Raw genomic sequence first — 57671 nt, 5'->3', positions numbered from 1 at the left:
CTCGAGCGCGGCGACCGGATCGGCCACGAAGCGGTCGGCAGCCTGGCGCATCGCCTGGGCATCGAACGCCTGCACGTAGGCGGCCGTGTCGTGCGGGAAGTAGTCGCTGAGCCCGCCGACGTCGGACACGATCATCGGCTTGCCGACCGCCGCCGCCTCGAGCATCACGGTGATGCCCGACGCGTGGAAGTTCGGCCGCAGCGGCACGACGATCACGTCGGCCCATGCGTACAGCTCGTGCTGCTTCGCGAGGCCCGATGCCGAGCCGATCTTCACGTTCGGCGCATGCCACTCGCGCGGCACGCGGCGGCGCGTCGCGAGCCGCACGTCGTAGCGCTCGTCGCCGCCGAACGCGGCGAGGAAGGTGCGCCAGTCGCGGTCGCGGTCGTTGCCGATCGCGGCGATCCGCAGCGGCCGGTTCGGCTGCCACTGCTGCGGCTCGACCGGCGGGAAATCCTGCGTGTTCAGCCCGTAGTAGACGAACTCCGCGTCGCGCCCGAGATAGCGGCGGCACAGCTCGGCGTTGTCGCGGGCGAGTGTCGTCAGCGCGTCGGCACGGGCGAGCAGCTTGCGATACAGCCAGCGGCGCGCGCCGCCGAACGTGTTCCACTTGTCGAACAGCCACACGCTCTGCGCGAGCAGCAGCGGGCGCTTGCCCCGTGCGCCGGCGAGCTTCAGGACCAGCGCCGCGGCGAGGTGCTCCTGCTCGGTGTGCGTCCAGATCACGTCGGTGTCCAGCAGCGCGGCGCGATTGCGCCACGCGTGCACGACGTCGAAGCCGAGCGCCGCCTTCAGCGCACGGCGCGCGAGGCTCGCGACGCGGCTCTCGCGTCGGTCCTGCGAATAGGTCAAGCGGAATTCGTCGGATTCGGCGTGGTGATAGCCGTACAGGCAGCCGATGTCCTCGCCTTTCCGGTAGGTCCGCGGATCGGCGCCGTAAAACAGGTGGACGTGAACCTTCGTTGCAGTCATGTCAGCCTCCGCCGTGCCGTGGGATGCCCCGACAGGCAGGCTTCAGGGAAATGAGCGGGTCGTACCATATCAAGCCCTCCGGGGGTGGCCATGCGTCGTGCGCGGCCCGTTCAAGACGTCACCGGCGGCATCGCCGCACGATGGGGGGCAAGGTTGGCGCGGCGCGCATCGCGTGCGCCGCGGCGCACCGCGCGCCAGTGCTCGCGCACGCGCTCGCGCTGTGCGGTATGCAGCGACAGCAGCACGTGCGCGAAGCCCGGATAGACGCGCGTGCCGACCAGTGTCCACCACCACCACGCGAGCTCGCGCCGCATCGGCGGCAGATGCTCGCGCAGGATCAGGTGCAGGTTGTACGCGCCGTTGCTGATCGCATTCAGCGAGGCGGCATCGCGCCGGTCGTCGTCGAAACGCTCGGCCGGGAAATGATCGACCGCGATCGCCGGGTCGTAGACGAGCTTCCAGCCTTCGCGCTGCACGTGCATGCTGAATGCCATGTCGTTGTGCACCTGCGCACCGGCGCCGCGCAGCCGCGTGTCGAAGCGCAGCCGTTCGATCGCGGCGCGGCGGTAGCTCATGTTCGCGCCTTTCAGCATGTCGACTTCGCGCGCGCCGCCGACGCCCAGGTGATGGTTGCCGATGATCTTGCCGGACACCGTGAGCTGGCCGACGAGCTCGCGCGACTCGTCGAGCACGCGGCCTTTCTCGTGCACCCAGTCGCGGCCGCCGACCGCACCGACGCGCGGATCGGCCAGGAACACGGCTTCGATGCGCGCGAGCCAGTCGGCGCGCGGCGCCGCATCGTCGTCGGTGATCGCGACGATGTCGCCGTTCGCCGAGTCGAGCCCCTTGTTCAGCGCGGCGACCTGCCCCGGCACGTCGACCGGCACGATCCGCAGCGGCAGCGCGCCGCCGACCGACGGATCGGCGAGGCGCTCGTGCGTGGCATCGTCCTCCGGGCGCGCGACGACGATCACCTCGTCGGGCAGCCGCTGCTGGCGCTGCAGCGCCAGCAGGCAGCGCGCGAGGTCGGCGGGACGCCGAAAGGTCGGAACGAGCACGGAAATTTTCATCGAGGATTCTCCATTCGGCCGGGCGGCGCGATGCGCGCCGGCCCGGTTTCGTGCAATGCGGTCAGGCGCTCAGGTATTCGTGGACGGCCGCATAGCCGCGGCCGTAGCCGCGCGCCTTCGGCGGCACGCCGTTGAAGATCCCGCCTTCCAGATCGACGCCCGCGGTACGCAGGCGCTTGATCGCGTCGGCGATCTCGCCTTCGGTATGCATGCCCGAGCGCAGCACCAGGAAGGTCGCGCCGGCCATGCGGCCGATGATGGTCGCGTCGGTCACCGCCAGCACCGGCGGCGAGTCGATCAGCACGATGTCGTAGCGCTTGCCGAGCCCTTCGAGGTATTGCGGCAGACGCGTCGACATCAGCAGCTCCGACGGGTTCGGCGGGCGCGTGCCGGCCGAGATGAACGACAGGCCCTGCACCGGCGTCTCGCGGATCGCGTCCTCGAGCGGCGACTGATCGCTCAGCAGCTCCGACAGGCCCGGCTGGGCGGTGAGGCCGAAGTAGCGGTCGAGCATCCCGCGGCGCATGTCGGCGTCGATCAGCAGCACGCGCTTGCCCGAATGCGCGAGCAGCACCGCGAGGTTGACCGTCAGGAAGCTCTTGCCGATACCCGGCGTCGGGCCGGTCAGCACGATCACGCGGTTCTTCGCGTCCATCATCGCGAACTGCATCGCGGTGCGCAGGCTGCGCATGCTTTCGACGCTCAGGTCCTTCGGGCGCAGGCTCGCGAGGATCGGCCGCGCACGGCCGCCGCCCTTCTCGGCCATTGCGTCGAGCTTCACCTGCTCGGCGCTTTGCGGCACCAGCCCGTACAGCGGCAGGTTGAACGTCCGCTCGACGCGGTCCGGATCCTCGATGCCCTGGAACAGGTTGCGGCGCAGGAACACGACGCCGGTGCCGAGGATCATGCCCAGGAACACCGCGGCCGACAGGATCAGCACCTTCTTCGGCTTGATCGGGTCGCCCGGGCGCAATGCCGAGTCGATGAGGTGGATGTTGCCGCCCGTGCCGGCCTTCTGCACCGACAGTTCCTGCACGCGGTTCAGCAGCAGCACGTAGATGTCCTCGGCGACCTTCGCGTCGCGCTGGAGCTGGACGGCCTTCACTTCGGTCGCCGGCAGGCTGCGGAAGCGGTTGCTGAACTTGTCCTTCTCGCCCTGCAGTTCCGCGAGCTGCTGCTTCGCGGCGATTACCATCGGGTGCGAATCGGTGAAGCGCTGCGCAAGCGACGCGAGCTGCAGGCGCTGGGCGGCGATCTGCTGCTCGTACTGCACGCTGCCCTGGAGGTAGACCTTCGCCTCGTCACTCGCGTTGATCGAGCCGGACGTGCGCTGATACTGCGTCAGCGCGGCTTCCGCACGCTCGAGGTCGGCCTTCAGGCGCGGTTCCTCGCCCTTCAGGAAGTCGAGCATCTTGGTCGCTTCGGCCTGCTTCGCGACCACGTGCTGGTTCAGGTACGACCGCGCGAGCGCGTTCGCGATCTCGGCCGTCTGGTCCGGATTCTTGCCTTCGAGCGAGATCTGCACGACGCCCGTCTGCTTGCCCTGCTCGCTCACCTGGATGCCCGACTGGAAGCCGGTGATCGCGTCGAGATCGTTGTAGCGAACCACCGTGAACTGCGTGCCCGGACGCGCGACGAGCTTCTGCACGAGCAGCGTGACGCCGCCGCCCTGCTCCGATTCGCCGACCCGGCCCGACAGCAGGCGGCGGCCGTTCTGGTCGACCACCGTGTAGGTGCCGTCCGGGCCGGCCGTCAGCGTCATCTTCTTGCCTTCGAGCTCCGGCACGACGTTGATCGAGTCGATATCGGCGACTTCGCCGCCCCACGCGTACGACCGCAGGCCGAACCACGCGCGCGACGGCTCGCCCGGCGTCGCGATGCGCGCGGCCAGGCTGCCGATCCCCGGCATCGTCTTCGGCACGACCGAGAAGTTCAGCTTGAACTGCTCGACGACCGGCGCGACGACGCCGCGGCTCTTGATGATCTCGATTTCCGCATCGGTCGGTGCCTGCTGCGGGCCGCTGTTGATCGATGCACCCGTCTGCGTCTGCGTGAGCGCCTGCGACGTATTGTCGTTGCCCTCGACCCGCACGTGCACGTCGGCCTGATAGACCGGCTTCGCGACGAAGCAGTACAGGCCGGCGAGCGCGATGACGGTCACCGCGATGCCGAGCAGGAGCCAGATGTCGTCCATGATCACCTGGAGCAACTGGCCGAGGACGACGTCCTCTTCCTCGGTTTTCGCGGTCAGACCCGCGTAGGTGTGTTTCGCTTGCGTGTTCACCATTCATTCCCGCTTGAGTGGTGCCGGGGGGCAGGTGCCACCCCGGCGGGCTATCAGCGCGTGATTTGCCGCATGAAGAAGATCGTCTGGATCGTCGGCAACACCTGCTGCAGCACACGGTTGAACTGCACCGAGCCGGCCGTGCTGACGTAGACGACGTCGAGCGGCTGGAGCGGGAAGCGGCTCGACAGCATCAGCGCATCCGGCTGCGTCATGTCGAGACGGAACACTTCCGGCTTCGTCGGGTTGTCATGCATCCCGCGCATCACGTAGATCTTGCGCGGGTTCGCATCGGTGTCGAGGATGCCGCCGCCGGACGTCAGCGCATCGGCGAGGGTCAGCCTGCCCTTGAGCATCGGCACGGTGACCGGCGTCTTGACCTCGCCCATGATGAACACGCGGCTGTCGCTGCGGTCCGGCACATTGATGATGTCGCCCGGCTGCAGCATCACGTTCTGCTTCACTTCGCCGCGATCGAGCACGCCGTTCGCGTCGAGCGTGTAGAGCTTGCCGTCGCGCGTCAGGCGCACGCGCTGCAGGTCGGCCTCGTTGGTCGAGCCGCCCGAGCGCGAGATCGCGTCGACCAGCGTCAGCGGCACGTCGCTCACCGCGAGCGGGCCCGGCTGCTTCACCTCGCCCGTCACCTGCACCTTCTGGCTGCGGAACGACAGCACGCGCACGTCGAGCTGCGGATTCTTCACATAGCGCGCAAGGGTGGACGCCATCTGCTCGCGGATCTGCGCGACCGTCTTGCCCGCCACGTGAATGCGGCCGACGAACGGGAAGAAGATCGTGCCGTCGGCCGACACGGTCTGGCCATACGGATCGGCCTGACCCGGCAGCGCGGTCGTATACGGCTGCTGGAGCGCGCCCGCGACCGTCTGCGTCGTGTTGCCGCCGCTCGAGAACGACTGGCCCTGCGGCGTCGTCAGTTCGGGGTGATCCCACACCGTGACGCCGAGGATGTCCTGCGGGCCGACGCGGTAGACGTACTGCGACGGATCGGTGTAACGGCCCGGCGGCAGCGGGTGCTCGACCTGCTGCTTCTGCAGCTGATCCATCACCAGCTTGGCGTCGATGTAATGAACCGGATAGGTTTCGGCCTGCCCTTGGCGGCCTTCGTCCTTCAGGTTCGACGAATCGAGATAGTTGCCGGGCGCGGTCGCGCAGGCCGACAGGAATGTCGTCATCGCGACGGCAAGCGCCAGCGGGCGCATGGGACGTTTCAGCATAGTTTTTGCAGCCATCCTTGAACCAGACGTTCGATCAATGAGTAGCTCTCGCGATAGTCGGCCTCGGGGCCGCCATGCGGATCCGCGATCTCGGCGTCCTCCCACTTTCCAAGCAGGTGAACCTTGCCGCGCGCGAACGGATCGACCGATTCGACGGCCGCGATCTGTCCGCGCTCGCTCACGAGAATCAGGTCGGCGTCGCGCACGAGCCGGCGCGACAGCCGACGCGACCGGTGCGTCGTCGCATCGACGCCGCGCTCGGCGAGCAGTTGCCGCATCACCGGATCGATGCCGTCGCCATCGTTCGCGCGCACGCCCGCGGAGTGGAACGTCGCGCGCGGGCCGCCGCGCGACGCGGTGTGCGACTTGAACAGCATTTCCGCTGCCGGGCTGCGGCAGACGTTCGCGTGACAGACGATCAGGATGTTGCGGAACATGGCGTCTCGATTCGGGTAACGGGGAACGGTGACGCGCGGGTTACGCGTTCGCGCGCGCGGCGCCCGACACGCGGGCGGCGACGGCCTGACGCGAGCCTGGGCGGCCGATCGGGTGGTATTCGATACCCTGCTCGCTCATCGCTTCCGGCTCATACAGATTGCGGCCGTCGAAGATCACCGGCGACTTCCACTGCCGGCCGAGCGCGATGAAATCCGGGCTCTTGAACGCCTTCCATTCGGTGACGATCACGAGCGCGTCGGCATCGCGTGCGGCCTGAGCCTCGTCGTCGACGAAGGTGAGGCGTTCGAGCCAGCTCGGGTGATCGGCGAGATCGAGCGCCAGCACGCGGCGCGCTTCCTGCTGCGCGACCGGATCGTAGGCGGCGATGCGCGCACCGCGCGACAGCAGCTCGGCGATCAGCTCGCGGCTCGGCGCCTCGCGCATGTCGTCGGTGTTCGGCTTGAATGCCAGGCCCCAGATCGCGAACGTGCGGCCGGTCAGGTCCTCGCCGAAGCGCGCGACGATCTTGTCGGCGAGCACGCGCTTTTGCGTCGCGTTGACCGACGACACGGCCTTCAGGATCTGCAGCGACTGGCCATGCTCGTCGGCCGTGCGGATCAGCGCTTCGACGTCCTTCGGGAAGCACGAGCCGCCGTAGCCGCAGCCCGCATACAGGAAGTGGTAGCCGATGCGCGGATCGGAGCCGATCCCGCGGCGCACGGCCTCGATGTCCGCGCCGAAGCGGTCGGCCAGGTTCGCGAGCTCGTTCATGAACGAGATGCGCGTCGCGAGCATCGCGTTCGCCGCGTATTTCGTGAATTCGGCCGAGCGCACGTCCATGTACAGCGTGCGTTCGTGGTTGCGGTTGAACGGCGCGTAGAGCTTCTTCATCAGTTCGCGCGCGCGCTCGCCCGGCACGTCGTCGTCGCAGCCGATCACGATGCGGTCCGGCCGCGTGAAATCGTCGACCGCCGCGCCTTCCTTCAGGAATTCCGGATTCGACACGACCGAGAACATCGGGTCGTCGCCGCGCTTCGCGAGTTCGTCGGCGACCGCCGCGCGCACGCGCTCGGCCGTGCCGACCGGCACCGTCGACTTGTCGACGATCACCTTGAAGCCCTTCATGTAGCGGCCGATGTTGCGCGCCGCCGCGAGCACGTACTGCAGGTCGGCCGAGCCGTCCTCGTCGGGCGGCGTGCCGACCGCGATGAACTGCACGTCGCCATGCGCGACCGCGGCCTCGATGTCGGTCGAGAAGCGCAGGCGGCCCGCCGCGCGGTTGCGCGCGATGACTTCCTTGAGGCCCGGCTCGTGGATCGGCACGCCGCCGTTGTTCAGGATGTCGATCTTCGCCTGATCGACGTCGAGACAGAACACGTCGTGCCCGATGTCGGCGAGACAGGCGCCGGTGACAAGTCCTACGTAACCGCTGCCGATGATAGTCAGATTCATGATGTGTCGGACCTCGTGACCAATGATTCGAAATTCGTAAAACCGGAACGCCTGCGCGGGCGCTGCGTCAATAAGCGTTGCTGCCGGTGAAGCCTTTCCAGAGCGTCAGCACGACGATCTTGATGTCGAGCCAGAACGACCAGTTCTGCATGTAGTACAGATCGAGCTTCACGCGTCCCATCATCTTCTCGATCTGATCGGTCTCGCCGCGAAAGCCGTTGATCTGCGCCCAGCCGGTGATGCCCGGCTTGATCCGGTAGCGGAACATGTAGCCCTTCACCAGATCCTTGTAGATGTCGTCGTGCGCGAGCGCATGGGGCCGCGGGCCGACCACCGACATCTCGCCCTTCAGCACGTTGATGAACTGCGGCAGTTCATCGAGGCTCGTGCGGCGCAGGAAGCGGCCGACCGGCGTCACGCGCGTGTCGTTCTTCGTCGCCTGCGTGACCTGCCCCGCGACTTCCTGATGCACCTTCATCGAGCGAAACTTGTAGATCTCGAACTCGTGCCCGTCGATACCCTTGCGTTTCTGGCGGAAGAACACCGGCCCGCGCGACGTCAGCTTGATCAGGCACGCGATCAGCAGCATCAGCGGCGCCAGCGCCGTGAGCGCCGCCAGCGCGAACAGCCGGTCGAACACGAACTTCGGCAGGATCCGCACGTCGGTGATCGGCGACGCCGCGAGGTTGATCGCCGGCACGCCGAGCACCTCGACCACTTCCTGGTTGAAGAACGACAGCGTGCGCACGTCCGGAATGAAGCGGATATTCACGAAGTCGTGGCGGAACACCGTCACGATCTGGTGAATCCGGCGCTCCTCCGTGATCGGCAGCGTGAGCCACAGCTCGCTGATCGCGCGGCTGCGCACCAGCCACACCAGCGATTCGAACTGCCGCTCGATGCGCACGTCGTCGAGCGCGACTTCGCCCGGCACTTCGCTTTCGTCGTATACGCATACCGGGTTGAAGCCCGCTTCCGGACGTGCCCGCATCTGCGCGATCAGCCGCCGCGCGGCCGGCGTACCGCCGACGATCGCGACCGCCTTCAGGTTGTAGCCGCCGCGCCGCAGTTGTCGCAGCACGACGTGCACGCAGGCCTTCGAGCCGGCGAGCAACGCCATCGTCACGAGCGCCCAATAGCCCAGCCACAGCCGCGACAGATCGCCCGACTGGTGGAAACTGAAGCTCATCAGGATGCCCGCGAGCTCGACCACCAGCCACGCGAACGCGACACGCCCCACCAGCCCGACGAGACGCTTGCCGCGCCACGACTGATAGATGCCGATCGCCGGAAAGAACACGACGACCAGCAGGCAGTCGAACAACACCGTCGTGCGCTGCAGATCGTTGAGCCAGATGCTGCCGTCGTGCAGCGCGGCGGCGATCAACGCCCCCAACACGACCATCGCGATATCGATGACTCTCGCCAGCACGCTCAACATGTTCGCTTCCTCTTTGAACAGGCGTTTGCCGAACAGCTCCTCGTGCAGCCCGTGCCGCACATTCGATTCAAACGTTGCATGACGCTATTGAAGCGGTAAGAAAATTCATCCTCAAGCTCACAAGTATTTCGAAAAATAATCGGAAATTCTTGCCGCGATATTCTTGAATTAAATCGGCACGTTTTCCCGAATCGAGCCCGAATCGGAGCTTTTTTTGAAAACTTTACGGTTCTCGCCAGCCCTTGGTGGCAAGGCATGCGCGCCCGATTCGCCGAATTATTTTTTATTTTTTCTTTGCGCCGGATGTCATCGCGGAAAATTTTCCCGGATACGTGCGCGAAGAGAATATCGCGCAAGGCGCCCGGTTTTATTGTCGATTTACTTCATGCTACAAACAGGCACTGACTTCAATCGAGGAGAGTGTCATCATGAATGCTCCGGCCGTGGTAGCCGATACGCGCCCATCTTCTTCCGCCGCAACCGACGCCGCTACGCGCGTCGCGGTGCAGCCGGTGATTCTTGCCGGCGGTTCGGGCACGCGTCTGTGGCCGATGTCGCGCGAACACTATCCGAAGCAGCTGATCGGCCTGCTTGGCGATCATTCGCTGCTGCAATCCACCGCACTGAGGCTCGACGGCCTCTCGACCGGTCTTCCGCTGAACGACGACGTGCTGATCGTCTGCGGCGAGGATCACCGCTTCACCACCGCTGAACAACTGCGCCTGACCGGCAAGCGTGCATCGATCATGCTCGAGCCGCTCGGCCGCGACACCGCGCCCGCGCTGACGCTCGCCGCGCTGCGCATCGTCGCCGGCGGCAGCGATGCCGTGATGACCGTGATGCCGGCCGACCACGCGGTGGCCGACCAGCCGCGCTTTCATGCGGCGGTCGCGGCCGGCGTGCACTGCGCGGCACAAGGCAAGATCGCAACGATGGGCATCGTGCCGGGCCGCGCCGAAACGGGCTATGGCTATATCCGCGTCGGCGCACCGCTCGGCGACGCCGCCACCGGCGACCTCGACGTGCGCCGTCTCGACCGCTTCGTCGAGAAGCCGCATCTCGAGCTCGCGCAGCAGTACGTCGCGTCCGGCGAGTACTGGTGGAACAGCGGCATCTTCATCGTGCGCGCATCGGTGTGGCTGAACGCGATCCGCCAGCTCGAACCCGAGATCTACGCGGCCTGCGAGCAGGCCGTCGCAAACGGCAAGGAAGACGGCGACTTCTTCCGCGTCGATCGCGACGCGTTCGCCGCGTCGCCGTCGAACTCGATCGACTATGCGGTGATGGAGCCGCTCGCGAACCTGCCGCAACTGTGCGAAAGCGTGGTCGTGCCGCTCGACGCGGGTTGGTCGGACGTCGGCTCGTGGGACGCGATCTGGCAGATCCTGCCGAAGGACGATGCCGAGAACGTCGGCCGCGGCCACGTGCTGTTCGAAGACGCCACGTCGACCTTCGCGCATTCGGAAAGCCGGCTCGTCGCGTGCGTCGGCACGCAGAATCTCGTCGTCGTCGAAACACCCGACGCCGTGCTCGTCGCCGACAAGTCCCGCGTGCAGGACGTGAAGAAAATCGTCGGGCGCATCAAGGCCGCACGCGGCGCGGAAGCGACCGATCACCGCAAGGTCCACCGCCCGTGGGGCCATTACGACTCGGTCGACATGGGCGAGCGCTTCCAGGTGAAGCGCATCGTCGTGAAGCCGGGTGCGCGACTGTCGCTGCAGATGCACCACCACCGCGCCGAACACTGGATCGTCGTGCGCGGCACCGCGCGCATCACGCGCGGCGAGGAAACCTTCCTGCTGTCCGAAAACGAATCGACGTACATTCCGCTCGGCGTATCGCACCGTCTCGAGAACCCGGGCAAGATGCCGCTCGAGCTGATCGAAGTGCAGTCGGGCGCGTATCTCGGCGAGGACGACATCGTCCGCTACGACGATACCTACGGACGCCAGTGACGCAGTGGATGCCGGGTGCGCCGTCTCGACGGTGCGCCCCGCATCACGCGCATGGAGGAGACAAAAAAATGCGCGGGCGCCGTGACACACGACGCCCGCGCGTTTTCGTTCGGATGACGATCAACCTACACGATACGCATACTCGCGGCGATCCGACTGCACCGGGTCGTTGCGGCCCTCGGACAGCACACCCGAGCGACGCTCGGCGATGAAACGCTTGATGTCCGACTCCGCACGCGCCAGCGCGGACAGGCCGGCCAGCACTTCGCCTTGCGGCACACGCACCGGCTCGTCGCTCGCACCATGGCGATCGATCCACTGGCGCGCCCAGTCGAGCGCGTACTGCTCCGCTGCTTCCGCGTCGGTAAAGCGCGGGCCGATCAGGCCCGAGCGCTCGACGCGCCGGTCGTCCTGCATGATCTCGGCCCACGCGCGGTACATCAGGTTCTGCACCGGCTGCGCGCTGCCGTAGATCGTATAGCCGCGATACTCGTCGACTTGCGGCTCGGCCGCGGCGAAGCTCGTGGCGGACGCCCGCCCGCGGCGCAACCCGGCGGGCGGCGCGCCGGGCACCGCGAACGACGCGCCGGACGGTTGGTCCGTGTTGGTGTTCGACATCGCGGCCAGCGTCGCGCCCTCGCCATCCCAAACGTTTGCCTGGGCAACCGGCAATTGCCACGACTCGGGGTTCTGCCAGAACACGCCGCGCAGACGATCGTTGTCGGGCACGGGTTCGGCACGGCACGCGGGCGCCACGGGCACGGGCGGCGGCGGCACATACGCGAACGTACGCCCGCTGAATTGGGTCAGCACGTCGATCATCTGCAGCAACGTGCCGTTCGCGAGCCACTCTTCGTAGCGGCGACGGCACGTCGGCCCGGACGGATAGCGCCCGGGCAGTTTGGACCACGCTTCACCGGTCGTCAGGATCCACAGGACCGCGTTGGCGACAACGCGCGGTTCGGCACGTGGACGGCCTCGACGGTTCAGCCGGATGGGTTCATCGGCGATCAGCGTTGAAAGACGAACCCACTCTTCATCGTTAAGCTCATCGAAGAACATAGTAGATCTCTCCACGCAGCCAGGCCGGGCTGCGATTGTCGGCGCCGTCGTCACGCTTTGCGTGACGGGGCGGCCCGGTTGCACATTATGGTTATCCGATTGTTGTGCATGCCGGCGCGACACCGCACTTTCGCGGTGCCGCCATTCCCGGCAATGGCGCACAAATCACGGTCTCACTCCAATGTGGGAATTTTTGTGCACGAAGCATACCATCCTCAGGGTTTCTCTCAATATGACAATGACTTAATGTTACGTACTGAAACAACCTGGCATGGATGCGCAATCCATTTACGCATGAATTTTTTACGCGATCGTTATGCGTGAGGCTGGGAAGCCCCGTCTGGCGGGGCTCTGCGGGGTGCGACCGAAGCCCGGCCAGCGCCCCTTCCAGGCTGTTCCGACCCTTCGCGGTAACAATCCCGGAAAGCGCCGCCTAAAATCGGTAAATCAGGGAAAACTTCGTAACAAGATATTCACGGATCGGTAAATCGTTCAAATTCAGCTGAACCGAATTATCCCCACGCGCAATCTTTTTATTGTTTCCCTGCGAGTGATGAAAGCGATCTGACGTGCAATGCACATTGTTTCCCGGCATGCAAGCGGGGACAGGCTTGTTACATCCTCGGGCCGAAGGGCAGCCGATCGCGCGACCGACGCGGCGGGAAGACCGTGTGCGGGTCGGAACGACGCGCCGGACGGACGCTGCGCGCGGCCGTGTATATCAGCGCAGATCGCCGGCCAGCGACGCGGCCACGTCCGCTTCCACTGGTTGCGGCGGCAACGTATAGGCCAGGTGGTCGCAGCCGATCGACAGCGTCGCGCCGTCCTTGAGCGCCACGCGCATCGGCGCGCTCAATTCGAAGCGCACGAAATGCACGGCGGACGTCTTCTCCGCGTTGTCGCGATCGAGATCCTCGTCGGCGATCGCGTACACGGCGGGATGCCCGTCGACCTGCAGGTACACGCGATCCTCGACGCCGATCAGCCGCGCGAGCGCCGCCCGCCGTTCAGCCTCGTGCTCGTATTCGATCTGCAGCGTCGCCTTCAGGTTGGTGCCGTCGGGCACCAGCGGCAGATAGGCTTCCAGTTCGCCTTCGATGCCCGCCTCGTCGAAGATCTTCTCGATGTGCAGCATCTCCTGGATCTGGTAGCGGATCGTGGTCTCGTCCTCGAACAGCAAGCGCAGATGGTTGCCGAGCGCCACCGCGCGGCGGCGCTTGTGCGCGACGAGCCGCGCGTGTTCGGTCTTGCGGATCTTTGCGTACGCTTCGAGCGTGAGCAGCGAGTCGCGGGTCAGCGTCATGGGATGTCCTCGGATAGGGTCAATGTCTTCGCCGGGTGGCTGCCTCAGATGCCGTACGCGCGGCGCAGCAGCGTCAGCGGATGCGCGAGCGGCGCGGCCGCCAGCCCCTTCTCGTCGATGCCCTGCACGATGTGATGGCCGGCGAGCGCGCAGTCCGACGACACGAAGTCCGGCTTCGGCTCGGCCATCGCCTTGAACACGGGCCCGCCGATCCGCATCGCGTCCGTATGGAAGGCCTTCTTCACGCCGAACGTGCCCGCATGACCCGAACAGCGCTCGACCACGTTCACGCGCGTATCGGGCACGAGCGACAGCGTGTCGGCCGTCTTGCGGCCGATGTTCTGCACGCGCGCGTGGCACGGCACGTGATACGACACGGTGCCGAGGCCCTGCTTGAAATCGGTCTTCAGCAAACCGTCGCGATGCCGCGCGATCACGTATTCGAACGGATCCCAGAATGCATCGGCCACCGCGCGCACGGCTTCGTCGTCGGGGAACATCAGCGGCAATTCGCTCTTGTACATCAGCACGCAGCTCGGGATCGCGCCGATCAGCGCGTAGCCCTCGCGCGCATAGCGCTCCAGCACCGGCATGTTCACGGCCTTCTTCGCGGCGACGCCCGCGAGATTGCCCTGCTCGAGCAGCGGCATGCCGCAGCAGGCTTCGCGCGTGACGAGTTCGTACGGGATTTCGTTGTGCGCGAGGATCGCGAGCAGGTCGTGGCCGATGCCCGGCTCGTTGAAGTTCACGTAGCACGTCGCGTAGATCGCGACCTTGCCGGGCGTGCGCTCGCCGTCGCGCACCGGCGGGCCATCCGAGCGCTTCGCGGTGCGCCGGAACTTGCGCGGCGCGAACTCCGGCAGCCACGCGTCGCGATCGACGCCGAGCGCCGCTTCGAGCGCGTGCCGCGCGGGCGGCGTGCGGTTCACCGCATTCACCGCCTGCGTGACGATCGGAATGCCCGCGAAATGGCCGAGCGCGTCGGTGTTCGACAGCACCTTGTCGCGCAGCGGCGCTTCGCCGCGCTGGTAGCGCGCGGCCTTCCCGCGCAGCATCAAGTGCGGGAAGTCGACGTTCCATGCGTGCGGCGGCACGTACGGGCACTTCGTCATGTAGCAGAGATCGCACAGGTAGCACTGGTCGACGACCTTGCCGAACGCCGCCTTCGGCACTTCGTCGATGGTGCCCGTCGGCGTGTCGTCGACGAGATCGAACAGCGTGGGGAATGCGCCGCACAGCGATACGCAGCGCCGGCACCCCGCGCAGATGTCGAACACGCGCGTCATTTCCGCATCGATCGCGGCCTGGTCGTAGAACGCTTCGGACTGCCAGTCGAGCGGATGCCGGGTCGGGGCTTCGAGACTGCCTTCCTTGTGGGGCATGGGGCGCTCCAGCGTGGCGCGCATGCGCGCGGACGCGCCGCCCGCGCTATGCGGGCAGCGATCGACGCACGGCCGCCGGTCGGCGGAATTTGCCGACCGGGCCGTGCGGCCTTGCAGGGGGCCGCGTCAGTCGACGAGTGCGTCCAGCGCCTTCGTATAGCGGTTCGCGTGGCTGCGTTCGGCCTTCGCGAGCGTCTCGAACCAGTTCGCGATTTCGTCGAAGCCTTCGTCACGTGCGGCCTTCGCCATGCCCGGATACATGTCGGTGTATTCGTGCGTCTCGCCGGCGATCGCCGATTCGAGGTTCAGCCGCGACGAGCCGAACGGCAAACCCGTCGCCGGATCGCCGACTGCTTCGAGATATTCGAGGTGGCCGTGCGCATGGCCGGTTTCGCCTTCGGCGGTCGAGCGGAACAGCGCGGCGATGTCGTTCTGGCCTTCGACGTCAGCCTTCGAAGCGAAATACAGATAGCGCCGGTTCGCTTGCGATTCACCCGCGAATGCGGCCTTCAGATTCTCTTCGGTTTTGCTGCCCTTGAGTTGAGCCATTTGCGCCTCCGTTCGAGTCGGCGCAGCCGCGTGCGAAGCCGGGCCGATGATGTATGTAGGGCACGATGCGTGCGTGAGGCGCACGCGTCGTGCCTTTTAATCTAGGCGCTGGCGATCGCATCCCCCAATAGGCTTTTTCAATCCGGGCGATAGCGGGCGGAGTGAATTGGGGACGGTTTCAGTCCCTCGCTGCGGCGGCGCTTGCCGTGCGTCACGCGTCCGTCGCCCGCTTGAGCAGCAATTCCCTTTCGCGCTCGTTGCGGGTCAATTCCGCCGCGCGGCGGAACTCGATCTTCGCCTCGTCCGTGCGGCCGAGTTTCGCGAGCAGGTCGCCGCGCACGCTCGGCAGCCAGTGATAGCGCGCGAGCGCCGGATCGTCGCGCAGCACGTCGACGATTTCCAGTGCCGCGGCGGGCCCGAACGCCATCCCCACCGCCACCGCGCGGTTCAGCTCGACGACCGGTGACGGCGCGACTTCGGCGAGCGCGTCGTACAGCGCGACGATCTGCGCCCAGTCCGTTTCCGACGCGTGCCGCGCGCGTGCATGGCACGCCGCCAGCGCGGCCTGCAGCGCATACGGGCCGCGCACGCCGCCGAGCTTGGTCGCCCGCTCGAGCGCCGCGAGGCCGCGCCGGATCAGCAGCGGATCCCAGCGGCTGCGGTCCTGGTCGAGCAGCAGCACCGGCCGCCCCTGCGCATCGGTGCGTGCATGCATGCGCGACGCCTGCAGCTCCATCAACGCGACGAGCCCGAGCACTTCGCTTTCGTCCGGCACGAGCCCGGCCAGCACGCGGCCGAGACGCAGCGCCTCGTCGCACAACGCCGGGCGCGTCCAGTCGTCGCCGGCGGTCGCCGCATGGCCTTCGTTGAACACGAGGTAGATCACTTCGAGCACCGATGCGAGCCGTGCGGGCCGTGCGGCAGCGGACGGCACCTCGAACGGCACGCGTGCCGCCGCAAGCGTGCGCTTCGCGCGCACGATGCGCTGCGCGATCGTCGGCTCGGGCGCCAGGAACGCACGCGCGATCTCGCTCGTAGTCAGCCCGCCGAGCAGCCGCAGCGTCAGCGCGACGCGCGCATCGGTCGACAGCACCGGATGGCACGACGTGAAGATCAGCCGCAGCAGATCGTCGCCGATGTCGTCGTCGCTCGCGTCGGCGAGCGCCTCCGCGATGTCGGGCACGACGTGCGCTTCGAGCGCGTCCATTTCATGCCCGAGCTGATCGCGCTTCGCCGCGTGCAGCGACTCCTGCCGGACCCGGTCGAGCGCGCGCCGCTTCACGGCCGTCATCAGCCACGCGGCCGGGTTGTCGGGCACGCCGTCGACGGGCCAGTGCTCGAGTGCCGCGACGAGCGTGTCCTGCGCGAGTTCCTCGGCCACGCCGACGTCGCGCACCACGCGCGCGGCGCGGGCAATGATCTTCGGCGCCTCGATTCGCCAGACGGCCTCGATCGCACGATGGGTCGCCTCGCGCGTCACGACGCCGGCCCCTGCCCGATCGCGTCCTGCTCCACGAATACCAGCCCCCATTCGTGGCCGTCCGGATCGGCGAAATCGTGGCTGTACATGCCCGGGTACGCCTGCGCCTGACGCGGCACGGTGCCGCCGGCCGCCCGCGCCTTCGCAACCACCGCGTCGACCTCGGCACGGCTGTCGCACGACAGGCACGGCAGGACCTGCACGTGCGTCGCCGGTTCGACGATGGTCTTGCCGGTGAAGGTCTGGAAGAACGGCCGCACGAGCAGCATCACGAAGATCGCATCGCCGATCCGGATGCAGGCGCCCTGCTCGGTCGTGTAGGCCGGCACGACCTCGAAGCCGAGCGCGACATAGAACGCCGTCGCGCGCGGCAGGTCGGCCACCGGCAGGTTGATGAAGATCGTTTTGTGCATGAAGCGCGCTCCCGGCGACGATGGATTCAGACGGCCTGGCCGCGTCCGACATGGAGTTCGCGGAACCGCTCGACCGCGTCGCTGGGCGTCAGGTCGTCGAGCTCGAACAGCGGACGCACCTCGATCTCGCAGTCCATTTCCGCACCGAACGGCGCGGGGAACCGGCGCGTCCACTCGAGCGCCTCGTCGCGCGAGCGCACCTGGATCAGCGTATAGCCGGCAATCAATTCCTTCGTCTCCGCGAACGGGCCGTCGACCACCGTGCCCTTGCCGCCGGTGTACCGCACGCGCCAGCCGCGCGCGCTCGGCCGCAGGCCGTTCGCATCGAGCAGCACGCCGGCCTTGGCCAGCTCCTCGTGATAGACCGTCATCGCCTCGACCAGCCGGTTGTCCGGCAATGCGTCGGATTCGCTGACGGCGTTCGCCCGGATCATGATCATGAATCGCATCGTTCACTCCTTGTCGTCGGTGAAAAGCGGCGTCCGTTCATCGGAGCCTTATCCCGACGACGGATGACAGGCTGCCGGATCGACATGCCGCGCGACGAGCACGGGTAAACACCAAGGCGCAGCCGTCACAGGAAGCACGGGCCGACCGCGCGCACTTCGACCGTGCACCATTGTGCAGCCGGGCACTGGCGCGCGATCTCGATCGCTTCGTCGCGCGTGTCGACGTCGACGATGAAGAAGCCGCCGACCATTTCCTTCGCCTCGGCGAACGGGCCGTCGACGAGGCGCGTCTCGCCGTCGCGCACCTCGACGCGCGTCGCGCGTTCCGAGCGCTCCAGCGATTCGACGCCGCGCAGCACGCCGCGCGCTTTGAGCGTCTCGGCGAAATCGACCATCCGCGCGTAAAGCGCCTGCCCGTCTTCGAGCGTGCGTTCGGCGCGCTGGCCGGTCGGTTCGACAATCAACAGCATGTAGGACATGGAAATCTCCTGTTGGGGGCCGTGCGCGGAAGCGTTCGGATCGCAGGCCGGAATGACACGTCAGGTGCGAAGCGTAACAGCCCCGGCCGGCCCTGCCGTCATCGTTGGCCATTCGGCACTGGCCTGATGGCCAATTCGATCGCGGCACGCGATTTTGCCGTCAAGATGCCTCCCGAACCTTCGAATTTTCTTCCTGTGTGCCACGCCATGTCACCCCTGCCGTCACCGCTCGCGCTTGCCGCCTTTCTCGTCCTGTCCGTTCCGCCCGCCATCGCCGCGTTGCCGGTCAGCGCGGGCTGCGGCGGCGCCACCACGGCGATCGCCGACATCCCGCATCCCGCGGGCCGCTCGCCGCTGGCCGGGCACACCACGTCGATCGAAGCGGTCGTCACCGCGGCATTCGGCGGCCCCGATGGCTTCGGCGGATTCTTCGTCCAGCAGGCTGACGCGCAGCGGCGACGCCGGCCGGGCGTGCCGGAAGGCCTGTTTGTGTATGCGCCGAATGCGCACGTCCGGCCGGGCGAGCGCGTGCACGCCACCGGCAGGATCGAGCAGAAATACGGCCGGACGCAACTCGCGCTGTCAGGCCGCGTGGCCGTCTGCGCGCGCGGGCATAGCGTCACGCCGGTCGCGCTGATGCTGCCGGTCGACAGCGAGTCCGTATTCGCCGCACATGAAGGCATGCGGGTGCGCTTTCCGCAAACGCTGACGGTCAGCGATACTTACGAACTCGGCCGCTACGGCAGCATCGTGCTCAGCCATGGCCGCCTGTACATGCCGACTCACGTGGTGCCGCCGGCCGAAGCCGCCGCGCAGGCGGCGGCCAATGCCCGCAACCGCATCGTGCTCGACGACGGTTCGAGCCGCGTGAACCCTGCGACCGCCCGCTATCCGCCGCCTGCGCTGAGCGCCGCCAACACGCTGCGCGCGGGCTACACGGTGCGCGGCATCGAAGGCGTGCTCGAGCGGCGCTACGGCACGTGGCGACTGCAGCCCGTATCGTCCTCGGCGCCCGCCTTCGATGCCGCGTCGAATCCGCGGGCCGATGCGCCGGCACGGCATCCGCAAGCCGACGTGCGGGTCGCGTCATTCAACGTATTCAACTACTTCAACGGCGACGGCGCGGGCGGCGGCTTCGGCGATCCGTCCGGCCGCGGCGCGAAGACGCCCGCCGCCTTCGCTCGGCAGGAAGCGAAGCTCGTGGCCGCGCTGCGTGCGCTGCGCGCCGACGTGATCGGCCTGATGGAAATCGCGAACAACGGTCACGGCCCTGCGAGCGCCGTGCAGCGGCTCGCGGCCCGGCTCGGCGGCAACTGGCGCGCGGTCGACCCCGGCACCGCACGGCTCGGGCACGATGCGATCGCGGTCGCGCTGCTGTATGACAGCCGGACGATCGAGCTCGTCGGGCGCGCCGCGACCGTCGCGCTCGACGGCCGGAATCGCCCGCCGCTCGCGCAGACGTTCCGTCGCATCGGCGGCACCCGCGCGTTCACGGTCGCAGTCAACCACCTGAAGTCGAAGAACTGCCCGCACGCCACCGGCCCGGATCTCGACCATTCGGACGGCCAGGGCTGCTGGAATGCGACGCGTACGCGCGCGGCTGAACGCGTCGCCGCCTGGCTTGCCACGTCGCCGACCGGCGCCGCGGCCGACGGCGTGCTGCTGATCGGCGATCTGAACAGCTACGCGAAGGAAGACCCGCTGCGCGCGCTCGAATCGCGCGGCTACGCCAACCTCGTCGCCCGCTTCGCCGGCAATGCCGGCTACTCCTATGTATTCCGCGGCGAAGCGGGGAACCTCGACCACGCACTCGCCACGCCGCCGCTCGCCGCCCGCGTGAAAGCCGTGCATGCCTGGCACATCAACGCCGATGAACCGATTGCACTGCAATCCGTGCCCGATTACAAAACCCCGGCGCAACAGGCCGCCTATTACGCACCCGATGCATACCGTTCGTCGGATCACGATCCCGTCGTCATCGACCTTGCGCTGGAGGGAGGTGCCATCTGAGCCGCCGCGGGCACAAACCCTGCTCAACGAAAGAATGGCAATTAGTGCAATTGCATCAACAGAACGCATGCAACGGCACTATTTACCTGACAGGCCGGGCGACGCCATATTTACCGGGCTTTCACGGCGGCAATGGTCTCCTTTATGGCGCTTCGCCCGATCTCGAAATTTTTTCAACCGCCGCCTCACCCCATCGCGCGGTGCTTCCGGGGGATCTTGCCGACGAATTGAAAATTTGTCTCGAAACTCAATTGGCTGATTTGAATCACACTGGTTGCTGGGATTCGTCTTATCTTCAAATTGGCCTGTAAATCAAATCGAAGGAGGATAAACACCATGGCGCTCACTGACTCGATCGAACACAAGCTGGACCGCGGTCTGTCCGAAATCCGTCGCACCGGCCGGCGCGTCGGACGCACGACGCGCTCGGCCGCCCGCGACCTGCATGCGGACGTGACCGACGATCTGCGCGGGCTGGTCGATGAACTGGAAGACCTGCTGAAGAACGATGGCGACGGCGATATCGCCGCGCTGCGCAAGCGTGTGCAGGCGCGGCTCGACGAAGCGCGCAGCACGCTCGACCACGCGTCGGGTAGCGCGGCCGCCCGGTTGCGCGATTCGGCCGAACGCGTGTCGCAAGCCGTGCACGAGAACCCGTGGCAGACCGCGGGCGTCGTCGCGGGCCTCGCGTTCGCCGCCGGCCTGCTCCTTTCCCGCCGTTGAACGGGGCCGGTTGCCCCGCTGCCCGGACCCCTGCCCGGACCGTCCCTCCTCAACCCGACAACGAAGGAGAATCGCCATGCAGAAATCCCTCGCCCTGAAAGCCGCCACCGCCGTCATGGTCGGCAGTCTCGCCCTTGCCGGTTGCACCATGACGTCCGACAAACCCGACAACGCAGCAGCCAGCGCGTCGAAACGCCAGTCGATCGACGCGAGCGTGAACGCGACGCTGTCGCGCCTCTATTCGACGGTGCCGGGCTCGCGTGAACTCGTCTCGAAGTCGCGCGGTGTGCTGGTGTTCCCGAACGTGCTGCAGGCCGGCTTGATCGTCGGCGGCCAGTCCGGCAACGGCGCACTGCGCGTCGGCGGCAATACCGTCGGCTACTACAACACGTCGTCGCTGTCGGTCGGCCTGCAGGCCGGTGCGCAATCGAAGGCGATCGTGTTCCTGTTCATGACGCAGGATGCGCTCGACTCGTTCCGCAAGTCCGAAGGCTGGTCGGCCGGCGCCGACGCGTCCGTCGCGGTCGTGAAGGTCGGTGCGAACGGCGCGGTCGATTCCAACACGGCCACCGCGCCGGTCCAGGTACTGGTGCTGACCAACGCCGGCCTGATGGGCGACCTGTCGGTGAACGGCACCAAGGTCACCCGGCTCCACATCTGACGATCCGGCGCGGCGCCGCCGCGCTCCTCCCCGGCAACGCCGCGGCTCCGGCCGCGGCGTTTTCGCGTGCGCCGCGCGCAGCGGCTATGATGGCGACACCTTTGCGGGCATACTGCCGATCGGGCCGCCTGCAGCGCGCTTCGCCGCGAACCCGTGACGTTCGCGAGCCGATCGCGCCCGAGGCAACGAGATTCAATCAAACCAGGCATCAATCTGCGCGAACCATCCATGGATAGCGGACACGATCACCAAAAATTCTTTTATTTCCTGCTGTTCGCGGTCACCGTCGGACTGTGCTGGATACTCGCGCCGTTCTCCGGCGCCGTCTTCTGGGGCACCATTCTCGCGATCCTGTTCCAGCCGGTGCAGCGCTGGCTCGCCGCGCGTTTCGGCAAGCGGCGCAACCTCGCCGCGCTCGTATCGATGTCGCTGATCATCCTGATCGTGATCCTGCCGCTCGTGTTCGTCACGGCGACGCTCGTGCAGGAAATCGCGTACGTGTACCAGGAACTGAAGGACGCGCAGCCGAATTATTCGCGGTACTTCCATGACATCATTCACGCGCTGCCGACGTCGATCCAGAACCTGCTGCAGAAATACGGGCTGTCCAACATCCCCGGCATCCAGAAGAAGCTGACCGACGGCGCCGCGCAGATCAGCCAGTTCGCGGCGACCCAGGCGCTCAGCATCGGCCAGAACACGTTCCAGTTCGTCGTCAGCTTCGGCGTGATGCTGTACATGGTGTTCTTCCTGCTGCGCGACGGCGGCGAAATCGGCCGCCGCGTGCGCCGCTCGATACCGCTCGACGAAGAGCACAAGAACCTGCTGCTCGCGAAGTTCACGACGGTGGTGCGCGCAACCGTGAAAGGCAATATCGCGGTCGCGCTCGTGCAGGGCGCGCTCGGCGGCCTGATCTTCTGGATCCTCGGGATCGAGGGCGTCGTGCTGTGGGGCGCGCTGATGGCGTTCCTGTCGCTGCTGCCGGCGATCGGCGCGAGCCTCGTGTGGATACCCGCCGCGCTCTACTTCCTCGCGATCGGCGCGATCTGGAAATGCGTGATCCTCGTCGCGTTCTGCGTCGGCGTGATCGGCCTCGTCGACAACCTGCTGCGCCCGATCCTCGTCGGCAAGGACACGAAGATGCCCGACTGGGTCGTGCTGATCTCGACGCTCGGCGGGATGGCGCTGTTCGGGATCAACGGCTTCGTGATCGGGCCGCTCGTCGCCGCGCTGTTCATGGCAAGCTGGGACATCTACGCGCGCTCCGAACAGGGGGAATGACGCCGCGCGTCACGGATGACGAATCCTGATCACGACGGGCGCCACGGCGCCCGTTTTCATTTCCGGCCCTGCCACCGTCATCACGCCGCCATGCGGGCCGATGCGATGAGCTCGCCCCGATACGAGCGGCATGCTTCGATCGTCGCGTGCATCGCGCCAGGTCGCGCGAATCTCCGCTCCCGCCGACTGCACAAGCGGCTCGCCGTCCGGCCTCACGAGCGCCACGTGCGCACCCGGCAGGCGCCGGCCGTGCGCATCGAACCGGAGCGTCGCCGCCGTCGCGGTGTCCGCCGCTTCGATCGAGGGCGCGTCGAATGTCACGTCGTACAGATCGACGAGCGCACCGGTGAATCGCACGATGCCATCCGCATTCGCGTGCCCGGCCGCGCCGGCGCCTGACATCGCGCACGCGATGCCGAGCCCCGCTGCGATGACTCGCAGCCTGTCGCACATGCGCCGCATCGTTCGATCGCGCATCACCGCCGATGCCGCGTGCGTTGCCTTCGTTCGCATGTTTCCCTCCCTTCTCGCCGCGCCAATAAAAACGGCGGCGTGACGCGCATGTCACGCCGCCGTTTGCTGACGATTACTGTAAGGAGAGCAACCGAAACAATATATGGGACAAGTCCTAAATCGATGTCCGCCTGTTCGAACTCAACGCGCGCGAGCGCTGCCGCTCACGCGTCGGGATCGACACGCAGCACGAGCTTGCCGCGATGGTCGCCGTCGAACAGGCGATTAAGCACGTCGGGGGCGTTTTCGAGCCCGTCGGCCACGGTTTCCTCGGCCTTGAGGCGGCCGTCGCGCAGCCAGCCGGCGAGCGTCTGCACCGCTTCGCGGCTCTTGCGGTAGTCGAGGATCAGGAAGCCGCGCATCGTGATGCGCTTCGAGATCAGCACGCCGACGTCGTCCGCCGCGCGGCCGCTGTTGTAGTTCGAGATCACGCCGCACAGCGCGACGCGCCCGCCGATCACCATCCGCGACAGCACCGCGCGCATCACTTCGCCGCCGACGTTCTCGAAGTTCACGTGCACGCCGTCCGGCGTCGCCGCCTTCAACTGCTCGCGGAAATCGTCGGCCTTGTAGTCGACGGCCGCGTCGAAGCCGAGCGTCCCGGTCAGGTAGCGGCACTTGTCCGCGCCGCCTGCGATGCCAACCACCCGTGCGCCGTGGATCTTGCCGATCTGGCCGGCGATCGAGCCGACCGAACCGGCCGCCGCCGACACGACGAGCGTCTCGCCGGGCTGCACCGGCGCGATGTCGGTCAGCCCGTAGTACGCGGTCAGGCCGCTCATCCCGCACGCGCCGAGCAGCGTCGGCAGCGGCAGGCCCGACTGCGCGGGCAGCTTCACGAGCTGCGCGGCCTGGTCGGCCGCGACGACCGCATAGTCCTGCCAGCCGACGAGCCCCTGCACGAGGTCGCCTTCCGCGAAACCCGCGTGGCGCGACGCCACCACGCGCCCGATGCCGAGCGCGCGCATCACCTCGCCGATCGCGACGGGCGGCAGGTATTGCGGCACGTCGCTCATCCATACGCGGTTGGTCGGATCCATCGACAGATACAGCACGCGCACGAGCACTTCGCCGTCGGCGAGCGCCGGCACGGGTGTTTCGACGAGCGAAAAGTGTTCGCGGCCGACCCGCCCTTCCGGGCGCGTCTTCAGCAACAGCTGGCGGTTCACGGGTGTCGACACGATGTTCTCCTCCGGTTGGTATTGTCGATTGCGCGTCAGACCGCGCACATGCCGCCGTCGATCACGAGTTCGGCGGCCGTCACGAAGCGGCTTTCGTCCGACGCCAGATAGACGGCCGCATGCGCGACGTCGTCCGGATCGCCGAGCCGGCGCAGCGGAATGCCGCGCGCGAGCTTGCGCGTCGCATCGCGTTCGCCGAGCGACTGGAACAGCGGCTCGACGATCCCCGTGCGAATGAACGCCGGGTGAATCGAGTTGCAGCGCACGTCGAGCTCGCGGCGTGCGCAGTCGATCGCGACCGACTTCGTCAGCGACGCGACCGCGGCCTTCGACGCGTTGTACGTGGTGAATTCCGGCTCGACCTTGAACGCGGCCACCGACGAGATGTTGATGATCGACGCCGGCCGGCTCGCGCCGAGGTACGGCAGCGCATGCTTGCAGCCGAGCACGATGCTCTCGACGTTGATCGCCATCACGCGCCGCCACTCGTCGATCTCGATCTGCGCAGGCGTGCCGATCGACCCGACGCCCGCATTGTTGACGAGCACCGACAAGCCGCCCATCGCTTCGTTCGCCTGCGCGAGCAGCGCCTGCCAGTGCGCGTCGTCGCGCACGTCCTGCGTGGCCGCGAACGCGACAGGCGCCGCGTGCCCCGCATTGAGTTCGTGCGCGAAGGCGTCGAGCACCGCCGCGTCGGCGATGTCGGTCAGGAACACGCGCGCGCCCTGCTCGACCATCCGGCGCGCGATCGCGCGTCCGAGGCCGCCTGCGGCGCCCGTGATGTACGCGCACTTGCCTGCGAGGCGCGAGGAAACGACTGTCATGGGACCTGCTCCTATCGTGAATCGTCGTGGCGGACCGGTGCCGCGACGGCGGTTGCCGTGCGCCGGCCGACGGCCGCGCGGTTTGCGCGAGTATAGCGAGCCGGCCGCACCGCGCCGGACCAATCGGGCAGGTCGCCGCTGCAGGCCCCGATCGAACGAACGCCAGCGTACGCGATTGCCGCCAATCGATGTAATGAATATTCGTAATGCCCGGTCATAGACACGGCTCATGGCCTTCGCAGCCGCAGCCGCAGCCGCAGCCGCGGCCGCGACCGGCGCGACGCACAGGCGCAGGCGCGGCGCGGCCGATTACCGCAAATACCGGTTCGACGAAGGCCGCACGCAGGCGTTTGCCGATGACAGGGAACGAATGGAACCAGGAATAGCGCGCGGGCAGCGCCGCGGCGAAGACCGCATCCGGCACCGGGGCATTGATGCCCCGGAACCAGCCGCCGTCAGAACCCGTCGCCGGACGCGCGCATGAACGCGCAGACCTGAGGGGAATGCGTGTCGATCATCTGCTGGAACGGTGCGCGATTTCCGTACGCGATGCCGGACACGAGCAGCAGGCAGACGGCCGCGACGCGCGGCGAGAACGAGCGCTTGTGCGTGCGGACATAGGCGCGCAGGAACACCAGCGCGACCAGCGCGCCGAGCAGCCAGCCGACGACGACTTCGGGAATCGTGTGCGAATGGTCGAACACGCGCGCGGCGGCCGTCACCGCGCCGACGGCGAGACCGGCCGCCACGCCCGGCGCCTTGCCCGGACGGAACGCCTGCCACAGCATCGACAGCGCGACGGTCCACACGGACGTCGACAGCATCGTATGGCCGCTGATCACGCGGAAATCGAACTGCGGGATCTCGACACCGCAGCCCGCATAGAGAATCTTGGTGGCCCCGACCAGGCTCATGCCGGCCGCGAGCAGCACGATCCAGCGCACCGCGAGCCGCCAGTTGGACAGCGCGAGCCAGACCGCGCAGGTCAGCGCGACCGGCAGGGTCAGCGCGGCGTCGCCGAGGTTGCTGATTTCACTCCACATGACACACATCGAACGGCTAGCGAAAGGCCGCAGTTTAACGCAAGCGCGCGACGGGCCTGTTTCAGCCTGTGACAGGCTGTATCAGCCCGCGACACCCGTAATCAGCAGCAGGTTGGTGCCGGTGATGACGACGAACAGCGCCCATGCGGCGACCTGCATCTTGCGGCCGATCGCATGCTCGCCCATCGTGTTGCGATCGCTGACCGACTGGATCAGCGGCCACATCGCGAACGGCAGTTGCAGGCTCAGCAGCACCTGGCTCCAGACGAGCAGTTGCCCGACCGACCCTTCGCCCAGCCATAGCACGCCGATCAGCGCGGGCACCAGCGCGAGCCCGCGCGTGATCAACCGGCGCTGGTAGCACGGGATTTTCGTGTGCAGGAAGCCGTCCATGATCACCTGGCCGGCGATCGTGCCGGTCAGCGTCGAGCTCTGCCCGGACGCGAGCAGCGCGATGCCGAACAGCAGCGCGGCCGCGCCGCCCGCGATCGGCGTGATCAGCCGGTACGCCTGTTCGATGTCGGTGACGTCGTGCTGGCCGGTCGCATGGAACGCCGCGCCCGCGACGATCAGGATCGCCGCATTGACGAGCATCGCGACGAACAGCGACACGCAGGTATCGATCCGCACCAGTGCGAGCGTGTCGCGAATCAGGCCGCGCGCGCCGCCGACCACATGGCGCGTCTGTACGACCGACGAGTGCAGATACAGGTTGTGCGGCATGATCGTCGCGCCGACGATGCCGAGCGCGAGCACGATCGCGTCCCTGCTGTCGTGGCCGGGGTTCCCTGGCACGAGCCCCTTCGCGACCGCATGCCAGTCGGGCGGCGTGATCGCGACCTGCGCGACGAAGCAGAACGCCATCGTCGCGATCAGCCCGAGCACGATCGCCTCGATCTGCCGGACGCCCTTGCCCTGCAGCCCGAGCACGATCACCGTGTCGAGCGCAGTCAACACGATCCCCCACGCAAGCGGCACGCCGAGCAGCAGCTTGAATGCGAGCGCGCAGCCGAGCACTTCTGCGATGTCGCACGCGATGATCGACACCTCGGCGGTCACCCACTGCACGACGCGGCCGAAGCGGCCGTAGCGATCGTAGCTGGCCTGCGCGAGATCCTTGCCCGCGACGAGGCCCAGCCGCGCGGCGAGCATCTGCAGGAAGATCGCGGCGAGGCTCGAGAACGCGACGACCCACAGCAGCGAATAGCCGAATTGCGAGCCGGCCTGGATGTCGGTGGCCCAGTTGCCGGGATCCATATAGCCGATCGCGACCAGCAGGCCCGGGCCGAAGAAGCGCTTGAGCTTCATCCAGCGCGACGCGCCGGCGTCGATCGTGATGCTGCCCTTTACTTCCGACGGGCAGAAGGGGGCGGTGGCGGTAGTGGGGAGCAAGGGCATGGAAACCGGGGATCGTGATCGCGACACGGTGATTTTACGGTTTTCCGCTCCGTTTTCCCGCGCGGCTCGGCGCGCACGCCCCGGCTCGCCCGCTCGCCGTCGGCTTTCGCGGGCTGCGGCGCGGGCTGCGGATCGGGCTGCGGATCGGGCGCCCCGGCGCCGTTCGTCAGGATCCGCTCGCGCTCGGCGATGCGATATTCGGTCGGCGACACGAGGAGACGCTGGCGAAACAGCTTCGCCAGACGCTCGCCGCTGCCGAAGCCCGTGCGGCGTGCGACCTTGTCGGCCGGCAGCGTCGTGTGGATCAGCATGTGGCAGGCGCGCTCGAGCCGCACGTGCTGCACGAATTCGGTCGGCGTCACGCCGATTTCCTTCTTGAAGCGCCGCAGGAAATTACGCTCGCTCATCGCGGCCGTCCGCGCGACGTCCGCGATCGAAATGCGGTTCGCGCTCTGCGCGCGCAGCCGCTGCGCCGACATCCGGATCGACGGGCTCGCGCTCAGCTCGCGAAACGCCCACATCGACTGTGTATAGCGTTGCTCGACCGGCCGCATCAGGTTGCTGGCGATCTCCTGCGCGGCGCTGTCGCCGAGATCGGCGCGGAACATGTCGAGCACGGCCGCGAACACGTCGGCCTCGCCGCCCTGCGGTTCGATCGTGGCCGCCGCGCCACGGGTGCGATCCGTTCGCGGCTGACCGGCATCCGTCTGCCGCTGCGACGCCGCGAGCGTCGACAGGTCCATCGCATCGACGATCCAGCGCGCATGCCGATGAATGTCGGTCAGGCGGCGGCGCAACGCATCGCTCCAGTTGACCGACGCGCGATCACCGTGAAGATGAAAGAACGCGCGCGCACGATGGCCGTGCTCGTCGCCGAGCGCATCGGCGGCGATCTGCACGCCGGACGACGACTGCAGCAGTCCCCCGCTTTCGGATACGTACTTCAACTGGTAATCCGCACTGAGCGCATGCAGACGATTCGCCAGGTTGAAGGCCTCGCCGAGACGCGCGGCCTGGGCCAAGGAAAACCCCGTACTCAAATAGACAACGACCCATCTCTGATCTGCTGCTTCCACTGACCAAGCCCCCGGACTGTTTCGACTTCTTGTATTACCGTCGAACTGTCAGGCTTATATTTGGTTTGGACACGTGCGACAGGACGGCTATCTCAAAATATGAAGCGACGGCATCTTAGCCGAACGGGTCCTGTATTTGGCGCGAAATGGCTGACAGTGACAGCATGATGGCGGATTACTACAGGCTGTCGCCGGCCGCTGGTATAGCCGCGCGGAAATACGCATGCAAGGCGCGGGCGCGCGACGTGCGCGGCCTTGCCGATCCTGGTGATATTCGCGGCAACGCCGGTGCGAACGAACGCGCGCACGCGCTTGCGTTCCGTTGTCCGCGCGTCCATTAGAATCGCTCAACGTCCACCACGCCGATTTCGTCCGTGCCCGCCGATCATCGTCTCGACCTGAACCTGTTCCGCGTGCTCGACGCCGTCTACGTGAACGGCGGCATCGGCGCGGCCGCCCGCGCGCTGCACCTGACGCAGCCGGCCGTCACGCATGCGCTCAACCGGCTGCGCGCGCATTTCGACGACCCGCTGTTCGTCCGCCAGGGCAACCGCGTCGTGCCGACCGAGCGCACGCGCGCGATCATCGCGGACGTGCAGCTTCACCTCGCCGGACTGCAGCGCACCGCGCGCGACCCGTCGGCATTCGACCCGGCGACGCTCGACCTGAGCATCGCGGTCGGCATTCGCGACGTGCTCGAATCGATCGCGCTGCCGCAGATCATCGCCGCGTTCGCCGACGAAGCGCCCGGCCTGCGGTTCGTGAGCCGCCGCGTCGCGGTGCACGACATCGAACGCGAACTCGCGTCGGGCAATCTCGATCTCGCCGTCGATCGACGCGTGCAAACCGGCCCGCGCATCGCGACCGAACACCTGCTCGACGATTCGCTCGTCGTCGCGATGCGGCACGATCATCCGCTCACGAGCGGCCCGCTGCGGCGCGCCGATTATTTCGCCGCGCGGCATATCGCGGTGTCGCCGCTCGGCGAACCGCAATCGCTCGACGTGCTGCTCGGCAACGACGGACGCTTCCGGCACATCCAGCTCGTGTGCCAGCATTATTTCGCCGCCTGCCAGATCGCGGCGGCGGGCGACCTGCTGCTGACGCTGCCGCGCTCGTATGCGCTGCGCATGGCGGCGTTGCTGCCGGTCGCCGTGCAGCCGCTGCCGCTGCGGCTCAAACCGTTTCCCCTGCTCGCGTACTGGCACGAATCGCGCGAGACCGACCGCGCGCATCAGTGGGTGCGCGAACGCGTCGCCACGCTCGTGCGCAGGACGGCCGGCGTCGCCGTCTGATCCCGTCGAGCCTCGTCGACGCTCGCAGCGCCCGCGGTTTTCGCCGGGACGGTATGCTGACGGCTCGTACGCCGCGCATCGTCGCGGCCCCCTCTTTCCCGCTTAACGGAGACTTGCCATGCCGCTCATCCACGCTGCCGCCACCCTCGCCGCCGACGCGCCCAACTACGTCGTCCAGCTGCAGGCCGGCACGCATGCGCTGACCGGCGACGAAGCGCCGCGCGAAGGCGGCCAGGGCCTCGGGCCGGCGCCGTTCGAGTTCGTGCTCGGCGGCCTCGCACAATGCACGGCCGCGACGCTGCGCATGTACATGCAGCGCAAGACGTGGCCGGCCGTGCGCATCGACGTGCACACCGAACTGCATGCCGATCGCGAAGGCCAGCAATACGTGCGCCGCACCGTCACGCTCGATGGTCCGCTCGACGACGCGCAACGCCAGCGTCTCGCGGAAATCTGCGAGAAGACGCCGGTGACGCTGTTCATCAAGCGCGGCACGCGCATCGAAACGACGCTGAACTGACGCGCGCCGTGCGGGGCGTGCCGGGCGTGCGGGGTCGGACGGGATTCGCACCGCAGCGCGGCACGCGATCGACGCGCAACAAACAAAACGGGCGGGCCGCGCACGATGCGCGGCCCGCCCGTTTGCGGATATCGTCCGGCGCTTACAGTCCGAGCGCGGACAGGTCCAGCTTGCCGTCCTTCACCGGCGGACACCAGAAATACGCGCCCGTCAGCGGCCGCGTGAAGCGGAACAGGCCGTCGACGATGCCGTCGTCCGCGCCGCTCATCCGGCGCATCTGCACGTCGAATGCGCGGAACGAACAACCGAACGCGACGAAGTAGAGCCCCGCGCGACGCGCATCGGACCACGGCGACGAACGGCGCAGCATGAACGCCTCCGGCTCGAAGCTCTCCTGCGCGGTGCGCTTCACGTGCGCGAACTCGGGGGCGTCGTCGAGTTCCTCGTTGTCCGAGCGGCGGCGCCCGATGATGTGATCCATGTCGCCCGACGCAATGCGTTCCATCTGGTCGAAGTCGTGCAGCCATTGCTGAACCGCGACGAAGCTCGAGCCGTCGAGCCCGGCGCCCTGCCCCGTGACGATCGCCGCGGCGAGCGCGTCGTCGCCGGTCGGGTTCTCGGTGCCGTCCTCGTAACCCGACAGGTCGCGATCGTTCGAATAGCGGAACCCGTCGACCGCGTCCTGCAGCGCGAATGCCGGCGCGAGCGCCCGCTCGATCGCCCGCGCGCGCAGCACGAGATCGCCGCGATCGTCGCCGCGCAGCCAGACCCATACGTCGGCCGGCGTGATCGGCAGCGTGCGGTCGTTCACCGCGAATGCCGGGAATTCGGTCAGGCCCGGCACCGGGCGCCCGAGGTGTGCGGCCAGCGCATGCCCGAAGCCGGCGACCGTGCCGCGCCCGTCGACGAGCTCGCGCAATGCCTTCAGCGCCGTTGCCACATTGGCGTTGTCCGAAATCGTGAAAGTGAGGTATCGGGCCGCCGTGTCGATCGGAGCCAGGATGCCTTGCTGAACGTCGCTCATCGTTTCCTCAGGAATGGTTCGGGGTGAATCCGCGGGGCCGCAGCGGCCGGCGCGCAACCGCAAAGTGTAATCGATGCGGCGCGCCGGTCCTTTTCCTGTAGAGCGCCGCACCGCGGAACCCGCGCGGGGAAAAGGGCCGACACGCGGCATGCCGACCGTATCGACGCTGCAACGCCGCATTCGTCAGACGTTGCGGCGCGTCCGGCACTGCTGATAAAACCCCTACACGTCTTTTCGATGTCCTTTCAACGTTCACTTCAGGGAGGTGCAGATGTTCCGAATGCCAGCAGCCTTCCCGAACGTGGTCCCACGACGCGGCTGATCCAGCCCGTCGTCCGCGCCGGCTCCCGGGTTCTCCGCTGACCCGCCGGCCCGCGCACTTTCCCGACAGCCCGTTTCATTCCGCCCGCGTCGTCCGCGCGGCCCGGCTGTTGCGTTTTCGACGTTCTCCGAACCGGAAAGTCCCGTCGCGCGATGCGCCGGGCAACGACACATGACCAGAAAAACCACCCATCTGGGCGGCCAGGCATTCCAGGCCGTCTTCGGCTTCACTTTCCGCTACTGGCGCAAGCAGCCGGTGCGCATCGCGACGATCACCGCACTGGCGCTGCTCGGTGCGCTCGCCGACGTGCTCACGCCGCTGTTCGCCGGGCGCCTCGTCGATGCGCTGTCGACCGGCCTGACCGACCGCGCCGCCGCGTGGCATTCGGCCGTCGCCGCGTTCGGCACGCTGGCCGCGCTCGGCATCGCCGCGACGCTGCTGCGGCAAGGCGTCTACCTGAACATCATCACGCTCACGCTGAAGATGATGAGCGAGATCGCCGCCGCGTCGTTCCATCGCGTGCAGCGCTTCTCGACCGACTGGCACGCGAACAGTTTCGCGGGGTCGACCGTGCGCAAGATCACGCGCGGGATCTGGGCGCTCGACCTGCTGAACGACACGGTGCTGATCGCGCTGCTGCCGTCCGTCACGATGCTCGTCGGCGCGACCGTGCTGCTCGGCACGCACTGGCCGGTGATGGGGTTCGTCGTCGGCGCGGGTTCGCTGCTGTACATCTCGGTGACGGTCGCCGTGTCGCTCGGTATCGTCGCGCCGGCCGCGCGGCTCGGCAACATGTGGGACACCCGCATGGGCGGCGCACTCGCGGACGCGGTGAGCTGCAACGCAGTCGTCAAGGCGTTCGGCGCGGAAACGCGCGAGGAAGCGCGGCTCGCGCGCGTGATCGGCAAGTGGCGTCAGCGCACGCGCCGCACGTGGGTGCGCGGCACGCTCAACGGCGGGCTGCAGGGGGCGATGCTCGTCGCGATGCAGGCGGCGATGATCGGCGTCGCGCTGCGGCTGTGGGCGAACGACGAAGCGAGCGTCGGCGATATCGCGTTCTCGCTGACGATGTTCTTCATGCTGCAGGGCTACCTGCGCGACGTCGGCATGCATATCCGCAACCTGCAGCGCTCGGTCAACGACATGGAAGAGCTCGTCGCGCTCGAGCGCCAGCCGCTCGGCATCGACGATCGTCCCGGCGCGCATGCCATCCGGATCGGGCAAGGCGAGATCCGCTTCGAGCACGTGACGTTCCGCTACGGCAATCATCCGGTACCGCTGTACGACGACTTCTCGATGCGCATCGCGCCCGGCGAGCGCGTGGGCCTCGTCGGTCATTCCGGGTCGGGCAAGACGACGTTCATCAAGCTGATCCAGCGCCTGTACGACGTGTCGGGCGGCCGCATCACGATCGACGGCCAGGACATCGCGCAGGTGCGGCAGGATTCGCTGCGCAGCCAGATCGCGATCGTGCAGCAGGAGCCCATGCTGTTCCACCGCACGCTTGCGGAGAACATCGCGTATGCACGCCCCGACGCGAGCCGCGCGGAGATCGAGCGCGCCGCGCGTCTGGCCAGCGCGCACGACTTCATCGTCGCGCTGCCGGACGGCTATGACACGCTCGTCGGCGAGCGCGGGATCAAGCTGTCGGGCGGCGAGCGCCAGCGCGTCGCGATCGCGCGTGCGTTCCTCGCGGATGCGCCGATCCTGATCCTCGACGAAGCGACGTCGAGCCTCGACAGCGAAAGCGAGTTGCTGATCCAGCAGGCGATGGAACGGCTGATGGTCGGCCGCACGACGCTCGTCGTCGCGCACCGGCTGTCGACGGTGCGCTCGCTCGACCGCCTGCTCGTGCTCGATCGCGGCAAGGTGATCGAGGAAGGCAGCCACGACACGCTGATCCGCATCGACGGCGGGACGTATCGCCGGTTGTTCGAGCGGCAGGCACTGGAGCTGGCAAAAGGCTTGATCGATTCGCCGCGTCGCACGGCGGACGATGCTGCCGGGCCGCTGGGAGCGCCGGCACAGGCTTGATGGAAACCCGTTCGCAACCGGGTACGCGGCGCACCGCCACCGCGTGCCCGGTTGTTTCGACGGGAATCGGCGTGCGTGAACACCGCCTGCAACGAACCCGGCCCCGACACGGCCCGCCGCGATCACTTATCATACCGGCCAGGCAATTCGCGACGAAAGGCAGATCATGTTTACAGGCATCGTTCAGGGTGTTGGCGTCATCAAGGCCATCAAGGATCACGGCGAACTGAGAACGTTCAGCATCGAATTTCCCGACCGGTTTACCGCCGACATCGAGATCGGCGCGAGCGTCTCGGTCGACGGCGTCTGCCTGACGGTGACGACCATCCACTCGCCGGTGCTGATCGACTTCGACGTGATGTTGCCGAGCCTGCGAATCACCACGCTGGCCGACCTGACGACCGGCGCCCGGGTCAACGTGGAGCGGGCCGCGAAGGACGGCGCGGAAATCGGCGGACATCCGCTGTCCGGTCACGTCGACTTCATGGGGACCATCCTGCACATCGCGTCGTCCGAACACAACCGGATGATCCGCATCGGCGTGCCGGCCGATTTCAAGCGCTATGTCTTCGCGAAGGGCTATATCGCGATCAACGGCTGCAGCCTGACCGTGTCGGACGTCAATCGCGACGAAGGCTGGTTCGAGGTCTGGCTGATTCCCGAAACGCGCCGCGCCACCACCTTCGATGCGAAAGGCGTCGACGACAAGGTCAATATCGAGATCGAGCGCAGCACCCAGGTCGTCGTGGATACGATCCGCGAGTCGGTCAAGGAAACGCTCGGGGAGCTGACCGGCGTCGTCACGACGTTGCTCGCGGAGAAGGGCATCGACATCGAGGAACTGCTCGCACGGAACGTCGCGCGGCTGCCGAAGCAGTAACGGGCCGCCCTGTTCCCGGTAATGGGCGGGGTCCCCGGGTAGCGATTTGCGTCGACACGCCCTGCCCGGCCGCCCCACGCGGCGGCTTCACTCCGCCTCCACCTGCGCGCCCTTCCCCACCGCCACCCGCTGCGACCGATAGATCCCCGCGTGCCCGGAAAACAGATAGGCGACCACGCAGGCCACGATCGCATACACGCCGACATCCGCGCCGAACAGTTCGATCGCCATGATCGTCGACGCGATCGGCGTGTTGGCCGCCCCGGCGAATACCGCGACGAAGCCGAGCCCTGCGAGCACCGGCACCGGTAGCGCAAGCACCTGCCCGAGCGCGTTGCCGAGCGTCGCGCCGATGTAGAACAGCGGCGTCACTTCGCCGCCCTTGAATCCCGACGCGAGCGTGACGACGGTGAACGCGAACTTGCCCGCGAAATCGTAAGCCGGCAGCGGCCCGTGAAACGCGGCCTCGATCGTCGGAATCCCGAGACCGAGATACTGCGGCACGTTCAGTACGGTAGCCGCCACGGCCACCAGCACGCCGCCGAGCACCGGCTGCAGCGGCGCATGGCGGACGACGCGCCGGAACCACGCGGTCAGCGCATGCGTGGCGAACGCGAACAGCCGGCCGACGACGCCGAACGCGACACCCGCGACGACCGTCGCGGCCAGCCGCGTCGCCGAGACGGCCGGCACGAACGGAATCGCATAGACGGTGTGATGCACGCCCCACGCGCGGCACACGACATCCGCGACGATCGCGGACGCGACGCAGGTCAGCAGCGCGTCGTACCGGACGCGGCCGATCGCGAGCACCTCGAGCCCGAACACGGCGCCCGCGAGCGGCGTACCGAACACCGACGAGAACCCGGCCGCGATGCCGCCCATCAGCAGCACGCGCCGATGCTCGCGATCGAGCCGGAACAGGTGCGTGATGCGATCGGCGAGCGCGCCGCCCATCTGCACGGCCGTCCCCTCGCGCCCGGCCGATCCGCCGAACAGGTGCGTGACGACGGTCGCGACGAGCACGAGCGGCGCCATCCGCTTCGGCACGAGCGCCTTCGGGTCGTGAATCTCGTCGATCAGCAGGTTGTTGCCGCGTGCGACCGACTGGCCGAACCGGTGGTAGACCCAGCCGGTCGCGAAGCCGGCGGCCGGCAGCCCCCACAACAGCAATGGATGCGCGACGCGCGTGCCGGTCGCCCAGTCGAGCGCGAGCAGGAACAACGCGGAAGCCGTGCCGGCCAGCGCGCCGAGCAAGGCCGAGAGCGCGAGCCAGCGGCACACGTAGCGCACGGTCGCGAAAAAATCGGCAGAAGTCGAGAAAAACATGATTTCCAGATTCGACAGGACATCAAAACCTGGGCGGCAGAATACCGCATGGATGGCCTGCGACCTCCTGACGACCCAGGAACACGCAGGCATCATCAGCCGAGCAAACCGGCGGTTGAGGGCCGAACCGCACGCCAGGCGCCGGGATCGACCGCAGGGAGGCATGCCATCTCCGCTGGCGGCAATTGTACGCGACGCCGCACATCGCACGCAATGCGGCCCCGGCCGGGTCGCCGCGCACCGTCAGTCGAGCGGCAGGCGCGTCACGCGCGAGATCAGCTGCGGCGCGATCCGGTCGAGCGGCAGGATCGCGGACGCCGCGCCGATCGCCGCGGCCGCCTTCGGCATCCCGTAGACGGCGCTCGTCGCCTCGTCCTGCGCGATCGTGTAGCACCCCTTCGCGCGCATCGCCTTCAGCCCCAGTGCGCCGTCGCGCCCCATCCCGGTCAGCAGCACGCCGAGCGCGTCGCCCTGCCAGCCGTCGGCGACGCTGTTGAAGAACACGTCGATCGACGGCCGGTACGGCGTCTCGGCCGGATGCCGCGTATAGCCGAGCACGCCGCGCGGCGACAGGCACAGGTGGTCGTTGGACGCCGCGAGCAGCACCTCGCCCGCCTGCGGCACGCCGCCCGGCCGCGCGACGCGCACGGGCAGCCGCGTATAGCCGTCGAGCCACTCCGCCATGCCGAGCGCGAACGCCTGGTCGACATGCTGCACGATCACGAGCGCGGCCGGAAAATCGGCCGGCAGCGCGCGCAGCAGCGCGGTGAGCGCGGTCGGCCCGCCCGCCGACGCGCCGATCGCGACCAGCGTCGGCTGGCCACGCGCAGGTGCCGGCACGGGCGGCACGAGCGTCGCGGTCCGGCTTTCGAGCAGCCGGCCGATCTGGTCGATCTTCGCGAGCAGCGGCTGCGGCGCGGCGTCCGACGGCAGGCCGAGCGCGAGCGTCGGCGTGTCGACCGCGTCGAGCGCGCCGGCGCCCATTGCCTCGTAGACCGACGACGTGTTCGCGCTGACGCTCGCGGTCACGATCAGGATCGCGCACGGCGCACGCGCCATGATCTGCCGCGTCGCGGCCACGCCGTCGAGCTTCGGCATCACGAGGTCCATCAGCACCAGGTCGGGCGGATGCGCGACGCAGAAATCCACGGCCTCGTCGCCGTCGGTTGCCACCCACAGCACGCGGTGATCGCTGCGCCGCGCGATCACGCGGCGCAGCGCCTCGACGGCAAGCGGCAGATCGTTGACGATGCCGATGTTCATCCGCGTGCCCCGCCGATCAGGTCGTGCACCGCATCGAGCAGCGCCTCGTCGTGGAAACTGCTCTTCGCGAGATAGTAGTCGGCGCCGGCATCGAGCCCGCGCCGGCGATCCTCGTCGCGATCCTTGTACGACACGATCATCACGGGCACTCGCTTGAGCGCCGGATCGCTCCTGATCAGCGTGACGAGCTCGATCCCGTCCATGCGCGGCATGTCGACGTCGGTGACGACCAGATCGAACGCATCGCTGCGCACCGCGTTCCAGCCGTCCATCCCGTCGACCGCGACGGTCACGTCGTAGCCGCGCTTTTCCAGCAGCTTGCGTTCGAGCTCGCGCACCGTCAGCGAATCGTCGACGACGAGCACGCGGCGGCGCCGGTCGGCTCGCGCGAACTGGGGATCGCGCGTGAGTTTCGCGAGCTGGCCGCCGCGCACGAGCTTGTCGACGGAACGGATCAGGTCCTCGACATCGACGATCAGCACCGGGTCGCCGTTCTCGAGCAACGCCCCGGCCGCGATGTTCTGGATCTTCTGCAGGCGGCTGTCGAGCGGCTGCACGACGAGCATCCGTTCGCCGAGGAAGCGATCGACGGCGACGCCGTACAGCTCGGGCTCGCCGCCGACGACCACGACCGCCGTGCTCGTGCGTGCGACGGCGGGCTCACCTGCATCGAGCAGCTGATGCGCGCCGACGAGGCCCGCACGCCGGCCGTCGAACGGAAAATGCGGCTGTCCTTCGAGCACGTCGATGTCGTCGTGCGAGAGTTCGAGCGTGCGGCGCACGTGCGCGAGCGGGAACGCGTACGGCTCGCCGCCGACCTCGACCAGCAGGCTTCGGATCACCGACAGCGTGAGCGGCAACTGCAGCACGAAGCGCATGCCCGCGCCGGGCTCGTTGAAGATGCGCACCGCGCCGCGCACGCCGCGCACCATCTCCTGCACCGCATCGAGGCCGACGCCGCGCCCCGACACGTCGGTCACCGCATCGCGCATCGAGAAGCCCGGCAGCAGCAGGAATTCGAGCAGTTCCGGATCGGACAGCCGGGCGGCCGTCTCGTCGTCGGTCAGGCGCTGGCGCACGACCGCCGCGCGCAGCGCGTCCATGTCGACGCCCGGCCCGTCGTCGATCACGCTGACGAGCAGCGAGCCGGCGCTATGGCGCGCTTCGAGCGTCACGCTCGCCTCGGCCGGCTTGCCGCGCGCGCGGCGCGCGTCGGGCGAGTCGACGCCGTGATCGATCGCGTTGCGCAGCAGGTGGCCGAGCGGCGCGTCGAGCAGGTCGAGGATGTCGCGGTCGACCTGCGTGCCTTCGCCGACGATCGAGAAGCGCACCTGCTTGCCGAGCGAGCGCGCGAGATCGCGGACGATGCGCGGATACGCGCGCGTCGCGTCGCCGAACGGGCGCATCCGGCACTGAAGTGCCTCGTCGTACAGCTGCTCGGCGATATGCGTGCTGCGCCGCTCGAAGCGGTCGAATTCTTCCATGCGCTCGGCGAGCGAACGCTGCAGGTCGTTGAGCATGTGCCGCACTTCGTTGACCGACGTGAGCACGCCCGCATCGAGCTCGTCGGCGAACCGTTCGTACAACAGATCGAGCGAGCGGGCCGCATCGCGCTGCGCGCGCTTCACGCGCAGCATCGATTCCGCGAACGGCTTGAGCCAGCGCGATTCGACGAGCGACTCGCCGGACAGGCTCAACAGCCGGTTCAGCGTATCGGCCCGCACGCGGCGCATCGCCCCCGCGCCGGCCGCACGGCCGGCCGGGACCGGATCGGGCACGGCCGCCGACAGGGCGAGCGGCGGCACCGCGGCGCCGGCCCCCACGGGCTCGTTGGCGGCGCCGTCGTGATCGCGAAACGGCACGCTGGACGGCGGCGCCGGCGGCGGCGCGAAGGCCGGTGCCGGCATCGCGTGCGCGCCGTCGGCGCCCGTGAGCGCCAGCGCGAACGCCTCGATCTCCGTCGACGACACCGGCTGCGCCTGCGGATCGGCGACACGCACCAGCAGGTCGACGCCGGCGAGCAGCACGTCGACATGCGTGGCCGTCAGTGCGATGGTGCCGGCCTGCGCGGCGACGAAGCATTCTTCCATCCGCCCCGCGATCTCGACGCCGAGCGGCACGCCGACGATGCGCGCGGCGCCCTTCAGCGAATGCGCGGCGCGCATGCACGCCTCGAGCGCGACGGAATCGGGCTCGCCCGATTCGAGCGCGAGCAGGCGTTCGGACAGCGCCTGGGTCTGCGTGCGCGTCTCCTCGCGATACAGCTCGAGCAGCGACAGGTGGCTCAGATCGTCATCGCCGCTCATCGCATGCTCCGTGTGACGGCGTCGAACAGCCGGTCATCGTCGAGCAGGCCGACCGACTTGCCGCGCCACGACAGCACGCCGCGCGACAGGCCGGCGCTCGCACGCCCGACCGTCGCCGGCACGGGCACCCATTCGGATGCGCCGAAGCGCAGCACGCCCTCGACTTCGTCGACCGGAAACACCACGGGCTCGCCCTGGTGCGCGGCGACCAGCAGTCGCGTGAAACGGCCGTCGCTGCCGCCGGTGCCGCTGCCGCCATTGCCCGCCTCGAGGCCGAGCAGCGCGCCGATCGAGATCGCGATGCGCAGCGTGCCGCGAATGTTGACCACGCCGCGCACGGCCGAATGGCGGCGATACGGCAGCGAATGGATCCGGCGCGTGCCGGCGATCTCGCGCAGCACGCCGATCGGCAGCGCAAGCCATTCGTCGGCGACGCGAAACGCCAGCGCCGCCTGGCGCGTATCGTCGGCGCCGTGCGCGCCGGTCGCATCGAACGCGCTGATCCGCCGCGTGGCGTCGGCCATCTCGGCGACGCCGAGCGGGCGTTCGAGCAGTTTCGCCGCGTGATACGCGTAGACCGGGCAGTTCAGGCAGCGCAGGCAGTCGGCCAGTCGCTCGCACGAGCGGTCGCCGCGCGTGCCGATCCGGTTCCAGCAATCGTCGACGCCGATCGTCGTGTCGTCAGTGGCAACGGCGTCGCGGTTCATTCTTTCCTCGGTCATCCCGATGTCGGCTCCCAACCCGTATTCTCATCATCCTGCCGAGCGCCGCGCACGCTCGAGCAGCCATTGCGCGCCGGCGCCATCGCCGCCGACGTCGAGCAAGGTCGCGAGATGCGTCAGCGCTTCGTGGTGCGTCGGCCGCAGGTACAGCGCCTTCCGGTAGAAGTCGCCTGCTTCCGCGACACGCCCGCACGCATCCGCGATCAGCCCGTTCAGGTAGAACGCGTCCGCGTGCGGGCCGGCGTGCGCGGAGAACCGCGCGAGCACGCGCTCGGCCTCGTCGAACGCACCCGCGTTGGCCAGCGCCTGCGCTTCCTCGAGCGTCGGTGCGGCGCCGTCGGCGAGCGGTGCCGCCGGCGCGGGCACGTTGGCTGCGTTGGCCGCGTTGGCTGCGTTGGCCGCGTTGGCTGCGTTGGCTGCGTTGGCCGCATTGGCTGCATTGGCTGCGTTGGTCAGCGAGCCGGCGCGCATGTCGGCCAGCGGCTCGAACGCCGTCGGGCGCTCGGCCGGCGCGAGCCCGGCGGGCGACGGCGCGCTACCGCTCCACGTCGGCGGCACGACGGCCAGCAGCGGGCGCGCCGCGGCGGGCGGCGCCACCGTCAAGCGCTCGGCGCGCCGGTACGGCGCAACCGCGGGCGTGGGCGCAGCATGCCGCGCCGCGCTCGCGTCCGCCGCCGCCGCGCCCGCGCCCGCGCCGCCATGATCGCGATGAAACGCGAACGCCAGCGGCACGCGCGCCGAACGCATCCCGTGCCGCATCGCAACGCCCGTTTCGGCCGGACCGACGAACAGCATCCCGTCGTCGGCGAGCCAGCTTTCGAGCGAACCGATCACGCGGTCCTGCGCGTCGCGGTCGAAGTAGATCAGCACGTTGCGGCAGAACACGAAATCGTAGCGAATGCCCGTATCGACGCCCGGTTCGATCAGGTTCGCCTGGCGAAACTGAACGCGCGCGCGCACGCGCTCGTCGAGCAGCCAGCCGTCGGCGGCCGGCGTGAAGTAGCGGGCGCGGAACTCGGTCGCCGTGCCGCGAAACGCATTGCGCCCGTAGCAGCCGAGCCGCGCCTGTTCGATCGCGCGCGCGCTCAGGTCGATCGCGTCGATCGTGAAGCTGGCCGGATCAAGCCCGGCGTCGAGCAGCGCCATCGCCGCCGAATACGGCTCCTCGCCGGTCGAGCACGGCGCGCTCAGCACGCGGATCACGCGCCCGGGCGTCGCGGCAAGCCGCTCGACCGCAAGCCGCGCGAGCGTCACGAACGCCTCGCGATCGCGGAAGAACCACGTCTCCGGCACGACGAACAACTCGATCAGCGCGCGCCGTTCGTCGGCCGACGCGTTGAGCTGCTGCCAGTAGGCGTCGAGCGCTTCGGGCGTGACGGGCGGCCGCGCCGCCGACGGCAGCCGCTCGCCGTCGCCCTGCAGCGCATGCACGCGCTCGGTCAGCGCGCGGCTCAGGAAATCGTTGCCGAGCGAATCGGGGTCGATGCCGGTCTCGCGCAGCAACCAGCCGCGAAATCGCGAATCGGACTCTTTCATGCGGACTCCCCTCCGTGGCCGGGCAGGCCGTCGAACAGATACAGGCGCGCAACGTCGTCGATCAGATCGGATACCGACACCTGCTGCACGATTCCGTCGGGCGTGTTCGCGACGTGCCCGAGCCAGCGCGTGCGCGCGGTCGACACGCCGCTGGCGCGAAATGCCGTGCGGTCGATTCGCAGCGTCTGCGTCGCGCGCTCGACGATCAGGCCGATCACGCGCTCGCGGTCGAGCGGCTCGACGCGGTAGCGCACCATCACCAGCCGCGTCGAACGCAGCGCATGCGCTCGCCGCCCGAGCGCCAGCATCGGCACGTCGATCACGGGCACCGGCTGACCGCCGCGCATCAGCAGCCCGGCGATCCAGTCGGGCGCGCCGGGCACGACCTTGGTGGTCGCGAGCGGCAACACTTCGTCGATGTCGGCCGCGTCGAGCGCATAGCGCTCGCCGTCGAGCTCGAACATCAGGAACAGCGCATGCGCGCCGCCGTGCGACTCGGCGCGCGTCACGCGTCGACCTTGAAGCGCGACACGCTGGTGCGCAACTGGTTCGCGACGAGTGTCAGGTCATCGATCGCCTGCGACGACTGGCGCAGCGATTCGGCCGTCTGCTGCGCGGCTTCCGACAGCTGCGACAGCGCCTGCGTGATCTGCTCCGCGCCGTTCGCCTGCGTCTGCATCCCTTCGTTGACCATCTGGAAGCGCGGCGAGAGCGTCTGCACCTCGGCGATGATCTGCGACAGCTGCCCGCCGACCTGCTGCACGTCGAGCATCCCCCGGCGCACTTCCTCGGAGAACTTGTCCATCCCCATCACGCCCGCCGACACGGCCGACTGGATCTCCTTCACCGTCTGCTCGATGTCGTAGGTCGCGACCGCCGTCTGGTCGGCGAGGCGGCGGATCTCGGTCGCGACGACCGCGAAGCCGCGGCCGTACTCGCCGGCCTTCTCGGCCTCGATCGCCGCGTTCAGCGACAGCAGGTTGGTCTGGTCGGCCACCTTGGTGATCGTCGCGACGACCTGGTTGATGTTCAGCGCCTTCTCGTTGAGGATCGCGAGCTTCGCGTTCACCGAACCGGCCGCGTCCATCACGCTGCGCATCGTCTCGCCCATCCGCGTGAGGCCGCTCTGGCTCGCGCCCGCGAGCGTCGCGGATTGTTCGGCCACGCCGGCCACCTCGTTCATCGTGCGCAGCAGGTCGCGCGAGGTCGCGAAGATCTCGCGCGACGTCGCGCCGATCTCGGTCGTCGTCGCCGCGGTTTCATTGGCAGTCGCCTGCTGCTCGCGCGACGTCGCCGCGATTTCGGCCACCGACGTCGTCACCTGCAGCGACGACTGCTGCGCGCGCGCGACCAGCTCGGTCAGTTCGTCGGCCATCCGGTTGAAGCCCGTCTCGAGCGTGCCGAACTCATCATGGCGGCGCAGGTCGAGGCGGCGCGTCAGGTTGCCGGTGCGCATCACGTCGTGCACTTCCACGAGTCGCGCCATCGGCACCGTGACCGCGCGGAACAGCCCGTAGCCGAGCGCGAGCGCGGACAGCAGCACGATGCCCAGCGCCAGCGCGAGCACGACCTCGGTGTCCTGCACGGACTGGCGAATCAGCTTCGCGGAGTTGTCGGCGAACTTGCGGTTCTCCTGCACCAGGACGTTCGCGTTGCGCACGACCTCGGTCCACACGGGCAGCGTCCGCGCGTAGGCTGCGACGGCTTCCTCGCGCGACACGTGGCTCTTCTGGATCGCATCGTTGAGCAGCGGTACGTAGCGGTCGTAGGAACCGCGGAACGTCGAGAAACGCTGCCGGTCGTCATCGCGGAACGTCGTGTTCTGGTAGTCGACCGACAACGACTCGACCTCCTTGAGCGCCTCGGCAATCTTCGCGAAATCGCGCTGCACGAGTTCGGAATCGGTATCGACGAAGGTCGCCTGCTGCAGCATCGCGAACGATTCGTTGACCGATCCGCGCAGCGACGCCGCGAGATAGACGCCGGGCAGCGAGTCGCGTTCGATGCTGATGGCTTCGGTGTTGATCGCATGCAGACGCTCGTAGGACACGCCGGCGGTGACCAGCATCAGCACAAACAGCACGCCGAAGCTGAGCAGGATGCGGTTGCCGAGCGTCAGCCGGCCAGCGCCGATCGTCGGATGCAGGCTTTCATTGGTCGCGCGGGGCGTCACGGTGGCCATGTTCGTTATGGGCTTTCTAAAATCAGCGTTGAAAAAAACCGCGCCCGCCTGCGCGCCGCACGGCGCGCCACGAGCGCATCGGGGTCTGCGGGCGGCACGGCACCGGCGGGCCGCGCCGCGAAATCACCGGTCCGCTTGCGCCGGCAGCCGAAGCGCGACCATGAAGCCGCGCGCCGTATTGCGCATCAGGATCTGGCCGCGATGCCGCGCGGCCGTCGCGCGCACGAATGCAAGCCCGAGGCCGAAGCCGCTGCGCGCCGCGCCGTGCACGGATTCGAGCCGCACGAACGACTCGGTCGCGGCGGTGCGCTGCTCGGGCGCGATACCGTTGCCGGCATCCTCGACGCCGATCAGCAGGGCACCGTCGTCGTCGCCCAGCGTGCAATGCACGTCCGTGCCGGCCGGACCGTATTTCAGCGCGTTGTCGATCAGGTTCGCGACCGCGCGCGTGAGCATCATGCGGTCGCCCATCGTCACGCACTCGGTGTCGGGCACGTGGGCCACGACGCGGCTGCCGAAGCCGGCCGCCCTCTCCCACAGCTGGTCGACGGCGTCGAGCACGATCTCGTTGAGACTCAGGACCTCGTGCGCGCGGCGTTCCGACTGCGCGCGGGTCAGGTGGATGAAGCCGTCGGCAAGGGCCAGCGCGCGCCGCGCATGGCCGGCAATGCGCTCCATGATCGCCGGCATGTCGCCGTGCTCGGTCCGGTAAACCTCGAGCAACGCGAGGATCGACGTCTGCGGCGAGCGCATGTCGTGCGACAGGAAATCCAGCGCTTCGTCGCGCTGCCGCGACATCAGGTACGAATTCGAGTGATAGCGGATGCGCGCCGTCAGCTCCATCGCGTCCGGGAGCTTCACAAGATAGTCGTTCGCACCGGCGATGAACGCCTCGCGCTTGACGATCGGCTCCTCTTTCGCCGACAGCACGATGATCGGCACGCGGGCGGTGTCGGCGTCCGCGCGCCACGCGCGAACGAGGTCGAGGCCGTCGATTTCCGGCATCACGAGATCCTGCAGGATGACCGTCGGCTTCACGTCGCGCGCGACCGCCATCGCCCGGTGCGCGTCGGTGCACACATGCAGGTCGATATCGTGCTCGCTGCGCAGCGCGCGGCGGATCACCTCGCCCACGAACGGCTGATCGTCGACGAGCAGAACCGATAGCCCCGACTCGAGACAATCCGGCGCATTTTCACCGCTCGATTCTTTCATAAATACCGTTTCAAACGCCAAATCTCCAATTGATTCTTTCATAGGAGTTGTTTATCCGACTTGGACGCCATCTTAATTTAGCGGTTGAGAAATCCGCCTGTTGTTGCCGACCTGGCCTGTCGGCATTGCCTCACGGGGATCCGAGCGCCGATTTTCCCCCGACGACGGTCGCATTACCTCCGCGTGCTTTCTCTCAATAAAGATAACCGGCTGATTCTAAATGAAATTAGAACACAGCATCTATCTCCTTCCGGTTTAGTTTTGCCAAATATGGTGAAAGAGAGGGATTCAGTTAAATCAGATCATTTCCGGACGCGAAAGACGATAACGTTTGCGAAGCCGGTGCCACGAGGCTTGCATGCGCTGCAAGTCTCGCGTGTCGGAGGTATTGGGGCCGGACTCCGATGCGACGGAATCGGGGGAGATGGAGGGAGAAAGTCGCGCGTCGCGACCGGATCGGCCGCGACGCGAACGCCCCGGGGGCGTGGCCGGCCGGAACCGGCAACCGCACCAGCGAGGGCCGTGCGGCAGCCTACCCGCGCGCGTGCTGCGCGGACACTTCCTGCAGATCGAGATCACGCTCGAGCATGTGCAGCATCTCGTCGTGGATGCGGCCCGAACGATGCAGGCGCAACAATTCCGCACGTCCGGCCTTGATCGCGGCCAGCACGACGTCGTAGTGCGCGGTGCGCACCTCCGCCGGATACGCAGGCTCGTTCTTCGCCCGCTCGGTCAGCTGCGCGCGATACGTGTATTGCTCCAGCAGGCGCGGGTGAATCACGTTGCCGCGCTCGTCGCGCACCAGCGGCTGGATCGCCGCGAGCTGCGCCGCCTCGACATGCGCCCACGCCATCGGCTCGGTCAGGTGATGCGCGGCGCGCGCTTCGTGCTGAGGCAGGCGCAGCAGCCGGATCAGCGGCCCGATGGTCGTGCCCTGCAACAGCACGGTGACGAGGATCACCGCGAACGACGCGACCAGGATCACGTCGCGGCCCGGCATCGCCTCCGGCAACGACAACGCGATCGCCAGCGTCACGACCCCGCGCATCCCGGCCCAGCTCATGATCGTCGCGGCCTTCCAGTCGGGTGCGAAACCGCGCCCGACGATCCCGCGCACCGGCAGCTTCAGCGCCTCGACCGCGTAGACCCACACGAAGCGCGACACGACCACCGCCGCCAGCACCGCGAGCACCGGCGGCACCATCGTGGCGAGCACCTGCTCGAAACCGCCGAGCCGGTGGATCGCGCCGCGCAGCGACAGCCCGATCAGCACGAACACCATCGCCTCGAGCAGGAACACGATGACCTGCCAGAACGCGGTGCCGCGCGTGCGCACGGCGGCCGAAAACACCTCGTGCTGATGCCAGCCGACGATCATGCCGGCCGTCACCGTCGCGATCACGCCCGACACCTCGACCATCTCGCCCGCGATGTATGCGATCCAGCCGGCGATCACCGCGACGGTAATCACCAGATAGTCGTCATCGAGCAGCTTCAGGAACCACACGACGAGCTTGCCGACCAGGTAGCCGACCACGACACCGCCGAGCCCGAGCTCCGCGAAGCGCACGACCGCGTGCTCGAAACTGAACGCACCCGTCAGCGCGGCGGCGACCGCGAAGCGGAACAGCACCAGGCCGGCCGCGTCGTTCAACAGGCTTTCGCCTTCGAGCAGCACCATCAGCCGGCGCGGCAGCGCGACGCGTTCGAGCACCGCCTTCGCGGCCACCGCGTCGGGCGGCGACACGATCGCGCCGAGCGCGAAGCATGCGGCCCACGGCAGCGACGGCACGACCCAGTGCACGGCAAAACCAACCGCGAACGTCGTGAACACCACCGCGCCGATCGCAAGCATCAGGATGCCGCCGACGTTGCGCTTGAACTCCTCCCATACGGAGAAATACGCGCCGTCCATCAGCAGCGGCGGCAGGAACACGAGCAGCACGAGCTCCGGATCGAGGTTGATCGGCGGCAGACCGGGAATGAACGCGATGCCGATGCCGCCGATCAGCAGCGCGGCCGCAGGCGGCAACCGCAATCGCTTGGCGATGCATTCGAGCGCGACGATCGCGAGAAACGACAACAGAACCAGCTTGAATGCCGAGACGGGGGACATGAATCGACCTCGTGAAGAATGAATGCGCACGCCAACCGGTGTCGTACCCTGGTTGGCCATTTCGCGCGATTACATCACGATGCGATGCCGGGAGTCGAGCGCGTTCGGCAGGCGCGGCGCGCGGTGCCGCATCGATACCACACGGCGGGGAGTCGGCGCGCCCGTCCGCAGCTGTCGAAATGAAAAACGGCACGCGGGCCGGCGCGATCCCGCGATCGCCCGCCCGCGTGCCGTCTTGCCGCCTGCGATCGCGCTAGCGGCGCCGCACGACCATCAGCCGCGGCTCGGTCATGTCCTCGATCGCGTAGCGGATCCCTTCGCGGCCGAGCCCCGAGTCCTTCACGCCGCCATACGGCATGTTGTCGACCCGGAACGACGGCACGTCGTTGATCACGACGCCTCCCACCTCCAGCTCGTCCCACGCGCGCTGCGCATGCGCGAGCGAATCGGTGAACACGCCGGCCTGCAGCCCGAAGTCGCTGTCGTTCACGCGCGCGAGCGCATCGTCGAAGCGGTCGAACTTCTCGAGGATCGCGACCGGGCCGAATGCCTCCTTGCGGTACAGGTCCTGCTCGCGGCCGACATTTTCCAGCAGCGTCGCCTCGAACATCGCGCCGTCGACCTTGCCGCCCGCGACGATCTTCGCGCCCGCCGCGACGGCTGCATCCATCCAGCCGGACAGCCGGCGCGATTCGGATTCGGAGATCATCGGGCCGACGAACGTCGACGGATCCTTCGGATCGCCCATCTTCAGCGAACGCGTCTTCGCGATCAGCTTGTCGCGCAGCGCGTCGTACAGATCCGCATGCACGAGGATCCGCTGCACGCCGATACAGCTCTGGCCCGACTGGTAATACGCGCCGAACGCGAGACGCTCGACCACGTAGTCGAGCTGGCCGCGCTGATCCGCGTCGACGATCGCCGCCGCGTTGCCGCCGAGTTCGAGCACGACTTTCTTCTTGCCGGCCTTCTCCTTCAGCGCCCAGCCTACGGCCGGCGAGCCCGTGAACGACAGCAGCTTGAAGCGCTCGTCGGTCGTGAACAGGTCCGCGCCGTCGCGATGCGCGGGCAGCACCGAGAACGCGCCCTTCGGCAGGTCGGTTTCCGCGAGCACCTCGCCGATGATCAGCGCGCCGATCGGCGTGCGGCTCGCGGGCTTCAGCACGAACGGACAGCCGGCGGCCAGCGCGGGGGCGACCTTGTGCGCGGCGAGGTTCAGCGGGAAGTTGAACGGCGAGATGAACGAGCACGGGCCGATCGGCACGCGCCGCGTATAGCCCGTGTAGCCTTGCGCGCGCGCCGAGATCTCGAGGTTGATCACTTCGCCATCGATGCGCACCGACTCCTCGGACGCAACGCGGAACGTATCGATCAGCCGCGTCACTTCGCCCTTCGAATCGTTGATCGGCTTGCCGGCCTCGATGCACAGCGCCTCGGCCAACTCGTCGAAACGCTCGCGAAAGCGTGCGACGCAGTGGTCGAGCACCGCCTGCCGCTTGTAGGCCGGCAACTCGCGCATCGGCTTCGCGGCATCGACCGCCGCGCCGATGGCCGCATCGATCGCCTTCGCGTCGGCGAGCGCGACGCGCGTCGCGACCTTGCCGCTGAACTTGTCGGTCACGTCGAGATCGGTGTTCGCGTAGACGGCTTCGTTGGCCAGGTAATACGGATAGGTATCCTTCAACATGGAACGCTCCTTCCGGTGAACTGCGGATTCAGAGTTGCGCCGACAGGCGCTTGATTTCGCGGTTGAGCACGCGCTCGTTGTCCGAATAGTCGATCGGCACGTCGATCACATGCACGCCCGGCGTCGCGAAGCAGTCGCGCAGCAGCGGCTCGAGATCGTCGGCCGCTTCGACGCGATGCCCATGCGCGCCGTAGCTCTGCGCATACGACACGAAATCGGGATTCTTCAGCGTCATCGCGAAATCGGGGAAATTCATGTTCTCCTGCTTCCAGCGGATCATCCCGAACGCATCGTCGCGCAGGATCATCACGACGAGGTCGAGCTTCAGCCGCACGGCCGTTTCGAGTTCCTGCGAATTCATCATGAAGCCGCCGTCGCCGCACACGGCGATCACCTTGCGCTGCGGATGCACGATCTTCGTCGCGATCGCCGACGGCAGGCCCGCGCCCATCGACGCGAGCGCGTTGTCGAGCAGCAGCGAGTTCGGTTCGTGCGCACGCCAGTAGCGCGCGAACCAGATCTTGTACATCCCGTTGTCGAGGCAGACGATCCCGTCGAGCGGCAGCGCGTTGTACAGGTCGTTCACGATCCGCACCGGATACATCGGGAAGCGCGGGTCGTGCTGGCCCTTCTGCAGGTGTGCGTCGAAATGCTCCTTGATCATCGTGAAGCGCTCGAAATCCCAGTGCGGCTGGGGCGTCACCGCTTCCTTCATCTGCCACACCGCGTTCGCGATGTCGCCGACCACCTCGATCTGCGGGAAATAGACGGGATCGACCTGTGCGCCGAGGAAGTTCACGTGGATCACCGTTTTGTCGTCCGCGCGCATGAAGAACGGCGGCTTCTCGATCACGTCGTGGCCGACATTGATGATGCAGTCCGCATGCTCGATCGCGCGATGCACGAAGTCGCCGTCCGACAGCGTCGCGTTGCCGAGCCACAGCGGATGCGTTTCGTCGATCACGCCCTTGCCCATCTGCGTCGTGAAGAACGGGATGCCCGTCTTGTCGACGAATTCGAGCAGCATCTTGCAGGTCGTCTTGCGGTTGCCGCCCGCACCGATCATCAACAGCGGATGGCGCGCGGCCTGGATCGCGTCGATCGCGTGCGCGACCGCCTTCTCCTCGGCAATCGGCCGCCGGCTGTAGCTGCGCGGAATCGGCTTGCCGTCGCCTTCCTCGTGCGCGATGTCCTCCGGCAGTTCGAGGTGCGCGGCGCCCGGACGCTCCTCCTCCGCGCGGCGAAACGCCTCGCGCACCGCAGACGGAATGTTGCCGATCGACACGATCTGCCGCGTGAACTTCGTCAGCGGCTGCATCATGTCGACGACGTCGACGATCTGGAAGTGGCCCTGCTTGCTGGACTTGATCGGCTTCTGCCCGGTGATCATCAGCATCGGCATGCCGCCGAGCTGCGCATACGCGGCGGCCGTCACGAAGTTGGTCGCACCCGGCCCGAGCGTCGCGAGACACACGCCGGTGCGGCCCGTCAGGCGACCGTAGGTGGCGGCCATGAATCCGGCCGCCTGCTCGTGCCGGGTCAGCACGAGCTTGATCTTGGATCGCCGCAGCGATTCGAGCAGATCGAGGTTTTCCTCGCCGGGAATGCCGAACACGTACTCGACGCCTTCGGCTTCCAGCGCCTTCACGAACAGATCCGATGCTTTCATGGGGACTCTCGGTTGATGCCGCCTGCCCGGCTTACGGGCGCGCGACGTTCAGAACGCGCGCCGGCCTACGGCACGCGGACGCTTTACCTACTGGACACAAACCACGACATGGCACGCGCGCGGCAAGCACGCGCGATCGACAAGGACGTTTTTGATTGTAGACGGATTCGCGCAATCCCGACTTCGACCGAATGGCCGGGGCCGGCCTCGCAACAGGGTCGGCCTGACGGCCAATTCGACGTCAAACGGCGCGCGCGGTCCTACTGTAGGGGCACCCGAATTCCATTCATCGAACCTGTGAACCATGGTTGACATGCTGCGATCCATGCCATACAGTGCACCTACATTCAGTATCCGGACCACCGACGTCTTCGACGCGTGGTTTGCCGGCCTGCAGGATCGCGTCGCGAAGCGCCGCATCCAGGCGCGCATCGACCGTCTGTCGATGGGCAATCCAGGCGACTGGAAATCCGCCGGCTCCCCCGTCGTCGAAACGCGTATCGATCACGGGCCCGGCTATCGCGTCTACTACGTCAGGCGCGGAACGATATGGGTGATCCTGCTCTGCGGCGGCGACAAGTCGACGCAACAGGCGGACATCCGCGCCGCGCACGCGATGCTCGCGCGGCTCGACCTGGAGTGATCGATGGACAAGATCAAGACCCGGCCGTGGGATTCGGCCGAACACCTGAAAACCGACGACGACATGGCCGACTACTTCGAGGCCTGTCTGCAGGAAGGCGGCGACGACCCGGCCTTCATCGCGCATGCGCTCGGCGTGATCGCCCGCGCGCGCGGCATGTCGCAGGTCTCGCGCGACGCGGGCCTGTCGCGCGAAGGGCTGTACAAGGCGCTGTCGCATGACGGCAATCCGAGCTTCGGCACGATCCTGAAAGTGATCAAGGCGCTCGGCCTGCAACTGCACGGCGCGAAGGCGCACGCGTGATTCGCCGGCGCGCGCGGCCGCGCCAGGTGCGCGATGGCCACGTCAACGCAGCCATCCGCCAGCCCAATGCGGCACCAGCGACACCAGGTACAGCCCGAGCCCGATCAACCCGCCGACCAGCGTGCCGTTGATGCGGATGTACTGCAGGTCCTTGCCGATGTTCAGCTCGATCTGCCGCGACATTTCGCGCGCATCCCAGTTGCGAACCGTATCGCGGATGTGACGCATCAGGAAATCCGCGAAATCCGGTGCGATCTCGTGCACGGCCTTCTCGATATGCTCGTTCAGCGACGCGCGCAACGCCGGGCTTTCAGCAAGCCGCGCGCCGAGCCAGCCGCCCAGCGTCGCGGCCTGTCGGTGCAGCGACGAATCCGGGCGCGCGAGATCGGCCTTCAGCCACGCGCGCAACTGGTCCCACAGATCGCGCGCATAGTCGTTGAACGCGTCGCCATCGCGGATGTAGCGCTTGATCTCGTCGCCCTTCGCGATGAACACGGGATCATGCTTCAGCCGCTCGGTCAGCCGCACGACCGTGCGGTCGAAGCGCTGCCGCAGTTCGTGTTCGGGATCGGCCGCCACCCCCTCGAGCACGCGGCTCACCGCGCTCGCCAGCATGCGCGCGCCGTTCTCGCCGAACCACTGCGTCGGCATGATCTTCTCGACCTTCGGATATTGCGTCTTCAGCCATTCGACGATGAAGCCCGCGATCACCTCGCGGTTCTCCTCCTTGTCGAGCACGTCGACCACCTGTTCGATCGCGTCGTCGAGCAGCGCCTGGTGCCGGCCGTCCTTCGTCAGCGTGTCGAGGATCGCGCCGGCCGATTGCGACAGGTCGATCCGGTCGATCACCGCGCGGAACGCATCGTGGACGAACGACTGGATCCGCGCGTCGTCGGTCATGTCGAGCGCGAAGCTCATCAGCTTCGTCACGTAGCCGCCGAGCGCGTCGGTGTTCGCCGGTTCGCCGAGCCATGCGCCGAGCTTGCTGGCTGGATCGTGCTGGCGAATCTGCGCGGCGAGCGCGTCGGGGCCGAGGAATTTCTCGCGCACGAACACCGCAAGGTTGTCGGCGATCTTGTCCTTGTTCTTCGGAATGATCTCGGTGTGGCGCGACACGAACGGGATCGGCACGCGCCGGAACAGCGCGACGACCGCGAACCAGTCGGCCAGCGCGCCGACCATCGCGGCCTCGGCCACCGCCTTGAAACCGTCGACCCACGGGCCGCGCGGCAGCAGGATCGTCGTGACGAACACCGCGACGGCGGCCAGCAGCAGCCATAGCGCGCGGCGCTTGCTGCGTTTCAGTTCGAGGGCTTTGTCTGGCGTCATGGGCGACCGGTGAAACGGCAATGCCGCTAATATGCACCGATCGCCGGCCCGCGACAAACCCGCGCGCATCGCGCGCGCCGGGAAGGTTGTCCGGAACGGCGTTCCTTCGATCTACCGTCCGGCTGCCCGCCGCCGGACGCCGACGCGAACCCGGCCACGCGGGCCGCGTTCGCACGCCGCGTCAGAGGAAAGTCTTCAGGTTCACCGCCGGGTCGGCAAGCTTCACCGGGTCGGGCACCGCCCCCGCCGCGATCAGCCGGCGCGACGCGCCGATGTCGCGCCCGAGGTTCGCCGCGGCCACCGCGACGATCCTGCCATCGTCGCCCAGTCCGAACACCGTGAACGGCCCGCTCGCCGGATCGCCGCGCACGACGGTCGTGCGTTCGCTGCCGAACAGACCGAGCATCTGCAGGTTGCAGTCGTACTGATCGGACCACAGCCACGGCAGCTCGGCATAGGTTTCGTCCGCGCCGAGCAGGTTCGCGGCCGCGACGGCCGGCTGGTTTTCCGCGACCTGCCACGACTCGATCCGCACGTGACGCCCGAGCAGCGGATTGAAGTGCATCGTCACCTCGCCCGCCGCGAAGATCGCGTGATCGGCCGTGCGGCAGCCCGCATCGACACGGATCCCGTTGTCGACCTCGAGGCCGGCCGCCTGCGCGAGCTCGACGTTGGGCACCACGCCGATCCCGACCACGACGATATCGGCCGGCACGTCGCCGCGATCGGTCTCGACGATCGCACCGCCGCCCGCCGCGCGGCGAATCGCGCGCGGCAGCGTCGCCATCTGAAAGTTCACGCCGTGCGCGTCATGCAGTTGCCGCGCATAGGCACCGACGACTTCCGGCAACGCACGCTGCAGCAAGCGCGGCGCCGGGTCGATCACCGTCACGTCGCACCCGCGCTGGCGCGCCGCGGCCGCCACTTCCAGACCGATGAAGCCGCCGCCGAGCACCGCCACGCGACGCCCGGGCGCAAGCTGCGCCCGCAACGCGCGCGCGTCGGCAACGGTACGCACGTAATGAGGAACGACGCCTGCGTCGACCGGGCCGCCGAACGCACGCACCCGCGAACCCGTCGCGAGCACGAGCCTTGCGTACGGCAACGTCGCGCCGTCGTCGAGGCGCACACGCCGCGCATCGCGTTCGATCGCCTCGACGCGCGTGCCGAGCCGCAGCTCGACGCGCTGCGCGTCGTACCACGCGGCATCGCGCACGAACGCGCGCTGCTCGCCGCCGTCGCTCAGCAGCGCGTCCTTCGACAGCGCGGGCCGGTCGTACGGCAGCTCGCGCTCCGCGCCGATCATCACGATGCGCGCATCGGCGTCGCGCGCGCGCAGCGCCTCGGCCGTGCGCCGCGCCGCGTGGCCGGCGCCGACGATCACGAACGGGTCAGTCGACATTGACTTCCACCTGCCCGTCGACGATCCGGATCGGATAGGTCCGCACCGGCTCGGTGATCGGCGCGCATTTCGGCGCACCCGTGCGAATGTCGATGAGCCCCTGGTGCAGCGGGCACTCGACGCAGCCGTCCTCCACATAGCCTTCGGACAGGCGCGCATGACCATGGGAACAGAGGTCGTGCATCGCGAACAGTTCGTCGCCGATCCGGAACACCGCGATCGGCTTCTGGCCGGCGACGCGCGCCGCCGGTTCGTCTTCGGAGAATTCGTCGAATGCGCCCAGCGGATGCCATTCGGCGAGCGTTGCTTCGGTCATGTCGTTTCCTTGGCTGTCAGATCGGGGTCGCGAGCAGCGTCTGCACGCGCGACGTGTCGTAGATCACGCGCTTGGTCTTGTAGCGCAGCCCGTCGGGCGTGCGCACGACCGTGTCGTAGTACTTGCCGGCCTGATACACGTTCGATTCGCCGTTGCTGCGCGTCTGCACGACCACGTAGTTACTCTCGGTGTCGATCTCGCCGTCGCGTTCCGCGACGATCGTGAGGCCCGACGTCATGTGCCGGTACGTGTGCTCTTCATAGATGTTGGCGTGCCGCAGCGACACCACGCGATCGCGCAGCATCCGCTGGTTCGTGCAGTGGACGATCCCGACCGGCAGCCCGAGATCCGCGTTCTCCTTCGGCACGATCTCGTACGTGCAATCCTCGGTGAACATTTCCGGCCAGTGTTCGAGCCGGTCGTTGTCGAGGTGGCCGATGTAGCGGTTCTGGAGCATGTAAATCTCGAACCACGTCTTCATGTCTTCCGTCAGGTTTTCCATCATTCCGCGCTCCCGCTTCAATAGCCCATCAGCTTCTGGTAGCCGACCCAGAACTTGCGGATCAGGCTTTCGGTGATCACCGTGTCCTGCTGGTCCGGATTGCCGCGCGACATCTCGATCACCGACGTTGCATCGGCGTCGCGCACCGTGCCGCGCTGCACGAGTTCGGTCGCCTCGGTGTCCTCCATCGAGATGTAGCCGGCCGGCCCGACCAGGTTCGCCTGCTTGATGCGCAGCGCGCGCAGCTCGGGCGTGTCGTCCGCGTAGCCGAAGAAGTGGAAGATCAGCTCGAAGTTGTCCGGCCCCTTCGGCAGGATCTGGCGCGCGACCAGCGTGTTGTGGATCTGCTGGATCACGAGCTGCGGGAAGATCGGCTGGATATGGTTCGTGCAGTCCTCGTCGTATTCCGACACGAGATCGAGGATCGACTCGTCTTCCAGATGGAAGCCCTCGTCGAACGAGCGGATGTTCTGCTGCTTGTACGCGGCCGACGTGTCGTCGCCCGTCTTCGTCACGGTGATGATGCTGTGCAGCCCGTGATTCGCATCCGGAATCGAGCGCGCCTTCATCCCGACGCGGAAGATGTTGAAGGTCGTATGGAACAGGTGCAGCATGCTCGCGTGATACGGATCCTTCACGTTCTCCATGTACAGCTTCCAGTTCGACTTTGAATACTGTCTCGTGCAGCCGAGATACTCGATCGGCTTGTGGAAGATCCGGTCGATCCACGGCCGCATCTGCTCGCCGAGATAATCCGGCAGCGGCATCACTTCATCGCTGAAAGTGGCGAACACGAGCCCGCGATAGCTGTCGACGCGCAGCTTGCGCAGCCCGTGCTGCTTCGGGTCGAAGTCGGCCGGCATCCCGGTCATCCCTTTCTGGCCGCGCCGGAACGGCACGCCGAGCAGGTTGCCCTGGTTGTCGAAGCTCCACTGGTGGTACACGCACGTGTGCGAGCTCGTGTTGCCGCGTGACTTGCGGCAGACCTGCGCGCCGCGGTGCGCGCAGCGGTTCACCCAGGCGGACAGCGTGCCGTCCTCGGTGCGCGTGACGACGACCGGCGTGTCACCGACGAACGTGCTCTTGAAGTCGCCGGCCTTCGGGATTTCCGCTTCAAGCGCGACGAAGTTCCACGTCGGCCCGCGGAAGATGCGTTCCTGCTCGCGATCGTAGACCGCTCGCGAGCTGAACACCTTGTAGGGCACGCGCGAGCCGTCGTCGTGCGGAAAACGCACATCGGACGCGTCGTCACGCGCGGCGAATACGACGGGCGATTCTGTCTGCTCCATGTCGGACTCCTTGTGGTTCCGGTTCGTTGATTGCATGGAGCCCATTTTTGAAAAGCTAATATTCGCCGTCTATCCGGAAAGTGCGATTGCGGCGGCGCAATATCCACTTTCGGCGGATTTCTGCGCTAGCATGGCGACACAAGCGACCCGCGCACGATCGCGACCCATTCGTCGGATCGAAGCGCGCGTCCACACCGAGGCTGATGCCCATGTCCCCAACGTCGTTCGAGCCGCATGCGCTGCGCGCGCACCGGCTGTTCGAATCCCGCGATCTCGACGAGACGCGCGAGCGGATCTCGCGCGTGATGCAGCCGCATGCGCTGCTGCCGAGCGGCCGCGTGCAAGGCGCCTCGCACATGGATTTCGTCCGGCTCGGCGGGCTCGGGATGGGCACCATCGCATTCGGCGACGCGATGCGCGTGCAGGTCGACGCCGTCGACGGCTATTACCTGCTGATGTTCTGCCTGTCCGGGCAGGCGGAAGTCCACGCGATGGGACGCCAGCTCGGCGTCGACGGGCAGACCGGCGTGCTGTGCGCGCCCGGCGAGCGCTTCGACGCGGTGCTGTCCGCCGACTGCGAGCAGTTCGTGCTGCGCATCGACGCGGCGACCGTCGGCTCGCTCACCGGCGACCCGCGCGCGACGCTCGACCCCGTGCTGCACATCAGCGACGCCGCGCTCGCCGCGTGGCGCCAGCAGCTGATGCTCGTCGCCCGCTCGCCCGAACTGCTCGAACGCGCGAACGCCAATCCGCGCGTGGCGTCGCAACTCGAGCACCTGCTGATCGACCTGCTGATCGAAGGCCACCCGCCGTCCGTGCTGCGCGCCTCGCACCGCGACCCGGCGCCGGGCTTCGTGCGGCGCGCGCAGGAGTTCGTGAACGCGCACTATGCGCAGCCGCTGCAGCTCGCGGATATCGTCCAGGCCGCCAACGTGCCGGAACGAACGCTGCGCGACGCCTTCCTGCAGTTCCGCGGGATGAGCCCGATGCAGTACCTGCGTGCAACGCGGCTCGACCATGCGCGGGAGTTGCTGCGCGGGTTGGTGTCCGATCGACGGATCGCCGATATCGCGCTCGATTGCGGGTTCACGCACCTCGGGCGGTTCTCGCTCGCGT

The 57671-nt window shown here is 67.6% G+C and carries 51 protein-coding genes and 1 riboswitch (2 of these 52 running past the window's edge); of the genes, 13 read left to right on the top strand and 38 right to left on the bottom strand.

From position 1 onward, the window contains the following. The 7 genes from LMA02_RS19225 to LMA02_RS19195 form a co-directional block, all read right to left on the bottom strand. A protein-coding gene (locus LMA02_RS19225) for a glycosyltransferase family 4 protein (protein ID WP_228909411.1) crosses the window boundary here: on the bottom strand, positions 1-972 show its 5' portion. Its footprint begins 165 nt before the window's first position; only the first 972 of its 1137 coding nucleotides appear in the window; its start codon is at positions 970-972; the stop codon falls past the left edge of the window. 110 nt (positions 973-1082) lie between these two features. Continuing rightward, the gene (locus LMA02_RS19220) at positions 1083-2042 is read right to left on the bottom strand and encodes a glycosyltransferase family 2 protein (protein WP_228909410.1); all 960 of its coding nucleotides are present in this window, start codon (positions 2040-2042) and stop codon (positions 1083-1085) included. 61 nt (positions 2043-2103) lie between these two features. Beyond that, a complete protein-coding gene (locus LMA02_RS19215) occupies positions 2104-4329 on the bottom strand; it encodes a polysaccharide biosynthesis tyrosine autokinase (protein WP_228909409.1) in 2226 nt (741 codons plus the stop codon). A 50-nt stretch (positions 4330-4379) separates the two neighbouring features. Further along, positions 4380-5558 carry a polysaccharide biosynthesis/export family protein gene (locus LMA02_RS19210; RefSeq protein WP_228909408.1) on the bottom strand — a complete coding sequence of 393 codons (1179 nt, stop codon included), beginning with the start codon at positions 5556-5558 and terminating at the stop codon, positions 4380-4382. Next, the gene (locus LMA02_RS19205; protein ID WP_166724168.1) at positions 5552-5995 is read right to left on the bottom strand and encodes a low molecular weight protein-tyrosine-phosphatase; all 444 of its coding nucleotides are present in this window, start codon (positions 5993-5995) and stop codon (positions 5552-5554) included. The genes LMA02_RS19210 and LMA02_RS19205 overlap by 7 nt, the downstream gene beginning before the upstream one ends. Positions 5996-6035: 40 nt before the next feature. Then, complete coding sequence (locus LMA02_RS19200; protein WP_228909407.1) at positions 6036-7448, bottom strand: UDP-glucose dehydrogenase family protein; 1413 nt, start codon at positions 7446-7448, stop codon at positions 6036-6038. A gap of 67 nt (positions 7449-7515) precedes the next feature. Further along, a complete protein-coding gene (locus LMA02_RS19195) occupies positions 7516-8889 on the bottom strand; it encodes an undecaprenyl-phosphate glucose phosphotransferase (RefSeq protein ID WP_034176447.1) in 1374 nt (457 codons plus the stop codon). 428 nt (positions 8890-9317) lie between these two features. Between LMA02_RS19195 and LMA02_RS19190 the strand changes: the two genes are divergently transcribed. Beyond that, positions 9318-10844 carry a mannose-1-phosphate guanylyltransferase/mannose-6-phosphate isomerase gene (locus LMA02_RS19190; protein ID WP_228909406.1) on the top strand — a complete coding sequence of 509 codons (1527 nt, stop codon included), beginning with the start codon at positions 9318-9320 and terminating at the stop codon, positions 10842-10844. Between the two features lie 120 nt (positions 10845-10964). Here the strand turns inward: LMA02_RS19190 and LMA02_RS19185 are convergent, their stop codons facing one another. The 8 genes from LMA02_RS19185 to LMA02_RS19150 all read right to left on the bottom strand — a co-directional run bounded on the left by LMA02_RS19185 (position 10965) and on the right by LMA02_RS19150 (position 17961). Further along, positions 10965-11906, bottom strand: a complete 942-nt coding sequence (locus tag LMA02_RS19185) for a transposase (protein WP_228910054.1) — start codon at positions 11904-11906, stop codon at positions 10965-10967. Between the two features lie 721 nt (positions 11907-12627). Further along, a complete protein-coding gene (locus LMA02_RS19180; RefSeq protein ID WP_228909405.1) occupies positions 12628-13209 on the bottom strand; it encodes a DUF3501 family protein in 582 nt (193 codons plus the stop codon). A 44-nt stretch (positions 13210-13253) separates the two neighbouring features. Continuing rightward, positions 13254-14591 carry a heterodisulfide reductase-related iron-sulfur binding cluster gene (locus tag LMA02_RS19175; RefSeq protein WP_228909404.1) on the bottom strand — a complete coding sequence of 446 codons (1338 nt, stop codon included), beginning with the start codon at positions 14589-14591 and terminating at the stop codon, positions 13254-13256. Between the two features lie 126 nt (positions 14592-14717). Continuing rightward, positions 14718-15140 (bottom strand): rubrerythrin family protein, encoded by a 423-nt coding sequence (locus tag LMA02_RS19170; protein ID WP_006752513.1) that lies wholly within the window; start codon positions 15138-15140, stop codon positions 14718-14720. A gap of 211 nt (positions 15141-15351) precedes the next feature. Continuing rightward, positions 15352-16620 (bottom strand): RNA polymerase sigma factor, encoded by a 1269-nt coding sequence (locus LMA02_RS19165; protein WP_228909403.1) that lies wholly within the window; start codon positions 16618-16620, stop codon positions 15352-15354. Further along, positions 16617-17033 (bottom strand): VOC family protein, encoded by a 417-nt coding sequence (locus tag LMA02_RS19160; protein ID WP_228909402.1) that lies wholly within the window; start codon positions 17031-17033, stop codon positions 16617-16619. Before LMA02_RS19160 ends, LMA02_RS19165 begins: the two co-directional genes overlap by 4 nt. A gap of 26 nt (positions 17034-17059) precedes the next feature. Then, positions 17060-17482 (bottom strand): YciI family protein, encoded by a 423-nt coding sequence (locus LMA02_RS19155; protein WP_006752516.1) that lies wholly within the window; start codon positions 17480-17482, stop codon positions 17060-17062. A 125-nt stretch (positions 17483-17607) separates the two neighbouring features. Further along, positions 17608-17961, bottom strand: coding sequence for a YciI family protein (locus LMA02_RS19150; protein WP_138850166.1), 354 nt, complete (start codon positions 17959-17961; stop codon positions 17608-17610). Between the two features lie 207 nt (positions 17962-18168). Here LMA02_RS19150 and LMA02_RS19145 point away from each other — a divergent pair, with 207 nt between their 5' ends. From LMA02_RS19145 to LMA02_RS19125, 5 genes are all read left to right on the top strand, one after another. Beyond that, complete coding sequence (locus LMA02_RS19145; RefSeq protein ID WP_228909401.1) at positions 18169-19971, top strand: ExeM/NucH family extracellular endonuclease; 1803 nt, start codon at positions 18169-18171, stop codon at positions 19969-19971. A 44-nt stretch (positions 19972-20015) separates the two neighbouring features. Beyond that, on the top strand, positions 20016-20282 hold the full coding sequence (locus tag LMA02_RS19140; RefSeq protein ID WP_228909400.1) for a hypothetical protein: 267 nt from the start codon (positions 20016-20018) through the stop codon (positions 20280-20282). A 25-nt stretch (positions 20283-20307) separates the two neighbouring features. Then, positions 20308-20694, top strand: coding sequence for a DUF883 family protein (locus tag LMA02_RS19135; protein ID WP_166725263.1), 387 nt, complete (start codon positions 20308-20310; stop codon positions 20692-20694). Between the two features lie 76 nt (positions 20695-20770). Continuing rightward, entirely contained in the window at positions 20771-21355 is a 585-nt protein-coding gene (locus LMA02_RS19130; protein WP_228909399.1) for a YSC84-related protein, read from the top strand. A 228-nt stretch (positions 21356-21583) separates the two neighbouring features. Further along, positions 21584-22636 (top strand): AI-2E family transporter, encoded by a 1053-nt coding sequence (locus tag LMA02_RS19125; protein WP_006753353.1) that lies wholly within the window; start codon positions 21584-21586, stop codon positions 22634-22636. A 9-nt stretch (positions 22637-22645) separates the two neighbouring features. Here the strand turns inward: LMA02_RS19125 and LMA02_RS19120 are convergent, their stop codons facing one another. The 6 genes from LMA02_RS19120 to LMA02_RS19095 all read right to left on the bottom strand — a co-directional run bounded on the left by LMA02_RS19120 (position 22646) and on the right by LMA02_RS19095 (position 28617). After that, the gene (locus tag LMA02_RS19120; protein ID WP_228909398.1) at positions 22646-23149 is read right to left on the bottom strand and encodes a thioesterase; all 504 of its coding nucleotides are present in this window, start codon (positions 23147-23149) and stop codon (positions 22646-22648) included. Between the two features lie 164 nt (positions 23150-23313). Continuing rightward, positions 23314-24330: an NADP-dependent oxidoreductase gene (locus LMA02_RS19115; protein WP_228909397.1), complete on the bottom strand. Its 1017-nt coding sequence runs from the start codon at positions 24328-24330 to the stop codon at positions 23314-23316. A gap of 35 nt (positions 24331-24365) precedes the next feature. Then, complete coding sequence (locus tag LMA02_RS19110; RefSeq protein ID WP_228909396.1) at positions 24366-25154, bottom strand: SDR family oxidoreductase; 789 nt, start codon at positions 25152-25154, stop codon at positions 24366-24368. A gap of 455 nt (positions 25155-25609) precedes the next feature. Then, the gene (locus tag LMA02_RS19105) at positions 25610-26197 is read right to left on the bottom strand and encodes a phosphatase PAP2 family protein (protein WP_228909395.1); all 588 of its coding nucleotides are present in this window, start codon (positions 26195-26197) and stop codon (positions 25610-25612) included. Positions 26198-26278: 81 nt separating this feature from the next. Then, positions 26279-27595, bottom strand: coding sequence for an Nramp family divalent metal transporter (locus LMA02_RS19100; protein WP_228909394.1), 1317 nt, complete (start codon positions 27593-27595; stop codon positions 26279-26281). Next, a complete protein-coding gene (locus tag LMA02_RS19095) occupies positions 27544-28617 on the bottom strand; it encodes a helix-turn-helix domain-containing protein (protein ID WP_228909393.1) in 1074 nt (357 codons plus the stop codon). The genes LMA02_RS19100 and LMA02_RS19095 overlap by 52 nt, the downstream gene beginning before the upstream one ends. 428 nt (positions 28618-29045) lie before the next feature. Between LMA02_RS19095 and LMA02_RS19090 the strand changes: the two genes are divergently transcribed. After that, entirely contained in the window at positions 29046-29966 is a 921-nt protein-coding gene (locus LMA02_RS19090) for a LysR family transcriptional regulator (RefSeq protein ID WP_228909392.1), read from the top strand. A 118-nt stretch (positions 29967-30084) separates the two neighbouring features. Continuing rightward, complete coding sequence (locus LMA02_RS19085; protein WP_228909391.1) at positions 30085-30486, top strand: OsmC family protein; 402 nt, start codon at positions 30085-30087, stop codon at positions 30484-30486. Positions 30487-30628: 142 nt separating this feature from the next. On the opposite strand, the gene LMA02_RS19080 is transcribed toward LMA02_RS19085, so the two are convergent. Then, positions 30629-31510, bottom strand: coding sequence for a Dyp-type peroxidase (locus LMA02_RS19080; RefSeq protein ID WP_228909390.1), 882 nt, complete (start codon positions 31508-31510; stop codon positions 30629-30631). Between the two features lie 493 nt (positions 31511-32003). On the opposite strand from LMA02_RS19080, the gene LMA02_RS19075 reads away from it, so the two are divergent. Both LMA02_RS19075 and LMA02_RS19070 read left to right on the top strand, forming a co-directional pair. After that, the gene (locus LMA02_RS19075) at positions 32004-33866 is read left to right on the top strand and encodes an ABC transporter ATP-binding protein (RefSeq protein WP_228909389.1); all 1863 of its coding nucleotides are present in this window, start codon (positions 32004-32006) and stop codon (positions 33864-33866) included. A gap of 166 nt (positions 33867-34032) precedes the next feature. Then, entirely contained in the window at positions 34033-34746 is a 714-nt protein-coding gene (locus LMA02_RS19070; RefSeq protein ID WP_228909388.1) for a riboflavin synthase subunit alpha, read from the top strand. Between the two features lie 87 nt (positions 34747-34833). On the opposite strand, the gene LMA02_RS19065 is transcribed toward LMA02_RS19070, so the two are convergent. The 11 genes from LMA02_RS19065 to LMA02_RS19015 all read right to left on the bottom strand — a co-directional run bounded on the left by LMA02_RS19065 (position 34834) and on the right by LMA02_RS19015 (position 50771). After that, complete coding sequence (locus tag LMA02_RS19065) at positions 34834-36075, bottom strand: voltage-gated chloride channel family protein (RefSeq protein ID WP_228909387.1); 1242 nt, start codon at positions 36073-36075, stop codon at positions 34834-34836. 79 nt (positions 36076-36154) lie between these two features. Next, a riboswitch (Fluoride riboswitch) is annotated at positions 36155-36258 on the bottom strand. A gap of 60 nt (positions 36259-36318) precedes the next feature. Continuing rightward, entirely contained in the window at positions 36319-37338 is a 1020-nt protein-coding gene (locus LMA02_RS19060) for a chemotaxis response regulator protein-glutamate methylesterase (protein ID WP_228909386.1), read from the bottom strand. Continuing rightward, entirely contained in the window at positions 37335-39644 is a 2310-nt protein-coding gene (locus LMA02_RS19055) for a hybrid sensor histidine kinase/response regulator (protein WP_228909385.1), read from the bottom strand. The genes LMA02_RS19060 and LMA02_RS19055 overlap by 4 nt, the downstream gene beginning before the upstream one ends. Continuing rightward, positions 39641-40351, bottom strand: coding sequence for a chemotaxis protein CheW (locus LMA02_RS19050; RefSeq protein ID WP_228909384.1), 711 nt, complete (start codon positions 40349-40351; stop codon positions 39641-39643). The genes LMA02_RS19055 and LMA02_RS19050 overlap by 4 nt, the downstream gene beginning before the upstream one ends. A gap of 45 nt (positions 40352-40396) precedes the next feature. Further along, entirely contained in the window at positions 40397-41902 is a 1506-nt protein-coding gene (locus tag LMA02_RS19045) for a CheR family methyltransferase (RefSeq protein ID WP_228909383.1), read from the bottom strand. Continuing rightward, positions 41899-42411, bottom strand: coding sequence for a chemotaxis protein CheW (locus LMA02_RS19040; RefSeq protein WP_006750237.1), 513 nt, complete (start codon positions 42409-42411; stop codon positions 41899-41901). Before LMA02_RS19040 ends, LMA02_RS19045 begins: the two co-directional genes overlap by 4 nt. Continuing rightward, positions 42408-44084: a methyl-accepting chemotaxis protein gene (locus tag LMA02_RS19035; protein ID WP_228909381.1), complete on the bottom strand. Its 1677-nt coding sequence runs from the start codon at positions 44082-44084 to the stop codon at positions 42408-42410. Before LMA02_RS19035 ends, LMA02_RS19040 begins: the two co-directional genes overlap by 4 nt. A gap of 123 nt (positions 44085-44207) precedes the next feature. Then, complete coding sequence (locus LMA02_RS19030) at positions 44208-45341, bottom strand: hybrid sensor histidine kinase/response regulator (protein ID WP_166722199.1); 1134 nt, start codon at positions 45339-45341, stop codon at positions 44208-44210. A gap of 490 nt (positions 45342-45831) precedes the next feature. Continuing rightward, positions 45832-47415 carry a Na+/H+ antiporter gene (locus LMA02_RS19025; protein ID WP_228909377.1) on the bottom strand — a complete coding sequence of 528 codons (1584 nt, stop codon included), beginning with the start codon at positions 47413-47415 and terminating at the stop codon, positions 45832-45834. Positions 47416-47668: 253 nt separating this feature from the next. Next, positions 47669-49102, bottom strand: coding sequence for an aldehyde dehydrogenase family protein (locus LMA02_RS19020; protein WP_006756588.1), 1434 nt, complete (start codon positions 49100-49102; stop codon positions 47669-47671). A 28-nt stretch (positions 49103-49130) separates the two neighbouring features. Beyond that, positions 49131-50771 carry an acetolactate synthase large subunit gene (locus LMA02_RS19015; RefSeq protein WP_228909375.1) on the bottom strand — a complete coding sequence of 547 codons (1641 nt, stop codon included), beginning with the start codon at positions 50769-50771 and terminating at the stop codon, positions 49131-49133. A 325-nt stretch (positions 50772-51096) separates the two neighbouring features. Here LMA02_RS19015 and LMA02_RS19010 point away from each other — a divergent pair, with 325 nt between their 5' ends. After that, positions 51097-51414, top strand: coding sequence for a type II toxin-antitoxin system RelE/ParE family toxin (locus LMA02_RS19010; protein WP_229050582.1), 318 nt, complete (start codon positions 51097-51099; stop codon positions 51412-51414). Between the two features lie 3 nt (positions 51415-51417). Then, entirely contained in the window at positions 51418-51717 is a 300-nt protein-coding gene (locus LMA02_RS19005; RefSeq protein ID WP_228909369.1) for an addiction module antidote protein, read from the top strand. 42 nt (positions 51718-51759) lie between these two features. Here the strand turns inward: LMA02_RS19005 and LMA02_RS19000 are convergent, their stop codons facing one another. The 5 genes from LMA02_RS19000 to andAc all read right to left on the bottom strand — a co-directional run bounded on the left by LMA02_RS19000 (position 51760) and on the right by andAc (position 56555). After that, a complete protein-coding gene (locus LMA02_RS19000; RefSeq protein WP_228909367.1) occupies positions 51760-53046 on the bottom strand; it encodes a DUF445 domain-containing protein in 1287 nt (428 codons plus the stop codon). 181 nt (positions 53047-53227) lie between these two features. Beyond that, positions 53228-54448 (bottom strand): anthranilate 1,2-dioxygenase system ferredoxin--NAD(+) reductase, encoded by a 1221-nt coding sequence (gene andAa, locus LMA02_RS18995; RefSeq protein WP_228909365.1) that lies wholly within the window; start codon positions 54446-54448, stop codon positions 53228-53230. Next, positions 54438-54764 (bottom strand): anthranilate 1,2-dioxygenase ferredoxin subunit AndAb, encoded by a 327-nt coding sequence (gene andAb, locus LMA02_RS18990; protein WP_006756593.1) that lies wholly within the window; start codon positions 54762-54764, stop codon positions 54438-54440. Before andAb ends, andAa begins: the two co-directional genes overlap by 11 nt. A gap of 16 nt (positions 54765-54780) precedes the next feature. Beyond that, positions 54781-55269, bottom strand: coding sequence for an anthranilate 1,2-dioxygenase small subunit AndAd (gene andAd, locus LMA02_RS18985; RefSeq protein ID WP_105830064.1), 489 nt, complete (start codon positions 55267-55269; stop codon positions 54781-54783). Between the two features lie 14 nt (positions 55270-55283). Further along, positions 55284-56555 carry an anthranilate 1,2-dioxygenase large subunit AndAc gene (gene andAc / locus LMA02_RS18980; RefSeq protein WP_228909363.1) on the bottom strand — a complete coding sequence of 424 codons (1272 nt, stop codon included), beginning with the start codon at positions 56553-56555 and terminating at the stop codon, positions 55284-55286. A 209-nt stretch (positions 56556-56764) separates the two neighbouring features. Between andAc and andR the strand changes: the two genes are divergently transcribed. Continuing rightward, positions 56765-57671, top strand: partial view of an anthranilate 1,2-dioxygenase regulatory protein AndR gene (gene andR / locus LMA02_RS18975; RefSeq protein WP_228909361.1) — the 5' portion only. 53 nt of this gene lie beyond the right edge of the window; the window shows 907 of its 960 coding nt (coding positions 1-907); its start codon is at positions 56765-56767; its stop codon lies beyond the right edge, outside the window.

It is taken from the genome of Burkholderia sp. B21-005 (assembly GCF_020843965.1).
In the GTDB taxonomy this organism is placed as follows: Bacteria; Pseudomonadota; Gammaproteobacteria; order Burkholderiales; family Burkholderiaceae; genus Burkholderia; species Burkholderia ambifaria.
Note: the sequence above shows the minus strand (reverse complement) of the source record. Positions and strands in the feature narration are given on the sequence as shown.

Coding starts and splice junctions, on each gene's coding strand:
- andAc (WP_228909363.1), bottom strand. CDS start 56,555: ATGGAGCAGACAGAATCGCCCGTCGTATTCGCCGCGCGTGACGACGCG.
- LMA02_RS19185 (WP_228910054.1), bottom strand. CDS start 11,906: ATGTTCTTCGATGAGCTTAACGATGAAGAGTGGGTTCGTCTTTCAACG.
- LMA02_RS19190 (WP_228909406.1), top strand. CDS start 9,318: ATGAATGCTCCGGCCGTGGTAGCCGATACGCGCCCATCTTCTTCCGCC.
- LMA02_RS19135 (WP_166725263.1), top strand. CDS start 20,308: ATGGCGCTCACTGACTCGATCGAACACAAGCTGGACCGCGGTCTGTCC.
- LMA02_RS19120 (WP_228909398.1), bottom strand. CDS start 23,149: ATGCGAACGAAGGCAACGCACGCGGCATCGGCGGTGATGCGCGATCGA.
- LMA02_RS19015 (WP_228909375.1), bottom strand. CDS start 50,771: ATGAAAGCATCGGATCTGTTCGTGAAGGCGCTGGAAGCCGAAGGCGTC.
- andAd (WP_105830064.1), bottom strand. CDS start 55,269: ATGATGGAAAACCTGACGGAAGACATGAAGACGTGGTTCGAGATTTAC.
- LMA02_RS19075 (WP_228909389.1), top strand. CDS start 32,004: ATGACCAGAAAAACCACCCATCTGGGCGGCCAGGCATTCCAGGCCGTC.
- LMA02_RS19145 (WP_228909401.1), top strand. CDS start 18,169: ATGTCACCCCTGCCGTCACCGCTCGCGCTTGCCGCCTTTCTCGTCCTG.
- LMA02_RS19045 (WP_228909383.1), bottom strand. CDS start 41,902: ATGAAAGAGTCCGATTCGCGATTTCGCGGCTGGTTGCTGCGCGAGACC.
- LMA02_RS19100 (WP_228909394.1), bottom strand. CDS start 27,595: ATGCCCTTGCTCCCCACTACCGCCACCGCCCCCTTCTGCCCGTCGGAA.
- LMA02_RS19160 (WP_228909402.1), bottom strand. CDS start 17,033: ATGCACAAAACGATCTTCATCAACCTGCCGGTGGCCGACCTGCCGCGC.
- LMA02_RS19105 (WP_228909395.1), bottom strand. CDS start 26,197: ATGTGGAGTGAAATCAGCAACCTCGGCGACGCCGCGCTGACCCTGCCG.
- LMA02_RS19180 (WP_228909405.1), bottom strand. CDS start 13,209: ATGACGCTGACCCGCGACTCGCTGCTCACGCTCGAAGCGTACGCAAAG.
- LMA02_RS19055 (WP_228909385.1), bottom strand. CDS start 39,644: ATGAGCGGCGATGACGATCTGAGCCACCTGTCGCTGCTCGAGCTGTAT.
- LMA02_RS19035 (WP_228909381.1), bottom strand. CDS start 44,084: ATGGCCACCGTGACGCCCCGCGCGACCAATGAAAGCCTGCATCCGACG.
- LMA02_RS19210 (WP_228909408.1), bottom strand. CDS start 5,558: ATGCTGAAACGTCCCATGCGCCCGCTGGCGCTTGCCGTCGCGATGACG.
- LMA02_RS19175 (WP_228909404.1), bottom strand. CDS start 14,591: ATGCCCCACAAGGAAGGCAGTCTCGAAGCCCCGACCCGGCATCCGCTC.
- LMA02_RS19065 (WP_228909387.1), bottom strand. CDS start 36,075: ATGTTTTTCTCGACTTCTGCCGATTTTTTCGCGACCGTGCGCTACGTG.
- LMA02_RS19010 (WP_229050582.1), top strand. CDS start 51,097: ATGCCATACAGTGCACCTACATTCAGTATCCGGACCACCGACGTCTTC.
- LMA02_RS19025 (WP_228909377.1), bottom strand. CDS start 47,415: ATGTCCCCCGTCTCGGCATTCAAGCTGGTTCTGTTGTCGTTTCTCGCG.
- LMA02_RS19130 (WP_228909399.1), top strand. CDS start 20,771: ATGCAGAAATCCCTCGCCCTGAAAGCCGCCACCGCCGTCATGGTCGGC.
- LMA02_RS19085 (WP_228909391.1), top strand. CDS start 30,085: ATGCCGCTCATCCACGCTGCCGCCACCCTCGCCGCCGACGCGCCCAAC.
- LMA02_RS19220 (WP_228909410.1), bottom strand. CDS start 2,042: ATGAAAATTTCCGTGCTCGTTCCGACCTTTCGGCGTCCCGCCGACCTC.
- LMA02_RS19195 (WP_034176447.1), bottom strand. CDS start 8,889: ATGTTGAGCGTGCTGGCGAGAGTCATCGATATCGCGATGGTCGTGTTG.
- LMA02_RS19080 (WP_228909390.1), bottom strand. CDS start 31,510: ATGAGCGACGTTCAGCAAGGCATCCTGGCTCCGATCGACACGGCGGCC.
- andAa (WP_228909365.1), bottom strand. CDS start 54,448: ATGTCGACTGACCCGTTCGTGATCGTCGGCGCCGGCCACGCGGCGCGG.
- LMA02_RS19050 (WP_228909384.1), bottom strand. CDS start 40,351: ATGAACCGCGACGCCGTTGCCACTGACGACACGACGATCGGCGTCGAC.
- LMA02_RS19020 (WP_006756588.1), bottom strand. CDS start 49,102: ATGTTGAAGGATACCTATCCGTATTACCTGGCCAACGAAGCCGTCTAC.
- LMA02_RS19005 (WP_228909369.1), top strand. CDS start 51,418: ATGGACAAGATCAAGACCCGGCCGTGGGATTCGGCCGAACACCTGAAA.
- LMA02_RS19205 (WP_166724168.1), bottom strand. CDS start 5,995: ATGTTCCGCAACATCCTGATCGTCTGTCACGCGAACGTCTGCCGCAGC.
- LMA02_RS19155 (WP_006752516.1), bottom strand. CDS start 17,482: ATGCGATTCATGATCATGATCCGGGCGAACGCCGTCAGCGAATCCGAC.
- LMA02_RS19215 (WP_228909409.1), bottom strand. CDS start 4,329: ATGGTGAACACGCAAGCGAAACACACCTACGCGGGTCTGACCGCGAAA.
- andAb (WP_006756593.1), bottom strand. CDS start 54,764: ATGACCGAAGCAACGCTCGCCGAATGGCATCCGCTGGGCGCATTCGAC.
- LMA02_RS19110 (WP_228909396.1), bottom strand. CDS start 25,154: ATGACAGTCGTTTCCTCGCGCCTCGCAGGCAAGTGCGCGTACATCACG.
- LMA02_RS19200 (WP_228909407.1), bottom strand. CDS start 7,448: ATGAATCTGACTATCATCGGCAGCGGTTACGTAGGACTTGTCACCGGC.
- LMA02_RS19070 (WP_228909388.1), top strand. CDS start 34,033: ATGTTTACAGGCATCGTTCAGGGTGTTGGCGTCATCAAGGCCATCAAG.
- LMA02_RS19170 (WP_006752513.1), bottom strand. CDS start 15,140: ATGGCTCAACTCAAGGGCAGCAAAACCGAAGAGAATCTGAAGGCCGCA.
- LMA02_RS19150 (WP_138850166.1), bottom strand. CDS start 17,961: ATGTCCTACATGCTGTTGATTGTCGAACCGACCGGCCAGCGCGCCGAA.
- LMA02_RS19125 (WP_006753353.1), top strand. CDS start 21,584: ATGGATAGCGGACACGATCACCAAAAATTCTTTTATTTCCTGCTGTTC.
- LMA02_RS19030 (WP_166722199.1), bottom strand. CDS start 45,341: ATGAAAGAATCAATTGGAGATTTGGCGTTTGAAACGGTATTTATGAAA.
- LMA02_RS19000 (WP_228909367.1), bottom strand. CDS start 53,046: ATGACGCCAGACAAAGCCCTCGAACTGAAACGCAGCAAGCGCCGCGCG.
- LMA02_RS19060 (WP_228909386.1), bottom strand. CDS start 37,338: ATGAACATCGGCATCGTCAACGATCTGCCGCTTGCCGTCGAGGCGCTG.